This window comes from Pseudoalteromonas sp. ABE4_541, assembly GCF_056312285.1.
In genome coordinates this window covers 1-57,671 of record NZ_JBSVEM010000002.1, presented here as the reverse complement: position 1 = coordinate 57,671, position 57,671 = coordinate 1, and the positions used below count along the sequence as shown (strand labels likewise).

56 protein-coding genes and 5 tRNA genes (1 of these 61 running past the window's edge) are annotated in these 57,671 nt (G+C 43.1%); 26 read left to right on the top strand and 35 right to left on the bottom strand.

What is annotated here, in order from left to right:
• Nucleotides 1–282, top strand: the 3' end of a protein-coding gene (locus tag ACW689_RS02925) for a M17 family metallopeptidase (protein ID WP_476288403.1). Its footprint begins 1,251 nt before the window's first position; 282 of the gene's 1,533 nt are visible here — the last part of the coding sequence; the start codon falls outside the window, past its left edge; it ends in the stop codon at nucleotides 280–282.
• 62 nt (nucleotides 283–344) lie between these two features.
• Here ACW689_RS02925 and ACW689_RS02920 read toward each other — a convergent pair whose 3' ends face one another.
• Entirely contained in the window at nucleotides 345–2,030 is a 1,686-nt protein-coding gene (locus ACW689_RS02920; RefSeq protein WP_476288402.1) for a dipeptidyl-peptidase 3 family protein, read from the bottom strand.
• A 223-nt stretch (nucleotides 2,031–2,253) separates the two neighbouring features.
• On the opposite strand from ACW689_RS02920, the gene ACW689_RS02915 reads away from it, so the two are divergent.
• A complete protein-coding gene (locus ACW689_RS02915) occupies nucleotides 2,254–3,093 on the top strand; it encodes an HDOD domain-containing protein (RefSeq protein ID WP_476288401.1) in 840 nt (279 codons plus the stop codon).
• A 49-nt stretch (nucleotides 3,094–3,142) separates the two neighbouring features.
• On the opposite strand, the gene rdgC is transcribed toward ACW689_RS02915, so the two are convergent.
• Both rdgC and ACW689_RS02905 read right to left on the bottom strand, forming a co-directional pair.
• Nucleotides 3,143–4,054, bottom strand: a complete 912-nt coding sequence (gene rdgC / locus ACW689_RS02910) for a recombination-associated protein RdgC (RefSeq protein WP_476288400.1) — start codon at nucleotides 4,052–4,054, stop codon at nucleotides 3,143–3,145.
• Nucleotides 4,055–4,155: 101 nt separating this feature from the next.
• The gene (locus tag ACW689_RS02905) at nucleotides 4,156–5,916 is read right to left on the bottom strand and encodes a sensor histidine kinase (protein ID WP_476288399.1); all 1,761 of its coding nucleotides are present in this window, start codon (nucleotides 5,914–5,916) and stop codon (nucleotides 4,156–4,158) included.
• A gap of 201 nt (nucleotides 5,917–6,117) precedes the next feature.
• Here ACW689_RS02905 and ACW689_RS02900 point away from each other — a divergent pair, with 201 nt between their 5' ends.
• The 14 genes from ACW689_RS02900 to ACW689_RS02835 all read left to right on the top strand — a co-directional run bounded on the left by ACW689_RS02900 (nucleotide 6,118) and on the right by ACW689_RS02835 (nucleotide 22,072).
• Nucleotides 6,118–6,486 (top strand): response regulator, encoded by a 369-nt coding sequence (locus tag ACW689_RS02900; RefSeq protein WP_476288398.1) that lies wholly within the window; start codon nucleotides 6,118–6,120, stop codon nucleotides 6,484–6,486.
• Between the two features lie 308 nt (nucleotides 6,487–6,794).
• Nucleotides 6,795–9,212 carry a bifunctional aspartate kinase/homoserine dehydrogenase I gene (gene thrA, locus ACW689_RS02895; RefSeq protein WP_476288397.1) on the top strand — a complete coding sequence of 806 codons (2,418 nt, stop codon included), beginning with the start codon at nucleotides 6,795–6,797 and terminating at the stop codon, nucleotides 9,210–9,212.
• 11 nt (nucleotides 9,213–9,223) lie between these two features.
• On the top strand, nucleotides 9,224–10,162 hold the full coding sequence (gene thrB, locus ACW689_RS02890; protein ID WP_476288396.1) for a homoserine kinase: 939 nt from the start codon (nucleotides 9,224–9,226) through the stop codon (nucleotides 10,160–10,162).
• Nucleotides 10,163–10,167: 5 nt separating this feature from the next.
• Entirely contained in the window at nucleotides 10,168–11,451 is a 1,284-nt protein-coding gene (gene thrC / locus ACW689_RS02885; RefSeq protein WP_476288395.1) for a threonine synthase, read from the top strand.
• A gap of 242 nt (nucleotides 11,452–11,693) precedes the next feature.
• Nucleotides 11,694–12,950: a serine hydroxymethyltransferase gene (gene glyA / locus ACW689_RS02880; protein WP_476288394.1), complete on the top strand. Its 1,257-nt coding sequence runs from the start codon at nucleotides 11,694–11,696 to the stop codon at nucleotides 12,948–12,950.
• Between the two features lie 85 nt (nucleotides 12,951–13,035).
• Nucleotides 13,036–13,485, top strand: a complete 450-nt coding sequence (gene nrdR, locus ACW689_RS02875; RefSeq protein WP_476288393.1) for a transcriptional regulator NrdR — start codon at nucleotides 13,036–13,038, stop codon at nucleotides 13,483–13,485.
• 2 nt (nucleotides 13,486–13,487) lie between these two features.
• A complete protein-coding gene (gene ribD, locus ACW689_RS02870; protein ID WP_476288392.1) occupies nucleotides 13,488–14,597 on the top strand; it encodes a bifunctional diaminohydroxyphosphoribosylaminopyrimidine deaminase/5-amino-6-(5-phosphoribosylamino)uracil reductase RibD in 1,110 nt (369 codons plus the stop codon).
• Between the two features lie 8 nt (nucleotides 14,598–14,605).
• Nucleotides 14,606–15,262 carry a riboflavin synthase gene (locus ACW689_RS02865; RefSeq protein ID WP_476288391.1) on the top strand — a complete coding sequence of 219 codons (657 nt, stop codon included), beginning with the start codon at nucleotides 14,606–14,608 and terminating at the stop codon, nucleotides 15,260–15,262.
• Between the two features lie 29 nt (nucleotides 15,263–15,291).
• Nucleotides 15,292–16,407 (top strand): bifunctional 3,4-dihydroxy-2-butanone-4-phosphate synthase/GTP cyclohydrolase II, encoded by a 1,116-nt coding sequence (ribBA, locus tag ACW689_RS02860; RefSeq protein ID WP_476288390.1) that lies wholly within the window; start codon nucleotides 15,292–15,294, stop codon nucleotides 16,405–16,407.
• Between the two features lie 146 nt (nucleotides 16,408–16,553).
• On the top strand, nucleotides 16,554–17,018 hold the full coding sequence (gene ribH, locus ACW689_RS02855; RefSeq protein WP_476288389.1) for a 6,7-dimethyl-8-ribityllumazine synthase: 465 nt from the start codon (nucleotides 16,554–16,556) through the stop codon (nucleotides 17,016–17,018).
• An 11-nt stretch (nucleotides 17,019–17,029) separates the two neighbouring features.
• Entirely contained in the window at nucleotides 17,030–17,440 is a 411-nt protein-coding gene (nusB, locus tag ACW689_RS02850) for a transcription antitermination factor NusB (RefSeq protein ID WP_476288388.1), read from the top strand.
• Nucleotides 17,441–17,483: 43 nt separating this feature from the next.
• Nucleotides 17,484–18,446, top strand: a complete 963-nt coding sequence (gene thiL, locus ACW689_RS02845; RefSeq protein ID WP_476288387.1) for a thiamine-phosphate kinase — start codon at nucleotides 17,484–17,486, stop codon at nucleotides 18,444–18,446.
• 8 nt (nucleotides 18,447–18,454) lie between these two features.
• Entirely contained in the window at nucleotides 18,455–18,940 is a 486-nt protein-coding gene (locus ACW689_RS02840; RefSeq protein ID WP_476288386.1) for a phosphatidylglycerophosphatase A family protein, read from the top strand.
• Nucleotides 18,941–18,973: 33 nt separating this feature from the next.
• Nucleotides 18,974–22,072 carry a diguanylate cyclase domain-containing protein gene (locus ACW689_RS02835; RefSeq protein ID WP_476288599.1) on the top strand — a complete coding sequence of 1,033 codons (3,099 nt, stop codon included), beginning with the start codon at nucleotides 18,974–18,976 and terminating at the stop codon, nucleotides 22,070–22,072.
• Here the strand turns inward: ACW689_RS02835 and ACW689_RS02830 are convergent.
• The 4 genes from ACW689_RS02830 to ACW689_RS02815 all read right to left on the bottom strand — a co-directional run bounded on the left by ACW689_RS02830 (nucleotide 22,069) and on the right by ACW689_RS02815 (nucleotide 25,517).
• Entirely contained in the window at nucleotides 22,069–22,368 is a 300-nt protein-coding gene (locus ACW689_RS02830) for an Mpo1-like protein (RefSeq protein WP_476288385.1), read from the bottom strand. The two genes, ACW689_RS02835 and ACW689_RS02830, sit on opposite strands and share 4 nt — an antisense overlap.
• 35 nt (nucleotides 22,369–22,403) lie before the next feature.
• Nucleotides 22,404–24,263, bottom strand: coding sequence for a 1-deoxy-D-xylulose-5-phosphate synthase (gene dxs, locus ACW689_RS02825; RefSeq protein ID WP_476288384.1), 1,860 nt, complete (start codon nucleotides 24,261–24,263; stop codon nucleotides 22,404–22,406).
• Between the two features lie 120 nt (nucleotides 24,264–24,383).
• Entirely contained in the window at nucleotides 24,384–25,271 is an 888-nt protein-coding gene (gene ispA, locus ACW689_RS02820) for a (2E,6E)-farnesyl diphosphate synthase (RefSeq protein WP_476288383.1), read from the bottom strand.
• Between the two features lie 3 nt (nucleotides 25,272–25,274).
• The gene (locus ACW689_RS02815; RefSeq protein WP_476288382.1) at nucleotides 25,275–25,517 is read right to left on the bottom strand and encodes an exodeoxyribonuclease VII small subunit; all 243 of its coding nucleotides are present in this window, start codon (nucleotides 25,515–25,517) and stop codon (nucleotides 25,275–25,277) included.
• 327 nt (nucleotides 25,518–25,844) lie between these two features.
• Here ACW689_RS02815 and pomA point away from each other — a divergent pair, with 327 nt between their 5' ends.
• Together pomA and ACW689_RS02805 are read left to right on the top strand one after the other, a co-directional pair.
• Nucleotides 25,845–26,612, top strand: a complete 768-nt coding sequence (gene pomA / locus ACW689_RS02810) for a flagellar motor protein PomA (RefSeq protein ID WP_476288381.1) — start codon at nucleotides 25,845–25,847, stop codon at nucleotides 26,610–26,612.
• Nucleotides 26,613–26,617: 5 nt separating this feature from the next.
• Nucleotides 26,618–27,553 (top strand): flagellar motor protein MotB, encoded by a 936-nt coding sequence (locus ACW689_RS02805; RefSeq protein ID WP_476288380.1) that lies wholly within the window; start codon nucleotides 26,618–26,620, stop codon nucleotides 27,551–27,553.
• Between the two features lie 45 nt (nucleotides 27,554–27,598).
• Here the strand turns inward: ACW689_RS02805 and ACW689_RS02800 are convergent, their stop codons facing one another.
• From ACW689_RS02800 to leuS, 14 genes are all read right to left on the bottom strand, one after another.
• The gene (locus tag ACW689_RS02800) at nucleotides 27,599–28,807 is read right to left on the bottom strand and encodes an aromatic amino acid transport family protein (protein WP_476288379.1); all 1,209 of its coding nucleotides are present in this window, start codon (nucleotides 28,805–28,807) and stop codon (nucleotides 27,599–27,601) included.
• Nucleotides 28,808–29,169: 362 nt separating this feature from the next.
• A complete protein-coding gene (gene lipA, locus ACW689_RS02795) occupies nucleotides 29,170–30,135 on the bottom strand; it encodes a lipoyl synthase (protein ID WP_476288377.1) in 966 nt (321 codons plus the stop codon).
• On the bottom strand, nucleotides 30,132–30,785 hold the full coding sequence (gene lipB / locus ACW689_RS02790) for a lipoyl(octanoyl) transferase LipB (RefSeq protein WP_476288375.1): 654 nt from the start codon (nucleotides 30,783–30,785) through the stop codon (nucleotides 30,132–30,134). Before lipB ends, lipA begins: the two co-directional genes overlap by 4 nt.
• 16 nt (nucleotides 30,786–30,801) lie before the next feature.
• On the bottom strand, nucleotides 30,802–31,080 hold the full coding sequence (gene ybeD, locus ACW689_RS02785; RefSeq protein ID WP_476288373.1) for a DUF493 family protein YbeD: 279 nt from the start codon (nucleotides 31,078–31,080) through the stop codon (nucleotides 30,802–30,804).
• A gap of 151 nt (nucleotides 31,081–31,231) precedes the next feature.
• Nucleotides 31,232–32,395, bottom strand: coding sequence for a serine hydrolase (locus ACW689_RS02780; protein WP_476288371.1), 1,164 nt, complete (start codon nucleotides 32,393–32,395; stop codon nucleotides 31,232–31,234).
• A 45-nt stretch (nucleotides 32,396–32,440) separates the two neighbouring features.
• Entirely contained in the window at nucleotides 32,441–33,208 is a 768-nt protein-coding gene (locus ACW689_RS02775) for a septal ring lytic transglycosylase RlpA family protein (protein ID WP_476288369.1), read from the bottom strand.
• Nucleotides 33,208–34,314 (bottom strand): rod shape-determining protein RodA, encoded by a 1,107-nt coding sequence (gene rodA, locus ACW689_RS02770; protein ID WP_476288367.1) that lies wholly within the window; start codon nucleotides 34,312–34,314, stop codon nucleotides 33,208–33,210. Before rodA ends, ACW689_RS02775 begins: the two co-directional genes overlap by 1 nt.
• Nucleotides 34,311–36,179, bottom strand: a complete 1,869-nt coding sequence (mrdA, locus tag ACW689_RS02765) for a penicillin-binding protein 2 (RefSeq protein ID WP_476288365.1) — start codon at nucleotides 36,177–36,179, stop codon at nucleotides 34,311–34,313. Before mrdA ends, rodA begins: the two co-directional genes overlap by 4 nt.
• 10 nt (nucleotides 36,180–36,189) lie before the next feature.
• The gene (gene rlmH, locus ACW689_RS02760; protein ID WP_476288363.1) at nucleotides 36,190–36,660 is read right to left on the bottom strand and encodes a 23S rRNA (pseudouridine(1915)-N(3))-methyltransferase RlmH; all 471 of its coding nucleotides are present in this window, start codon (nucleotides 36,658–36,660) and stop codon (nucleotides 36,190–36,192) included.
• 3 nt (nucleotides 36,661–36,663) lie between these two features.
• A complete protein-coding gene (rsfS, locus tag ACW689_RS02755) occupies nucleotides 36,664–36,981 on the bottom strand; it encodes a ribosome silencing factor (RefSeq protein WP_476288361.1) in 318 nt (105 codons plus the stop codon).
• Nucleotides 36,982–37,036: 55 nt separating this feature from the next.
• Complete coding sequence (gene nadD, locus ACW689_RS02750) at nucleotides 37,037–37,666, bottom strand: nicotinate-nucleotide adenylyltransferase (protein WP_476288359.1); 630 nt, start codon at nucleotides 37,664–37,666, stop codon at nucleotides 37,037–37,039.
• Between the two features lie 3 nt (nucleotides 37,667–37,669).
• The gene (gene holA, locus ACW689_RS02745) at nucleotides 37,670–38,710 is read right to left on the bottom strand and encodes a DNA polymerase III subunit delta (protein ID WP_476288357.1); all 1,041 of its coding nucleotides are present in this window, start codon (nucleotides 38,708–38,710) and stop codon (nucleotides 37,670–37,672) included.
• Nucleotides 38,710–39,207, bottom strand: a complete 498-nt coding sequence (locus tag ACW689_RS02740) for an LPS-assembly lipoprotein LptE (protein ID WP_476288355.1) — start codon at nucleotides 39,205–39,207, stop codon at nucleotides 38,710–38,712. The genes holA and ACW689_RS02740 overlap by 1 nt, the downstream gene beginning before the upstream one ends.
• A 1-nt stretch (nucleotide 39,208) precedes the next feature.
• A complete protein-coding gene (gene leuS, locus ACW689_RS02735; RefSeq protein WP_476288353.1) occupies nucleotides 39,209–41,797 on the bottom strand; it encodes a leucine--tRNA ligase in 2,589 nt (862 codons plus the stop codon).
• Nucleotides 41,798–41,971: 174 nt separating this feature from the next.
• Here leuS and ACW689_RS02730 point away from each other — a divergent pair, with 174 nt between their 5' ends.
• Genes ACW689_RS02730 through ACW689_RS02720 form a run of 3 tightly spaced genes read left to right on the top strand, consistent with a single transcriptional unit; the run spans nucleotide 41,972 to nucleotide 45,381 of the window.
• The gene (locus ACW689_RS02730; RefSeq protein ID WP_476288351.1) at nucleotides 41,972–42,430 is read left to right on the top strand and encodes a zinc ribbon-containing protein; all 459 of its coding nucleotides are present in this window, start codon (nucleotides 41,972–41,974) and stop codon (nucleotides 42,428–42,430) included.
• A 45-nt stretch (nucleotides 42,431–42,475) separates the two neighbouring features.
• The gene (locus tag ACW689_RS02725) at nucleotides 42,476–44,899 is read left to right on the top strand and encodes a Lon protease family protein (RefSeq protein WP_476288349.1); all 2,424 of its coding nucleotides are present in this window, start codon (nucleotides 42,476–42,478) and stop codon (nucleotides 44,897–44,899) included.
• The gene (locus tag ACW689_RS02720; RefSeq protein WP_476288347.1) at nucleotides 44,899–45,381 is read left to right on the top strand and encodes an FKBP-type peptidyl-prolyl cis-trans isomerase; all 483 of its coding nucleotides are present in this window, start codon (nucleotides 44,899–44,901) and stop codon (nucleotides 45,379–45,381) included. Before ACW689_RS02725 ends, ACW689_RS02720 begins: the two co-directional genes overlap by 1 nt.
• A 51-nt stretch (nucleotides 45,382–45,432) precedes the next feature.
• Here ACW689_RS02720 and ACW689_RS02715 read toward each other — a convergent pair whose 3' ends face one another.
• Nucleotides 45,433–45,609, bottom strand: a complete 177-nt coding sequence (locus ACW689_RS02715; RefSeq protein ID WP_476288345.1) for a hypothetical protein — start codon at nucleotides 45,607–45,609, stop codon at nucleotides 45,433–45,435.
• 654 nt (nucleotides 45,610–46,263) lie between these two features.
• On the opposite strand from ACW689_RS02715, the gene ACW689_RS02710 reads away from it, so the two are divergent.
• Nucleotides 46,264–46,800: a hypothetical protein gene (locus tag ACW689_RS02710; RefSeq protein WP_476288343.1), complete on the top strand. Its 537-nt coding sequence runs from the start codon at nucleotides 46,264–46,266 to the stop codon at nucleotides 46,798–46,800.
• 54 nt (nucleotides 46,801–46,854) lie between these two features.
• Nucleotides 46,855–47,601, top strand: a complete 747-nt coding sequence (locus ACW689_RS02705; RefSeq protein ID WP_476288341.1) for an SDR family oxidoreductase — start codon at nucleotides 46,855–46,857, stop codon at nucleotides 47,599–47,601.
• An 11-nt stretch (nucleotides 47,602–47,612) separates the two neighbouring features.
• On the opposite strand, the gene ACW689_RS02700 is transcribed toward ACW689_RS02705, so the two are convergent.
• Nucleotides 47,613–47,879, bottom strand: coding sequence for a hypothetical protein (locus ACW689_RS02700; RefSeq protein ID WP_476288339.1), 267 nt, complete (start codon nucleotides 47,877–47,879; stop codon nucleotides 47,613–47,615).
• Nucleotides 47,880–48,252: 373 nt separating this feature from the next.
• Between ACW689_RS02700 and ACW689_RS02695 the strand changes: the two genes are divergently transcribed.
• Nucleotides 48,253–48,606 carry a hypothetical protein gene (locus ACW689_RS02695; RefSeq protein ID WP_476288337.1) on the top strand — a complete coding sequence of 118 codons (354 nt, stop codon included), beginning with the start codon at nucleotides 48,253–48,255 and terminating at the stop codon, nucleotides 48,604–48,606.
• Between the two features lie 9 nt (nucleotides 48,607–48,615).
• Entirely contained in the window at nucleotides 48,616–48,897 is a 282-nt protein-coding gene (locus ACW689_RS02690; RefSeq protein ID WP_476288335.1) for a helix-turn-helix transcriptional regulator, read from the top strand.
• Nucleotides 48,898–48,908: 11 nt separating this feature from the next.
• Here the strand turns inward: ACW689_RS02690 and ACW689_RS02685 are convergent, their stop codons facing one another.
• The 7 genes from ACW689_RS02685 to miaB all read right to left on the bottom strand — a co-directional run bounded on the left by ACW689_RS02685 (nucleotide 48,909) and on the right by miaB (nucleotide 55,449).
• Nucleotides 48,909–49,436: a GNAT family N-acetyltransferase gene (locus ACW689_RS02685; protein WP_476288333.1), complete on the bottom strand. Its 528-nt coding sequence runs from the start codon at nucleotides 49,434–49,436 to the stop codon at nucleotides 48,909–48,911.
• A complete protein-coding gene (locus tag ACW689_RS02680; protein ID WP_476288331.1) occupies nucleotides 49,433–49,678 on the bottom strand; it encodes a helix-turn-helix domain-containing protein in 246 nt (81 codons plus the stop codon). The genes ACW689_RS02685 and ACW689_RS02680 overlap by 4 nt, the downstream gene beginning before the upstream one ends.
• 288 nt (nucleotides 49,679–49,966) lie before the next feature.
• Nucleotides 49,967–51,544, bottom strand: a complete 1,578-nt coding sequence (gene lnt, locus ACW689_RS02675) for an apolipoprotein N-acyltransferase (protein WP_476288329.1) — start codon at nucleotides 51,542–51,544, stop codon at nucleotides 49,967–49,969.
• Nucleotides 51,522–52,400 carry a CNNM family magnesium/cobalt transport protein CorC gene (gene corC / locus ACW689_RS02670; protein WP_476288327.1) on the bottom strand — a complete coding sequence of 293 codons (879 nt, stop codon included), beginning with the start codon at nucleotides 52,398–52,400 and terminating at the stop codon, nucleotides 51,522–51,524. The genes lnt and corC overlap by 23 nt, the downstream gene beginning before the upstream one ends.
• 58 nt (nucleotides 52,401–52,458) lie before the next feature.
• Nucleotides 52,459–52,917 (bottom strand): rRNA maturation RNase YbeY, encoded by a 459-nt coding sequence (gene ybeY / locus ACW689_RS02665; protein WP_476288325.1) that lies wholly within the window; start codon nucleotides 52,915–52,917, stop codon nucleotides 52,459–52,461.
• Entirely contained in the window at nucleotides 52,917–53,963 is a 1,047-nt protein-coding gene (locus tag ACW689_RS02660; RefSeq protein WP_476288323.1) for a PhoH family protein, read from the bottom strand. Before ACW689_RS02660 ends, ybeY begins: the two co-directional genes overlap by 1 nt.
• 52 nt (nucleotides 53,964–54,015) lie before the next feature.
• A complete protein-coding gene (gene miaB, locus ACW689_RS02655; protein ID WP_476288321.1) occupies nucleotides 54,016–55,449 on the bottom strand; it encodes a tRNA (N6-isopentenyl adenosine(37)-C2)-methylthiotransferase MiaB in 1,434 nt (477 codons plus the stop codon).
• Between the two features lie 208 nt (nucleotides 55,450–55,657).
• Here miaB and ACW689_RS02650 point away from each other — a divergent pair, with 208 nt between their 5' ends.
• Nucleotides 55,658–56,848 carry an FAD-dependent oxidoreductase gene (locus ACW689_RS02650; RefSeq protein WP_476288598.1) on the top strand — a complete coding sequence of 397 codons (1,191 nt, stop codon included), beginning with the start codon at nucleotides 55,658–55,660 and terminating at the stop codon, nucleotides 56,846–56,848.
• A gap of 128 nt (nucleotides 56,849–56,976) precedes the next feature.
• Here ACW689_RS02650 and ACW689_RS02645 read toward each other — a convergent pair.
• From ACW689_RS02645 to ACW689_RS02625, 5 genes are all read right to left on the bottom strand, one after another.
• Nucleotides 56,977–57,061, bottom strand: a tRNA-Leu gene (locus tag ACW689_RS02645).
• A gap of 81 nt (nucleotides 57,062–57,142) precedes the next feature.
• Nucleotides 57,143–57,217, bottom strand: a tRNA-Gln gene (locus ACW689_RS02640).
• A gap of 41 nt (nucleotides 57,218–57,258) precedes the next feature.
• Nucleotides 57,259–57,343, bottom strand: a tRNA-Leu gene (locus ACW689_RS02635).
• A 131-nt stretch (nucleotides 57,344–57,474) separates the two neighbouring features.
• Nucleotides 57,475–57,549, bottom strand: a tRNA-Gln gene (locus ACW689_RS02630).
• A gap of 34 nt (nucleotides 57,550–57,583) precedes the next feature.
• Nucleotides 57,584–57,668, bottom strand: a tRNA-Leu gene (locus ACW689_RS02625).
• Nucleotides 57,669–57,671 lie beyond the last annotated feature (3 nt).

The following is a 57,671-nucleotide window of genomic DNA, read 5'->3' as shown; positions in this document are numbered from 1 at the left end:
AGCCGTCGCGAAGATTATGACTTTGTGAAGCCTCGCACTTTAGCGGATGATGTTTTATCAAGCAACAATGCACCGTCAGCAGTAACTGCACGCGGTCATCAATTCCCAATGGCCTTTTTAGCTATTGTGGGTGGTTTGGATAAGCACGGATGTGACTCACAGTTACCTATTCCGTATGTACATATGGATATTGCCGGTAGTGGGGTAGAAGGTGGAGATTGGCAGCACGGTAAGCCAACAGCAGCAACGGTGAGCAGTTTGTTTGCACGTTACTGCTTGTAATGAAACCACAAAAAAGGGCACTGAATGTGCCCTTTTTTAATATGTAATAACTGTGCTCAGAGCTATAGTCCTAACACTTCTTTACCTTGCTTGAAAGTAACATCCACAGGAATGTTTGCTTGCGCCAGCTTTTCTAAATCAGCTTTTAGCTCAGCTTTGATGTCACCATGAGTTGCAACTAGTTGGTCGACTTTTTGATAGTCGCCGTCACCTTGCAAAGTTAGGATCAGATTCGAAAGGCTCTTCATCGCAACCGCCATTTTGTCCATGTTCACCTTGTATAGGCCTTGCTCATCTTTAGAAAATGCACCTTGTTCTTTGAAGAAGTTAAAACGGATCATGTTCGCTTTACCGTGCGCACTAGACGCACCAAAACGAACCGAACGGAAAATACCAGCCATGAAAGTGACGTAGTAGTCTTCAATGGTACCTTCTGTGATTTCACCTTTGTTTAGTAGTTGTTCAACCATGTACAGACCTAAGATATCAGCTTTGCCTTCTTCAATCGCACTCGCGTGCTCTTGTAGTGATTGGCGAACAGTACCTTTACCTGTGATGGTGTTTTTTATACCTAAACCGTGTGCCACTTCGTGGAACATGGTATTAGCAAAGAACGCATCGAAAGTGATGTGCTTACGTTGTTCTGGGACAATAAGCTGGTCAGCAATGGGTAACAAGATTTTATCAAATTTTGCGCGCATTGCATTTTTAAGTTGTAAGCGACGCGTGCCTTTTTCAAGCTGAACTTGCTCGTCATTTGGTAGGTTGATGGCAATGGTTTTACTGCCGGCATTTGAGTGACCAGCATAGTAAATCACGTCGTAGGCATTAAGGTCTGCATCTGAACCAGGGACTTCTTGCTTATACTTGTCATCAACAGGTAAACCAGTTTGTAGCTCAGGTAAGAAAGCTGCGAACTTAGCTAAGCGCTCACTCCATGCTAAGTCTTTTACTAGTACATACGATTCAAAACTTGCGCGATAGCCAAACAATTGATCTTCGTACGTTTCAATAGGTCCTATCACCACATCGATTGGATTATTTTTCATATCCATCCAAGCGAAATCGGAAGTTTGGTAGCTATTGTTGACTAAAGCATCAGCACGCAGAGTTAGGTAATTTGCGAATTCTTTGTCTGCCGCCAAAGCACTGGCTTCGCGTAACAGTTTTGCAGCGGCATTGAGTTCATCGCTGTAAATCGTTGAATAAGGGATACTGTACAATTTACCTTGTTCATCACGTTTGATGATTGAATACAGGCCTTGTTTATCCTTCACATCAGCGTTATTTAGCTCTTCTTTGGTTACGTCATGCGGGTAAAATTCAGCCCCTAATGCTTTTTCTTCAAAGCTGGTTAAAAATACCTTATCGCCGTCAAGTCTATCCCAAGGGCCATAGTTAATATCTGCATAGGTGCGTACTTTTTCATTTGAGATACGGCTTAGGAACGTGCCTTTGTCCATGCCAAAGCTTTGCTTCCAAAACAGATCATCCATAATTTTAGAGGCATCAATTAACTTACCGATCATTTTTTTCTGATTGTCAGATAAATGTGAAAGGTCAGTTTTTAAAGTTACCTCTGTGTAGATATCTAGACGAGATTGTGGGGTATTAGTCAGGGTGTAATTAGTCGTTTGTTCTTGTTGTTTTGTTGCTTTAGTCGCAGTGTTGTTAGCTGGGTCTGAACAGGCGCTCAGCGCCATAGTGCCAGCAACCATGAATGCAAGGCTGATCTTTGAAAGTTTCATGCTGCTCTCTTTTTTGTTATTGGAGTGAATACAGAGTGCTTACTTTACCTTATTCGAAAGAAATATTCTGCAAAGTAGAGAGGCAATTTTTTTAAAACCAAATAACTAACACCTAGTAGCAATATTTTTGACCCATTTTCTTAACTTTATCGAGATGTTAGACAATACTAAAGGCATATAACAAAAACGATTTTATGCTTCCTAACTAGTTTGGAAAGAGTCTATGTCAACAGAGAATGCCTTACTTACAATTCTTATTGATAGAATCAATAATGATACTTTGGTTCTACCTACATTACCTGATGTTGCGGTAAGAGTTCGTCAGGCTGCGGATGACCCTGACGTCAACTTGATGCAAATGGCTGACGTTATTTCGCATGATCCTGCCTTATCAGCACGTATGATAAAAGTCGCAAACAGTGCCTTTATGGGACGCTCGGTGAAAGTGAATACGCTGAACCAAGCGGTGACTCGCATTGGTTTACGACAAATCAAAAATATTGCCACTGCAATGGCCATGGAGCAGTTATTTGTATCAAACAATAAATTGATCAAAACCTACATGGATAAGGCATGGCAAAAAACATTGAAAGTTGCTTGCCAAGCAATCACCACGATGAGCTTTTATCTGAGAGTTAATAAACACACATCATTGAATAAAGACACTATTACGCTGGCTTCGTTGGTTTTTAACATTGGCGTCTTGCCCATTTTAACTGAAGCGGAGCGTCACCCAGAAGTGTTTGCCAATCCAAGTTTTTTAGCTCATGCAATACAAAAGTTAGCGGGAAGAATTGGTGGTGCAATTATGCGAGAATGGGGCTTTACGGATGATTTTGTTGAGGTGGCTGAAAGCTGGTCCAACCCGAATTACAAACCTGAGCATGATTGCTATGTAGACTTCATACGAGTAGGAGCTATTTTAGAAGGGATACTGCAAGTTTCTGATAAAGCAGCTTCTTTACAAGTCTATGAAGAAAAAGGAATCATTCGCTCTGTAGATATGTTTACTACGGATGAGTATCAAGAAATACTCGAAGATGTGAAAACGATGTTTGCTTGATGATAGATAAGGCCAGTAACGGCAATCAATGCCGCTCTGGCCTACTTATTTATTCCATATCTGAGCTATCGCCTATGCTCTGTGTTAACTCTTCTAGCAGCTCTTTGATTTCTTCACTGACCAGTATAAAGTCGGCATCTAATTTAACTGCCATGTCTTCTTTTGGAATGTCGGCATTTTGCTCTTTCAACGCGTCGGCGTAACTGAGGCGTTTTAAAGAACCGTCATTTTGCAAAATGAACTTCACGCGCTCTCGCCAATCGAACGCAAGCTTAGTCACGCGCTTGCCATTATCTAAGTGGCTTTTGATTTCATCTGATGATAAGTCATGTTGTTTAAGTTTAACTTGTGCGCCATTATCATCTGGTTCTTGAAGCTCTGCATCATTGCCAATCGCAAACCCTTCTGGAGATTCAAACTTTGTTAACCAATCAGTTAAAAATACATCTAAGTCGTAGTTGGCAAATGCGGGCACAACAGGCAAAGTACCTAGCGACTTTCTTAGTAGCGCTAGTAACTCTTCTGCTTTGTTGAAGCTGCCACTATTGACTATCACCCAGCCATTCTCTTGATCGATAAAAGCAAATTGTAAGCTAGATTTTTTAAATGCTTGCGGTAGTAATGTGCTCAGAATGTTTTCTTTTAGCTCATCTTTTTCTTTTTTCTTTACGGGGCGATTTTCTTCACGCTCAATTAACTCAACTTTTTCAGCAACTAAGTCGTTAATGACCGCCGCTGGCAGTACTTTTTCTTCACGCTTGGCACAGACGAGAATGCTATTTTGTGAAAAGTGCGACAAGCTATTACCATGTTTGCCAAGTGCTTTGGTCCAGCCAAAGGTACTCATATCTTGGCTGCCACAAGGTCTAAATACATCTTGCTCTAACGCTTTTTCAAAGTCTTCTTGATTGTATGAAACGTCTTGCTTAAATCGATAACAGATCAGGTTACTAAACCACATATATTGAGTATCCGTGCTTAAAAATAAGAGTGCATGATAACAATAATTTTTAATGAAAGGGGAGTGCGAAGCACAAACTTTGTTTTTCGCACCGAAGTAGATTATTCAAACATACTCATTGGCGCTTGCATGTTTTTAGGAAATTGAATGTGGTAAGTCAGTCCTTTGCCTTCTTCACTGCTCACTTCTATTTCACCATTCAAGGTTTGTTTAACCAAGTTTAAAGTGATATGAGTACCAAGGCCACTGCCCCCTTGATCACGCTTTGTGGTAAAAAATGGGTCAAATAGCTTCTCTAGTTGCGCTTGACTAACACCGCGTCCGTTATCTTTATAAATTATTTTTACGTCATTGTGATCATCGGTAATTTGAATATCGATTTCACCTTTATCTATGCCGTCAAAACCGTGTATTAGTGAGTTCATGATGAGATTGGTAAATATCTGACTAATGGCCCCCGCAGGCAAATTTAAGATTAGATCATCAGGGCACTCTATATTGATACTGTGTTTAGTTTTCTTGATTTTTGGATGCAGTGAGCGGACCACCTCAGATAAGTACTCTTTGAAGTTTATTTTTCTTACCGCTTCACTTGCTTGGTCTACGGCAATTTGTTTGAAGCTGGCAACAAGCTCTGATGCACGATCAAGGTTGGTGGTTAACAAACTGGTACTTTGCTTGGCTTCATTGATAAATTCTTCCAACGCTTTAGGAGACAACGTTTTGTTTTGGTAGGCCTCTTCTAACTTATTTAGTCGCTCTTGTAAGAAAGAAGTTGCGGTTACGCCAATCCCAACGGGTGTGTTAATGTCATGGGTAATACCTGCAACAAGGCCACCTAATGCGGCCATTTTCTCAGAACCTACTAGACGCTCTTGCGCCATATTGAGCTCGTCTACATAGCGCTCTAGCTCTTTTTGTTTTGTAAGCAGTTCTTGTTCAGTCTGACTGCGTAAATCAACCTCTTCGGTTAATACAAGCTTTTGCTTTTCAAGCTCATATTTTTGCTGCTGTAAGTCCATCATCGCTTGGCTTAAGTTGGAAGTCTTACGCGCTACTTCTTGTTCTAATTGCAAGTTATGCCGGTCTAGTTTTTCGTTACTTATCAATAACTCTTTTTGAGTTTGATCGAGTTGTTTTCGATATTCAGACACTTTATCGATGAGTTTATTAAACGCCTCTTCCATGACTTTTAACTCATTGCGTTCAGTGGTCCCTATGTCAATCTTTCTACCATCAATGTCATCTAATTCTATATCCTCAATCTGATCGGTTAAATCTGTTAAAGGCTCCGTGAGCAACCGACGAAACGCAATTAAAAACAGAATGATCAAAAATGTGGTTTTGATCATCGCATTTCCAATCAAGAAGTAAATGGAGATCATGATACGACTAAATACCACTTCCCGTGACGAGAACAAGGTAACATCACCAACTTGGGTAGCGCGCCCAGAAAATTCGAATATCAGAGGGAATGTGTAGCCAAATAAACCTGATGGCGTATCTTCGATAATGGCTTCTTCTTGCACTAATTGTTGGCTGTAGAGCTCGTGAATATCCAATGAGCGGCCAAGTTGGGAGATGATCTCTCCACTATCATCGCGCACAATAATCCCTTCAATCATGGGAATGGCTAACAGTCCTTCAGCAGTTGTAACGGTTTGCTTGGTGTTTAGCTCCCAAATTGCACGTGTAAGACTGCGGCTAAACGTTTTTTGCAGCATGGTAAGTTCGTTGCGAATGTAGTCTTTGGTGTTGACGTATTCTGCAATGACCTGTCCACAGGTGACGACAAACGTGAGTAGGAAGTAAACCGATAGCACATTCGTGAGTAGCTTTTTTGATAGGCTTTTTTGCAGCATGAATGAACCTTGGCTCCACAAGTTTAAGTTTTTGTAGTATGGCTATTGATAAACTTAGCTAATAAAGGTTTAAAAATAAATAAATATTTGCCTTTTTAGCGATAAATGCTGTATTGATGTAAATGTTTCTTATTGTGATTACTGATGCAAACGAGTTGTGTTATAAATGATGTGTTTTGCAAATAATAGATATAAAAAATAATGGCTTATTCAATTTTAGTTTGTGATGACTCCGTTGTTGCTCGCAAACAAGTGATACGTAGCCTCACAAGCTCGCTAGACGTAAATATAGTGCAGGCCAGTAACGGACTTGAGGCGTTGGAAATTCTGCGTAATCAGTCTATTGATTTACTGTGCCTCGACTTGACTATGCCTGAAATGGATGGAGTGGGGGTGCTTCAAAGTATAAAAGCCGACCCGCGTATCGAGACCTTCGTTGTGGTTATTTCCGCAGACATTCAACCCGCTATGAAGCTAAGGGTGAAGCAACTCGGTGCAATCACGTTTTTTGAAAAGCCAGTGCAAGCTGAGTTGTTGATCAAGCTATTACATCAATATGGGATCCGTTAAGCACTTCATTTACACCTAAATAACCTTTTAGCCCGTAAAAATTGAAAATGCTCGCTTTGTTGCATAATTATTTTATTGGGAAATAGTTAACTTGATATTTTTGCATATTACATGCTTGCTTTTGTTGTTGACAGGGTGCCTGTTTTTGGGGCAAGCTAAATAACATGAAAACAAATTTTAACACTACGACCATTATTACAACCACCATCCAATCTGGATAGTGGCATAGGTCGGTGCGTAATAGGAAAGGCCTGTGTTCACTACGAACACAGGCCTTTTTTCGTTTTAGGAATGAGGAAAAATTAATCATGCGTGTTATGAAGTTTGGTGGTTCGTCATTGGCGGATTTTGAATGCCTTAAACAAGTACAAAATTTAATTTTAAATCAAGCGGGTCAAGAAGCTTTGATTGTGTTGTCGGCGCCCGGGGGCATGACGGATCAACTTGTTGAACTTGCTAATTTTGCTGAGCAAGGTCAGACCTTTGAAGAGCAATGGAAAGCCCTTGAAAAGCGAGCACTAAGTTTGCGAGAGCAAGTGGAAGATTTGTACGGTCATGTGGAAAACTGGCCAGCTTTAACCGAGTTAAAAGACAAACTGACAGGTGTTCAGTTGTTAAAGAATTGCCCTGACTCAGTGCGTGCGTATGTGATCAGTTTTGGTGAACGAGTAAGTGTCGCCTTAATGCAAACTATGCTTGGCTCTTCTCAAGCAAGCTATCTAGAGGCCACGGAGTGTGTGGTGAGCCATGGCGGTTATTTGGATGCCGAAGTTGACTTGCAACTGAGTCAACCCAAATTTGCCGCAGCAATGAACGCGAAGCCAAACAAGTATTACATTATGCCGGGTTTTACTGCGAGTAATACGCGTGGTGAATTAACAACTTTGGGACGGAATGGTTCTGATTACTCAGCGGCTGTTGCGGCTGCTTGTTTGAGGGCTGAAGTATGTCAGATTTGGACTGATGTGGATGGTGTGTACAATGCTGACCCTCGTTTTATCAAAAAGGCAAGCAAGGTGGATTGGCTTTCTTACAAAGAAGCCATGGAACTTTCCTATTTTGGTGCGAAAGTATTACACCCTAAGACTATCCTACCGTGTGCTAAGTTCTCGGTGCCTTGCGAAATTAAGAATACCCATAATCCAGACGTTGCTGGTTCTGTGATCAGCAATGAGCGTCGTGGTGACGAAGCGGTTAAGGCGCTATCTAGTTTAGAAGATCTTGCGATGCTGACAGTATCCGGCCCTGGTATGAAGGGGAAAGTCGGCATGGCTGCCCGCGTATTCAGTGCGCTGGCAAACGATAATGTGTCGATTGTATTGATCACACAGTCTTCATGCGAATTTAGTATCAGTTTCTGCGTACATGAGGTTGATTTAGAGCTTGCGCTTAATGCACTTGAGCAGGCTTTTGAACTTGAAGCGCAGGCGGGGCTAATTGAACCTGTACAAGTGCAAAGAGAGCTAGCTATCGTCACACTCGTGGGCGACAACATGAAAGCACATAAAGGGTTGGCTGCTAAGTTCTTTGCATCACTGGCACAAGCGCAAGTGAATATTGTCGCGATTGCGCAAGATTCAACAGAAAGTGCTATTTCGGCTGTTGTTGATGGTGCTTTGTGTAATGATGCAGTCAAAGTGTGCCATGAGAACTTTTTCACGCATATTCCATCTATCGACGTGTTCTTGTTAGGTTGCGGTCTTGTTGGTCAGGAATTGATCAAACAATTAGAAAAGCAACAGGCATGGTTAGAAGCGCGTAACATAAAACTAAATTTATATGGTGTTGCTAATTCGAGAAAGCTTTATCTTAATGATGAAGGCGTACCATTTGATACATGGCAGTCAGAGCTAGAAGCGCAGCAGGAAGGTTTTTCTCTGGCGCGTGTAGAATTATTCGTCAAAGCTAACCACCTGATAAATCCAGTCTTGGTTGATTGCTCATCTTCACAAAACTTGGCAGATCAGTACTGTGATTTCCTCAATGCGGGTTTCCATGTTGTTGCTGCGAATAAGAAAGCCAATACGGGAAGCTATGAGTACTATCAAGCGCTGATGAATGCAGCACAAAACAAGCAGCGCAAATTTTTGTATGAAACAAACGTTGGCGCGGGTTTACCCGTGTTAGATAACTTGCAGCTACTATTTGGTGCAGGTGATGAACTATTATCTTTCAACGGTATCCTTTCTGGTTCATTGTCATACATGTTTGGTGCATTGCAAGATGGCCTAACTTTGTCACAAGCGACTGAAAAAGCCAAAAGCAATGGTTTTACCGAGCCTGATCCAAGGGATGACCTATCGGGCACGGATGTGGCGAGAAAGCTGTTGATCATCGCTCGCGAGTCAGGTTTACAGCTTGAACTCAGTGATATTGAAGTTGAAGCCGTCGTGCCAGAAGAGTTTGCAAGGGATAGCTCGGTTGACGAGTTTATGGCACGCCTACCAGAGCTTGATGCTGCTTTTGCCGATAAAGTACAAAGTGCGGCAAATGAAGGCAAGGTGCTTCGCTATGTGGGTAGCATTGATAACGGTCATTGCCGTGTAGGTATCGAAGCGGTGGATAAAGCGCATGCGCTTTATGATATCCGTGATGGTGAAAATGCCTTGGCTATTTTAAGTCAGTACTATCAACCTCGCCCATTTGTTATTCGTGGTTATGGTGCGGGTGCTGAAGTCACATCTGCGGGTGTATTTGCAGACATTCTTAAAACATTATCCCGCTAGGAGTTGTATCGATGATCACTGTTTACGCACCTGCATCGGTCGGAAATTTTTGTGTTGGCTTTGATTCTTTGGGGGCGGCGCTAGCACCCATTGATGGCACATTGCTCGGTGATGTGGTGCACATTGAAGCTGCACAGCAAGATGCATTTAAGTGTGTTGGCCCATATGCAGATAAGTTGCCGGGAGATGCGAAAGACAATTTGGCATTTCAATGTTTAGAGCACTTTAAAGAACATATTGCACCTAATATGCCTGCGGCTCTATTAACTTTAGAAAAACGTTTACCGATTGGCTCTGGACTAGGCTCAAGCGCTTGCTCTGTGGTGGCAGCATTTGTGGCACTAGATAAATATGCACAAACGAATTTATCACAAGCAGCCATGATTGAATTGATGGCTGATTTTGAAGGCAAGGTGAGTGGGGCGCGCCACTACGATAACATCACACCTTGTTACTTGGGTGGGCTGCAATTAACGGCTGACTTAGTGCCGAATAAGGCGCTTAAGCTACCGGTTAATGAAGATTGGTATTATGTGGCGGCTTACCCTGGGTTTGCATTGAATACGGCCAAAGCAAGAGGCGTGTTACCCGCACAACTTGCGACACATGAAGCGGTGCTTTTTGCTCAGCGCCTGACAAGCTTTTGTATGTTACAGCAAAGTGGGCGTTTTGATGAAGCGCTGTTGTTAATGCAAGATGATATTGCTGAGCCGCATCGCCAATCTTTAATTACGGGGTTTAGCGATGCCAAAGCAGCCTTACCAAAAATTGGCGCTGAGCTTGTCAGTATCTCTGGCGCAGGTCCAACTTTATTTACTATTTGTAAAACGCTAGAAAGTGCTCAGCAATGTCAGCAATGGCTTGAGCAAAACTACATTAATGAACTTGGCTTTAGCCACATCTGTAAACTCGATAATTTAGGCACGCGTGCCATTCCTCAAGGAGCTTAATAACAATGCAATTGGTTAACTTAAAAGATGAATCTCAAAAAGTATCGTTTACAGAAGCGGTGAAAACAGGCCTAGGTCGTAATCAAGGCGTATTTTTTCCAACAGATTTAACAACCATGAGTAATGTTGATGCTTTATTGGACATGCCCTTTGTAGAACGTAGTACACAAATATTGTCTCACTTAATTGGTGATGAGTTACCTGCAGATACGCTAGCGTCTATGGTCGAGCGTGCGTTTAACTTTCCAGTGAAATTAGCTCAAGTGGATGAAAATAACTATTGCTTAGAGTTATTTCATGGTCCAACGCTTGCGTTTAAAGACTTTGGTGGTCGCTTCATGGCTGAGTGCATCGGCCTTTTCAATCAAGGTGAGCGCGTTACAATTTTAACGGCGACGAGTGGTGACACTGGGGCAGCCGTCGCTCATGCCTTTTACAAAAAACCAAACGTTGATGTGGTGATCCTCTATCCTGAGGGCAAAATTTCGCTAGCGCAGCAAAAACTGTTTACTACTTTAGGTGAGAATATTCATTGTTATGCAGTGGAAGGGAGCTTTGATGACTGCCAAGCGTTAGTGAAGCAAGCTTTTTTAGATGATGAAGTAAAACAAAAACTAGGTTTAAACTCGGCCAATTCCATTAACATTAGCCGTTTATTAGCTCAAGTATGCTATTACTTTGAAGCCCTTGCACAATTACCAGAAGAGAAAAGAGCGGATGTACATGTGTCTGTACCAAGTGGTAATTTTGGTAATGTATGTGCGGCCATGATTGCCTCCGTTATAGGCTTACCCGTGGAGAAGCTGTCTGCGACGACCAATCAGAATGATACGGTACCGCGTTATATAGAATCAGGACAGTGGGCACCGAATGCAACAATTGAATCATTATCCAATGCAATGGATGTGAGTAAACCTAATAATTGGCCTCGTGTGCAATCTATGTTGGATAGCAATAAATTCGATAAACATGATTTTTATTCAAGTTCAGTATCTGAGCAACGAACGCAAGAAGTCATGCGTGAAGTGGCTGCAAAAGGTTATATTGCCGAACCTCATACGGCAATTGCTTATGAGGGACTTACAGAAGATAAGCAAACACAAAGTACTGGGATTTTCCTTGCGACGGCTCATCCAGCAAAATTCAAAGAGTCTGTGGAGCAAGTGCTTGGACAGAAAATTGAGATGCCTCAAGTATTGCAAGATGCATTAGACAAAGAATGCTTGGCGCAACCGATGACTGCTGATTATGACAAATTGAAAGCCGCAATATTTGCTAAATTACTTTAATTTAGTTGCTTTAAGTGGCAGTCTCCTGACTGCCATCTATATTACTCACATTTAAATAGTTAATTTATCTCTTTAAAACTCATAAATATTTCAAATGTTAATGATAAAAAAATATCATTATTTTAATACTGTGAAATAATTTCAATCCCTGTTTAAATATGCTCATACCAATAGCATAGGCATTGCGCGCTTTTGAGCGTACAATACGGCTTTTATTATCTTACGTGCACCTAGGAGACCCCATGTTAGAACGTAACATGAATATTTCAGATTTTGATCCTGAATTGGCAAAAGCAATTGCGCTTGAAACACAGCGTCAGGAAGAACACATTGAGCTGATTGCTTCTGAAAACTACTGTAGCCCACGCGTATTAGAGGCTCAGGGTTCTCAGCTTACAAACAAGTATGCAGAAGGTTATCCTGGCAAGCGCTATTATGGCGGTTGTGAGCACGTAGATGTGGTTGAGCAACTTGCTATTGACCGTGCTAATGAGTTGTTTGGTTCTAACTATGCAAACGTGCAGCCGCATGCGGGTTCTCAAGCAAACGCGGCGGTATTCCAAGCGCTATTACAGCCTCATGATACTGTTCTGGGTATGAGCCTAGCACATGGTGGTCACCTCACGCATGGTTCTCACGTTAACTTCTCAGGTAAAACGTATAATGCAGTGCAGTATGGTTTGAATGAAGAAACTGGCGAAATTGACTACGCCCAAGTTGAAGCACTTGCACTTGAGCACAAGCCAAAAATGATCATCGGTGGCTTCTCAGCATACTCAGGTATTGTTGATTGGGCCAAGTTTAGAGAAATCGCGGACAAAGTTGGTGCATATTTACTGGTAGATATGGCGCACGTTGCAGGCCTTGTTGCCGCTGGTGTATACCCAAGCCCGGTTCCACATGCGCACGTTGTTACAACTACAACACATAAAACACTTGCGGGTCCTCGTGGTGGTTTGATTATTTCAGCTTGTAATGATGAAGACATCTATAAAAAGCTAAACAGCGCTGTATTCCCTGGTGGTCAGGGTGGTCCTCTTTGTCACGTTATCGCTGCTAAAGCGGTTGCGTTTAAAGAAGCGTTACAGCCTGAATTTAAAACTTACCAGCAGCAAGTTGTTAAGAATGCACAAGCAATGGTAGAAGTATTGCAAGAACGTGGTTACAAAGTCGTTTCTGGTAAAACGGACAACCATTTATTCTTGCTTGACCTAATTGATAAAGACATCACAGGTAAAGCGGCTGATGCTGCATTGGGTAATGCTTACATCACAGTAAACAAAAATTCAGTACCAAATGACCCTCGTTCACCGTTTGTGACATCAGGTTTACGCATTGGTTCTCCAGCGATTACGCGCCGTGGCTTTAAAGAAGCGGAATCTAAAGAGTTGGCAGGTTGGATCTGTGATGTTCTAGACAATATCGAAGATGAGTCTGTGCAGGCTCAAGTAAGAGAAAAAGTGAAAGCTATCTGCGCTAAATTGCCAGTTTACGCATAATTTCACTCACAAAAACGCCATTTTTTGTTATGATTAAGGCCGCTTTTATAGCGGCCTTTTTGTATGATTTCTAAAGTGAACCAATATGCACTGTCCTTTTTGTACCGCAAAAGATACTAAAGTAATCGATTCTCGTTTAGTGAGCTCTGGCCATCAAGTTCGTCGCCGCAGAGAATGCATCGAATGCCATGAGCGATTTACCACATTTGAAAGTGCGGAGTTGGTCATGCCACGAGTGATCAAGCAAGATGGTTCTCGTGAGCCATACAATGAGGATAAACTGATCAATGGCTTAGCACGCGCTTTAGAGAAGCGCCCTGTGAGTACAGAACAAATCGATGAAGTGATCCACGAAATTGAATCAAAAATCCGCGCGACAGGTGAGCGAGAAGTATCAAGTCACTTAATTGGTGAATGCATCATGGATGCCCTGAAAAGATTAGATAAAGTAGCTTATGTACGCTTTGCTTCTGTTTATCGTTCATTTGAGGACATACGGGAGTTTGGAGAAGAAATCGCAAGGCTGGGTGATTAATCATGTTCAGTGAGCAAGATCAAAAGTATATGGCATTGGCAATAGAATTGGCGAGAAAGGGCCGATTCACAACGACGCCAAACCCGAATGTGGGTTGTGTTATTGTTAAAGATGGCAATATTGTTGGTCAAGGGTTTCACCAACGAGCTGGTGAAGGGCATGCGGAAGTGCATGCACTCAATGCGGCAGGGGAAAAAGCACAAGGCGCAATCGCTTATGTAACATTAGAGCCTTGCAGCCATTACGGACGCACACCTCCTTGCGCGGAAGGTTTGATTAAGGCTAGTGTAAAACGTGTTGTCGCTGCTATGGTAGACCCTAATCCACAAGTGGCTGGAAAAGGCCTTGCGATGTTACAAGCCGCTGGGATTGAAACCGCGCATGGGTGTCTTGAAGAAGATGCAAGAGCACTCAATAAAGGTTTTTTAAAACGTATGGAGCAGGGGCTCCCGTATGTAACTTGCAAATTGGCCGCGAGCTTAGACGGAAAAACGGCGTTAAAAAATGGCGTAAGTAAATGGATCACAGGACCCGATGCACGTAAAGATGTACAGCGCTTTCGAGCTTTAAGTTGTGCGATTCTAACGGGGGCAGATACCGTGCTTATGGATGATGCCAGGTTAAACGTGCGTGAAGGTGAGTGTGATATAACGTTACCCAACGGCATGTCTTTAAGGCAACCTTTGCGTGTAATTATTGACTCTCAAAATCGTTTAACGCCAGATCTTGCTTTATTTCAACAGCCATCTCCAATATTAATTTTTCGCACTCGTCTTGATAATAAGCAACAATGGCCTCATTTCGTTGAGCAAGTATTGATAGAGTCTGAACAAAACAAAGTCTCATGTCAGGCTGCACTTGTTGAATTAGCTAAGCGCGGCGTCAACCATGTGTGGTTAGAGTCGGGGGCGACACTTGCGGGTGTTTTTGCAAAACAGTCACTAATTGATGAATATGTACTTTATCTCGCACCAAAGATAATTGGCTCGACTGGACGAAGTTTATTCAATTTACCCGAACTGACAGCAATGGAAGACGTTAGCCAACTTGAATTTGTCAATGTAGAGAACGTAGGCGACGATATTCGTATTATCGCTAAACCAAGTAAATAAGAGGCGATATGTTTACAGGAATCATTGAAGCGACCGGTACGCTGAGCGAGTTGAAAGCCGCGAAAGGCGATTTAGTAGTGAGAGTGAGTAGCTCAACGCTTGATATGAATGATGTGAAACTGGGTGACAGTATTGCCACCAATGGTGTGTGTTTAACCGTTGTTGAAAAGTTCAGTGATGGTTTTAGCGCTGACTTATCCAACGAGACCATTAAGTTGACTCAATTTGCTCACTATAAACAAGGGCAGAAAGTCAATTTAGAAAAGGCACTACAACCAATTTCTCGTTTGGGTGGCCACTTGGTATCGGGCCATGTGGATGGAATTGCCACCGTTGTAGCGATTGAGCCAAATGCACGCGCAACCGAGTATTGGCTGCAAGCACCAGTAGAATTAATGAAATACATTCCATACAAAGGTTCAGTTGCCATTGATGGTATCAGCCTGACCGTAAACGAAGTAAAAGCCGACCAGTTTAAGTTAACAATCGTGCCCCATACTGCACAAGAAACGACGATTGCCGATTTTAAAGTGGGCAGTAAAGTGAATTTAGAAGTCGATCAAATTGCCCGTTATTTGGAGCGGCTTGTTCAAGGTGCACAACCCAGTGCTAATGAATCTACTCTCACAGCCAGTTTGTTAGCCAAAGCGGGCTTTATAAAATAACCCCAGAACCTTAATTTAGTAGGTAAATTATGAATTTAAACAGCGCACAAGAAATCATTGATGACATTAAAGCCGGTAAAATGGTTATCCTAATGGATGATGAAGACCGTGAAAATGAAGGTGATTTAATCATTGCTGCTGAGCATATCTCGGCTGATGCCATCAACTTTATGGCGACTTATGGCCGAGGTTTGATTTGTTTAACAATGACACAAGAGCGTTGTCAGCAGTTAGATTTGCCCTTAATGGTGCGTAACAACGGCGCACAGTTTTCTACGAACTTTACCATGTCAATTGAAGCCGCTAAAGGGGTGACAACTGGGATTTCAGCGGCAGATAGAGCTCGCACTGTGCAAGCCGCTGTCGCAAAAGGGGCTGTACCGAGTGATATTGTGCAGCCAGGTCATATTTTTCCCATTATGGCGCAACCGGGTGGTGTATTAACACGTGCAGGTCACACGGAAGCTGGCTGTGATTTAGCCCGCTTAGCTGGGTTAGAGCCCGCTTCGGTGATCGTGGAGATTTTAAACCCAGATGGCACGATGGCGCGTCGCCCGCAACTGGAAGTATTTGCCAAAGAGCACGACATTAAAATTGGCACAATTGCAGATTTAATCGAATATCGCAACTTGAATGAAACAACTATTGAAAAAGTAGCCAAATGTAAGTTGCCCACCGAGTTTGGTGAGTTTGACCTGGTGACCTACAAAGACACCATTGATAATCAATTGCACTATGTCTTACTAAAAGGTGAAGTTAAACCGGGTGATACCACTTTAGTGCGCGTTCACTTACAAAGTACCTTTAACGATATTTTATTATCGGATCGCGGTGCGGATAGAAGTTGGAGTTTGCATGGCGCAATGGAATACATTAGCGAACACAATGGTGTGCTAGTGGTGCTAGGTAAACAAGAGCAAAGTAGCGAAATAGAGGCCATGGTTAAAGCATTTGCTGCCCAAGATGAAGGCGAGCAAGTGAGTGTACGTAAGTTTCAAGGGACATCTCGCACTGTAGGTGTGGGTTCACAAATCTTGGCTGATTTAGGTATCCAGAAAATGCGTTTAATGAGTATGCCGAAGAAATACCATGCGCTTTCTGGCTTCCATTTAGAAGTGGTCGATTACATTGAGCCACCACGCTAAACATTTTAACGGGCCGATAATTGGCCCGTTTTAAGTTGTTTGGGGATACTCAAAACTGTGCTATTATGCGCTCCAATTTGGCAATCGCAGGACCGATATTTCGGTACATGCTTCAGCATTGGTATTTACAAGATTAGGATCATCTAATGAACATTATTGAAGGTAACAAGTTTGCACCGGGCAAAAAATTTGCCATCGTTATTTCTCGTTTCAACGATTTTATCGGTAGTTCACTTTTAGAAGGTGCAGTAGACGAGTTAAAGCGTACGGGCGGTGTTAAAGATGAGGACATCACTGTGGTTTATGTACCTGGTGCTGTTGAGTTACCTTTAGCTGCAAAACGCATTGCAATGAAAAAAGAGTTTGACGCTATCATTGCTCTGGGTGTGATCATCCGTGGTGGTACACCACATTTTGATCTAGTTGCAAATGAGTCAAACAAAGGCTTAGCAAGCGTTTCATTAGATTATGATATCCCAGTCGCATTTGGCGTACTGACCACTGAAAGCATTGAGCAAGCCATCGAACGTGCGGGCACCAAAATGGGTAACAAGGGCGGTGAAGCAGCTCTTGGTGCATTAGAAATGGTGAACGTACTAGAGCAAATTTAAGAGGATCCTCTGTGAAACCAGCAGCAAGACGTAAAGCACGTGTATTGGCTTTACAAGCCGTATATTCGTGGCAGTTAAGTGGCAACCCGATTGCAGATATCGAGCAACAAATGTTGATCGAAAATGATGTATCAAAGGTAGACGTTGAGTACTTTAAAGACTTGGCGCGCGGCGTTGCCGTAAACCAAAAGCAATTAGACGAAATTGTGAAGCCACATTTATCTCGTCCATTTGACGATTTAGATGAAGTTGAACGTGCGGTATTAAGAGTCAGTGCTTATGAACTTAAGTTCAGAGAAGACGTACCTTATAAAGTTGCGATCAACGAAGGCATTGAGCTGGCAAAAATGTTCGGTGCTGAAGATAGCCATAAGTTTGTAAACGGCGTATTAGATAAAGCTGTCAAAGACATTCGCAAGTAAGGCTAATAACTTGGAGAGCCGGCATTGGCCGGCTTTTTTGTGTATGAAGGAATTTGAACTTATCAATCGCTATTTTACTGGACGTGGTATTTCGCGTCGTGATGTAGCGCTTGGCATCGGGGATGATTGTGCTATTGTCAACGTCCCTGAAAACTGTCAATTAGCTGTAACAACAGACACCCTTGTTGAAGGGGTACATTTTTTTTCAGATATTCCCCCAAGAGCACTAGGCCATCGTATTTTAGCTGTAAATTTAAGTGATTTGTCGGCAATGGGGGCTGAACCGGCTTGGGTTTCAGTTGGTCTGACTTTACCTAAAATAAACCCTGAGTGGCTTGAAGAGTTCACTGAGGGAATGCATGAAATTGCTGAATACTACAATGTGCAGATTATTGGTGGTGACACGACACAAGGTCCATTAACCATTACAGTGTGCGCAAAAGGTATTATACCTACTGGTAAAGCACTGACGCGTTCAGGTGCAAAGAATGGTGATTGGATCTATGTAACGGGCCCTTTAGGTGATTCAGGTTTAGCGATTGAAGCTAGAAAGCAGAGCTGGTTAATTGCGCCAGAGCACCTAAAAAGCGCGAATGAGCGGTTTCATTTCCCATCGCCGCGTGTTGCGGCTGGGCAAGTTTTAAGGGGCTTGGCGACGGCAGCGATTGATATTTCAGATGGGTTGATTGCAGATCTATCTCACATATTATCGCAATCATCGGTTGGTGCGGTAGTGCATGTTGATAAGGTACCAACTTCAGACGCGCTCAATAGCTTGGCAGACGAAGAGCTTCGTTTAAAGCTCGCACTTGCTTATGGCGATGATTATGAGCTGCTGTACACCGTTTCTGATGATAATAAAAACCTTTTAGAGAATAAATTACGTCAATACGGCGTTGAACCAGTTTGCGTTGGACAAATTGTAAATAATGATGGCTCATTAGAGTTACTCAATGACAATAAACCATGGCCAATTCCAGAAACTGGCTTTGAACATTTTAGCTAGGAGTCAATTTGGCTAAACAGTATAAGTTTGATATTAGACGCCCACATCAGTTCTTTGGGTTAGGGTTTGGTTTAGGTTTATCACCAGTAGCGCCAGGTACATTTGGTACCTTAGGCGCACTTCCGCTGATCTTTATAACTTACAATTACCCCTTGTGGTTACAAGTGGTGTTTGCAATCGTGATCAGCATTTTTGGCATATGGGTATGCGGACAGACGGCAAAAGATGTGCAAGTGCATGATCATCCCGCGATAGTATGGGATGAGGTGGCTGGTTTCTATATCACTATGCTTGGCGCAACAATTAGTTGGAAATCTCTGATTGTAGGTTTCTTATTGTTTCGTTTTTTTGATATTGTAAAGCCTGGTCCGATAAAAATGCTTGATAAACGACTTCATGGCGGCTTCGGAATTATGGCCGACGATATTCTTGCTGGTATTTTCTCATTGATTTGTATTCAAGCTTTGTTTAAAACTGGGTTTTTAACCGTTTGATGTTAGGCAAAAATAGTGTCAACTATGGATAGAGTGATAGCTTTCATATTTCTTGTTTTAGCTGCTTTGACTGTGCAACCAGCGCAGGCATCTATTAATGACTACGTCGTTAAACAGTGGAACTTACAAAACGGGTTACCTTCACAATCTATCAAAAGTATTGCACAAGACCATCATGGATACATTTGGCTGGCAACTCAGTATGGCCTGAGCCGCTTTGATGGTACGAAGTTTACGAATTTTACAACTCAAAATACGCACTTTTTACGTTCAAACGCGATCCATAAAATTTTAGTCGGTCGCGATGGTAAACTATGGGTCGGAACGCGTCGTGGCTTACACAGATTGGACACTCAAACACTAGATGTTGAGTCGTTGGATATTGCAGGACCTGTTCGCGATATTTTGGAAGATGGACATGGCAGTATTTGGGTTGCAGCCAATGGTTTGCATTACGTATCGCACACAAACCTTAACCTATCGAGTACACCTGAAGCCGCTCAACCTCGAAAGTTAACAGCCGTCAAAGTAAACCAAATTGTGGGCGCTGTAAGTAAGATGGCGCTCGCCGCTGATGGCATCTGGCTAGTTAATGAGCGACATCTACTGAAAATCAAGCAAGCCAGCTCGTCTACTGCACATTCATTTCGTTTAGAGTTGTCGAGTCGACTTTCATTGCCGCAACAGCTCGCGCAAACCATTTTACATGATCTTGCATGGATAGATGGACGTTTGTTCTTGGCGACCGAGTTAGGCGCTTACTTTTTAGATATTGATGAGGTATTACGTCGCTATAACGATATCGGCAATGCTGCGGTCTACAAGTTCTTAAGTGACGGTGAGGGCGGGATTTGGGTCTCGACCTCAAACAGCTTGATGTATAAAGAAGTTGGTAATTCGTGGCAATCGGTGCGCCCTGTGCAGTCAGAGCAAGGTGTGTGGTTCTCTGACATCTTTAAAGACAGAGAGAATAATATTTGGTTAGCCAGTCTTAATGAAGGACTTTGGTTTGCGCATGCAGGAAAAGTTGAACGTTTTTCGGTAGGGCGTGATGCGAATCAAGGAATAACAGCGTTGGCTAAATCTCCTAGCGGACAAATTTGGGTTGCGAATCGATATGGGTTAGGAACGCTGGATTCGACGAATCAATATCATTCCGTAATTGATATGAAAACGTTGCAGCGCTCGGCGATAAACGATCTTGAATTTCAAGATGACGCATTGCTTATGGGCACCGACAGAGGGGTTTTAGTCTACAAAGATGGCACTCTACAAACTTTGCCGCATAGAGAGTTGCGTCAAAACCCTGTCTTTTCGATTAGTCCATCCAACAAAGGTGGCTTGTGGTTTGGCACTGGGCGCGGGTTATATCGTTTAGAGTATTCAGAGCTTACCCCGTTTAATTACAATGCATTTCTTGGCAGCCAGTTTGTTACATTTGTTGTTGATTTTCCTGAGTTTGGTTTTATTGGCACGAATAAAGGCGCCTATCGTTACAATAATCGTGGGATTGAAAAGTTAGGCGGACGCACGTCATTGGAAACCGCCTATATAACAAGTATTCTCCATGTTCAAGATGTTGCGACACTGGTTGGCTCTTGGAGTGATGGACTGTTCTACAGAACACCGGATGGCAATTGGTATCAACTAGATGCATCAAATGGTGTGCCTTATGGATCAATTGCTTCATTGCATTTTGATAAGCTGCTCAAACAAGTTTGGGTCAGTACCAAGAAAGGTGTTTATCGTATGCCTGTGCAGCAATTCTCAGGGCCTATTAACAACTTAAAAGTTGATCAGGTGATCAGTCAATTTGATAGGCAACTGGATGGCAAAGCAAGTCGTTGTTGCTCGGGTTTTGGGCATGATGCGGTGATGGAAACCGAGCAAGCTATTTGGTATCCGAGTTCGCAAGGGGTGGTAAAGATCCCTAAAGATATGCAGCTATTTGGCAGCGAAGAATTGGCGCTTAAAATCGAAGCAATGTTTACGCCTAACCGTCGCATTGCAGTAGAGAAAATAGGCAGTAATATTCGCCTTGAAACATCGGAAAGAGATTTGACAGTACAGTTTACTGTGATTGACTTCTATGCGCCTCAGAGTGTCGAGTTTAGGTACCGCTTATTGACTAATCGCAAGGATGAAAGTGTTGATTGGCGTGAAACTCAACACCGTCAAGATGCAATTTATACCAATTTAAGCCCTGGGGAATATATGTTCGAGCTTCAAGCCAAAAGGCGAGGGGAAGATTGGACGGATGCAACACAAAAGAATGTGACGGTGTTTATTCCACGGCGTTTTGACGAAACTATGTACTTCAGGTTGTTGATCACCTGTGGCTTTGTATTTTTGTTTTATCTTATTTTTTGGGTTATTCGTGCGCAGGAGCGACGTAAACAGCAAGCACTTGAAGATCTCGTTGCAGAACGTACCACAGAGCTTAGAAAAGCCAATGACAAGTTAAATCAGGTGAATACTCAACTTAAGCTAGTTAGTCATACTGATGAGTTGACTGGGCTGCGCAGCCGGCGCTTCTTATTTGATCAATTGCCCAAAGACGTTGAGCATTACCAGCGTAATGCGCAATCGTTGCAGCAGCAAAATAAGAGTTTGGTATTAATTATTCTGAACATCGATAAATTCAGCAAAATTAACGATGCATATGGCCCGATCGGTGGTGATAGTTGCTTGCAACAAATGGCTGCCTTACTCAACGCGCGCACTCAAGGTTCTGACTACGTTGCTAGATGGAGCGGCGATGAATTTTTATTATTACTTCGTGACTTTAAGCGAGACGAAGTTGAGCAGTATGTGAGTGAGCTATGTAAAGCGGTCGCTAATTTTGACTTTAAGCTGCCCAATGGAAAGCCGACGACAATGACAGTATCAATGGGGTGGTCGTTTTATCCTTTACCATTACTTGGTGGTCAGGTCATCGGTTGGGAAGCATCAGTCAATTTAGCTGATATTGCATTGCACCAGGTAAAGCAACGAGGTGGAGACGGCGCTGCGACGATTACTTTTGATGAGCAATTAGACGCCTTCGAGTTTGAACAAAGCAGCAATGTTGACGCACAAATTGGAATGTTACAAAGCAATGGCCTTGCTGAATTCAAAGTTTGGATGCGTTAACGGCGTTTACTTAGCCAACTAAAGTACATTACCCAATCTGCCAGAAAGGAATAATAAGGGTGTGAAAATGTAGCTGGGTGGTTGCGTTCGAAAAGGAAATGTCCAAGCCAAGCAAAGCCATAGCCGAAAATGGGTAGCATGAGCAGCATCTCGGCAGATTTAAAATACAAACCAAGAAATAAGTTAACTAAGACGCATGAATTACCAAGGTAGTGACATGCTCGGCAGAGTGGGTGCTGGTGCTGTTGCAGATAGTAAGGATAAAACTGCGCAAACGAAGTAAATTTCTTAGCCATTTTATTGCACAAAAAAAAGGAGCGTATGCTCCTTTTTATAGTAACTTTTTCAATGAATGCAAAATACCTTGCTCATCCAGTGCCATTTCTTGATGCATTTCTTGCTGGGTACCATGCTTTATAAACTCATCAGGTAAGCCTAAGTGTAAAACAGGCTTGGTTACACCAATGCTGCTAAAGAACTCACTGACCGCGCTACCAGCTCCACCTGCAATTGCGTTGTCTTCAATGGTAACGAACTGCTTATGCGTATTCGCTAACTCTTGTAGCAAAGCGGTATCAAGTGGCTTTACAAAACGCATGTCGATAAGTGTTGCATCACACTGCTCAGCGGCAAGCTTTGCATTATGTAACAGCGTGCCAAAGTTCAAGATCGCGATGTTTTTACCTTCACGAATAACTTGGGCTTTGCCGATTGGCAAGGCTTGCATGTTTTGCTCTATTTTTGCGTCGCCAGCACTTCCACGGGGATAGCGTACAGCGGCCGGTCCATTGTGCAGGTAGCCCGTATGAAGCATTTGGCGGCATTCATTGGTGTCGCTTGGCGCCATAATGACCATGTTTGGAATACAGCGCATAAAGCTCAAATCATAAGCGCCTTGGTGAGTTTCACCATCAGCACCGACTACGCCAGCGCGGTCAATTGCAAATAACACGGGAAGATTTTGTAACGCCACATCGTGTATTAGCTGATCGTAAGCACGCTGTAAAAAGCTAGAATAAATAGCAACGACTGGTTTTAGGCCCTCACAGGCAAAACCTGCTCCGAGCGTAACAGCGTGTTGTTCAGCAATGGCAACATCAAAGTATTGCTCAGGGTATTCTTTTGAAAACCTAACCATACCAGAGCCTTCACGCATCGCAGGTGTAATCGCCATTAAGCGCTTATCTTGCTGGGCTTGATCACATAGCCAATCACCAAACACTTTAGAAAAGGTGTCAGCACTGGGCTTTGATTTAGGCAAGCTATGCACACTTGGATCAAATTTTGGCACTGCGTGATAACCGATAGGATCTGCTTCTGCGGGTTTATAGCCCTTGCCTTTTTGCGTTTTTATATGCAGTAACTGAGGGCCTTTTAAATTGCGCATATTACGTAATGTATCGACCAACATGTTGACATCATGGCCATCAATTGGGCCAATGTAATTGAGTCCAAGTTCCTCGAAGAAGGTGCCAGGGATCACCATGCCTTTTAGGTGCTCTTCCATGCGGCTTGCCAATTCTTTAACTGGAGGTACACCGGACAGAAGTTTCTTACTTCCTTCACGGATATTGGTATAGAAGCTACCCGAAAGAATACGTGCAAAATGGTTGTTCAATGCGCCAACATTCTCTGAAATCGACATTTCATTGTCGTTAAGAATGATGAGCATGTCGGATTTTACGTCACCCGCGTGGTTCATCGCTTCAAACGCCATGCCTGCTGTGATCGCGCCATCGCCAATAACTGCGACAGTTTTACGACCTTTCCCCTCTTTTTGCGCGGCGATAGACATACCTAAGGCTGCTGAGATAGACGTGCTTGAGTGACCAACACTGAACGTATCATAGTCACTTTCTTCCCGGTATGGAAAAGGGTGCAAACCATCTTTTTGACGTATGGTATGAATTTGATCTCGACGACCTGTGAGTATTTTATGTGGATAGGCTTGATGGCCCACGTCCCAAAGTAGTCTGTCCTCAGGTGTGTTATACACATAATGTAATGCAACCGTCAGCTCAACGGTACCTAAACCTGATGCAAAATGGCCACTACTTTGTGACACTGAATTTAATAAGTAATCTCGTAGTTCATCACTGAATGCTGTTAGTTTATGCTGCGGTAACTGTCGCAGCTGCTGTGGTTCATCTGCCAAAGCTAATAAAGGGTATTTGCTACTATCCAATTTCATGGTTTCGATTATGTGTCCTACGCAAACTTCGCACAATTATATACAAAGGATACGGTTAATTTTATTTATTTATACAAATTAGCCATTAATTTGTCATGAACAGCGGTTATTTGAGCTATTTTAATGCTTTCGCTCAATGATGTAGTGCGCCAAGTTTGCTAATACATCTGTGTTTTCTTCAATATCGTCCAATGCGTCAATTGCATTTTTAATTAATGCCGCAGCTTTACTTTTCGCCCCAGTTAGTCCCAATAAGGCGGGATAAGTTGATTTGTTGTTTTCAACATCTGAACCTTGAGGTTTACCTAAGGCTTGGGTATCCCCTTCAATATCTAAAATATCATCTTGTACTTGAAATGCTAGGCCAATGTTGCTCGCGTAAAGCTGTAATGCCGAATGAGTTTTATCGCAAATATTTGTCGCACATAAAGCGCCCAGTTCGATAGCTGCGCTTAGTAATGCGCCAGTTTTCATTCGATGAATGCGTTCCAACTCAGGTATTGAAATTACCTTATCGGTTCCTGCTAAATCGAGCGCTTGACCTCCAACCATGCCCTGCAAACCCGATGCTCGGGCAAGTACATTTATCATTTTTAGCTGTTGCTGGGCAGGTACACTAAAGTTGTGTCCACTTAATAGTTCAAACGCGAGTGTTTGCAGCGCATCTCCCGCTAAGATTGCTTGCGCTTCGTCGAAGGCAATATGGCACGTGGGTTTGCCTCGGCGTAAGTCGTCATCATCCATTGCGGGCAAATCATCATGCACCAGCGAGTAGCTGTGTATACACTCAATCGCGGCGGCGGCTACGTCGAGATCGGCTTGAGCTGCCCCAAGTATTTCTCCAGTTGCATAAACTAGAAAGGGTCTAAGGCGCTTACCGCCGTTGCTGATACTGTAGTAAGTCGCTTGTTTTATGGTCTGCTCGGTATCAATGGGAGCGTCGAAGTAATTGGTTATAAAACCTTCAACACGTTCTTGTGCGCGCTTTAATTGAGTTTTTAAATCCACGATCTATTCCGAATCACCTTGAAAGGGCACTGCTGCACTGTGAGCGTCATTTGCCATGAGGATGGACACTTTTTGTTCGGCTTGTTGCAATTTTTTATTCGACGCATTTGCTAATGCGATACCGCGCTCAAACTGTTTCAAAGATTGATCTAAGCTAAGTGAACCTTGCTCCATAGAGTGAACGATTTCTTCGAGTTCACCCATCGCTTCTTCAAAGCTTAGATTATCTGGTTTTTTTGCCGCCATGATGATGTCTCGTTACCTGATAAACTAGTCATTAAGTAAAATTTAGAGGGCAATTTTAGGGGGATTGCAGCGCTAGGTCAAAGTTTGTGAGTGTATTTTACGGTATGTTTGCTATCAAGAGAGCTCAAATGCACATGATTGAAGCTCGCATTTTCGACGCTTTTTAATATAATTGACTTAAGATATTCAGTAGCTTGCCGATAATGAAATGTCCTATGAAGGCATTGTATTCTGTTTAATGAAGAGTGGCATGTATCTTGATTGAATAATGAACGATGAACACCTAGGCAATAAATAGAACGATAGATAGAACTCTCTGGAGGGTATGTGGATTTAGCAACCGTTATTGGGATCCTGGGCGCGATTGGCCTGATTGTGATGTCCATGTTCATGAGTAGTGACGGTGAAATCGTCATGTTCGCGGACGCGGCGTCAGGTGTTATCGTGTTTGGTGGTTCGTTGTTTATAGTGTTGGCTAACTTTTCCATGCCGAAGTTTTTTGCAATTGGCAAAGTGGTAGGCAAGGCGTTTATGTTTAAAATTGAAACGCCCGAAGAGTTAATTGAAAAAGCAGTTGAGCTAGCTGATTCTGCTAGAAAGGGCGGTTTTTTGGCGTTGGAAGAAGCTGAAATACCCAATAGTTTTATGCGTAAGGGCGTGGATATGCTGGTCGATGGTCATGATGCAGATGTGGTCCGAGCAACCTTGCAAAAAGACATTTCTTTGACTACCAATCGACATGAAATGGGTTCATCCCTATTTAAGACTTTAGGCGATATTGCTCCTGCGATGGGGATGATTGGTACATTAATTGGTTTGGTTGCCATGCTATCAAACATGGATGACCCAAAAGCAATCGGTCCTGCAATGGCTGTCGCCCTCTTAACTACATTATATGGCGCTTTCTTAGCCAATGTGGTGGCAATTCCAATCCAAGCAAAGCTAGAGCTGAGAAAAGATGAAGAAGAACTTAATCAGCGCCTTATCCTTGATGCTATTTTGGGGATTCAGGATGGTCAGAACCCAAAAGTAATCGAAGGTATTCTTAAAAATTATCTGCCTGAATCTAAACGTGCGCACGAAAAAGAGGAATAGGCAGTATGTCAGATGAACAAGAATGCAAATGTCCACCTCCAGGGTTACCTGCTTGGATGGGGACGTTTGCTGATCTCATGTCGCTGCTTATGTGCTTTTTTGTACTGTTGTTGGCTTTCTCAGAGATGGATGTACTGAAGTTTAAGCAAATTGCGGGCTCGATGAAGTTTGCGTTTGGTGTGCAAAATAAAATTGAAGTTAAAGATATCCCCAAAGGTACTAGTGTAATTGCAATGGAGTTTACTCCGGGTAAACCTGAACCGACTCCAATTGAGACAATTCAACAACAAACGGTGGAAATGACCCAGCAAATGTTGGAATTTCAGGCCGGTGAAGAAAGCTCGGCGGGTGGTCGTCAAGAGCAACGTGGTAATAAGCGTGGTGGTGAGTCACAAAGTACCTCACAAGATCAGGCGATGACACAAGCTATTTCCGCCGCTGAGCAAGAGCAAGTGAATGAGCTGGTTAAAAAGATAGCCCAGCAATTAGAAAAGCAGATCATGGATGGTGCCATTGAACTTGAGTCATTAGGGCAGCAGATCATTATTCGCATCCAAGAAAATGGTGCTTTTCCTTCTGGTAGTGCATTTTTACAACCGAAATTTCAGCCCATTATTTTGGAAATAGCTGATTTGCTTAAGGATGTCCCAGGGGAAATTACGGTTTCTGGTCATACCGACGATTACCAAGTGAGTAATGAGCTATATAGTAACAACTGGGATTTGTCTGCGACGCGCGCTGTTGCCGTGGCCAGTGAGATGGTTAAAGCGCCAGGTTTTGATAAAAACCGATTAGTGGTCGTAGGTCATGCTGATACTCGACCTTTAGTGCCGAATGAAACGAATGCAGATAGAAGACGTAACCGTCGGGTAGAAATTTCTATCTTACAGGGCAAGCCACAAGAGTCGGACCCCATTGAAGTAGGCACCAATCAAGAATAAAAAATCGGCCGATAGTGGCCGATTTTTCGCGGTAGAAGGTGAGCATTAACCCAATGAAGGAATTAAACCTGCCATTTGTAGCGTTTGTGCTGCAATGATCAATACACCACACAATGCAGCGATGATAAGACCCATGTCACCACCTTTTACTTGGTAGCCTTTGGCCAGCGCACCTTCTTGACGCCTTTGCTTCCAAACCATTGCGACAGGTAGGAATACAGCAAGTACTACAAGTGCGATTGCTGCATAACCTAATGCCATAATAAAACCTTGCGGATAGAAAAGCGCAAAGCCCAGAGGTGGCATAAATGTGATCGCGGCTGTCTTGGTTCGATCTAGGCGGCCGTTACCTTTTTTAAAGGCATCTGCAAAGAAATCAAATAAGCCAAGACTAACGCCTAAAAAAGATGTGGCCAGTGCTAAATCGGCAAATACGGTAACAAAAGTGCTCACGCTTGGATTATTTGCAATATTTGAAATACTACTAACAAACCCTGGTAGGCCACCACTTTGCATGAGACTCTGTTGGCTCATAATACCTTGGCTGAGAAGCTGCCAGAATACATAAATGACCAGAGGGAGTGATGCGCCGAACATCATAACGCGTCGCAGCGATTTTATATCCAAGCCGACATACTTTACGATAGATGGGATCGAACCGTGAAAACCAAATGAGGTAAATATAACTGGAATAGCGGAAAGCACTAAACCTTGTTCTATTGGCATATCTAGTAAGTGCTGGCCGTGGACGTAGGGGCTTAGCGCAAAGAATAAACTGCCCAGTACAACTACCTTAACGGTAAAAAGGACTTTATTAAGTTTGTCTACTGTACTGGTGCCTGCAGTGACGATGGCTGCGACAATCAAAGCCAAAAGAATAGACCCCACCTGTGGCGCCACGCTCATGCCGACTAAATTGTTGAGCTTTTCTTGTAGTTGTGCTCCTCCTCCGGCTATGTAGGCCGCACAAAGGGCATAGAATAAAAACACCATGGCAAAGTTCGCAATGACCTGTCCACGTTTACCAAGAATGGATTTGGCGAGTGTATTAAGTGTTGCTTCGGCACTGGCATATTGATGAAGTTCTAGCATCAATAGTGCGGTATAGGTCATGAGTAGCCAAGAAAGAACGATTAGTATTAATGCCGTCGTGAAACCGAGCCCAGCCGATGCAATCGGTAAGGCCAGCATGCCTGCACCTATAGTGGTACCTGCGACGATCAGCATACTCCCCAGTGTTTTATTTTTAAGCACAAATTGCCCCTTGTGTGTGAGAGAGTTTTGCAAGATATACTGGCAACTAAAAAAATGAAATAGTTTTGCCACAAATCAATGTTAACGATTGTAATTTATGTTTTACGAAGTCGTAATTGTAGACAACAATGTATCAAATTCAGGTAAATGGAATGGTCTTACCAGGGGGCATTGATTTTTGTGTATTAAAAAAGCGCCAATGGCGCTTTTTTAATGTAAAAGATGTTATACCAATCCGCAATAACAGTTAATCATTTTGGGGGATTAAACTCATTTAGAACAACTAAATAACGAAATTTTTGTCTTGCGATCGACCTGATTTTCTTGCCCCAAAATAGACCACTTAGTTAAGCTGACTCGTATTATTTTACCTCTTTGCCAGCAGCTTGCTGATCAGCGTGGTAACTTGAGCGGACAAAAGGCCCACAAGCTGCATGAGTAAAGCCTATCTCATCGGCATACTCTTTTAATGCATCGAATTCAGCGGGTGGCACATAGCGTTTTACTGGTAGATGGTGCTTAGAAGGTTGTAAGTACTGGCCAACAGTCAGCATATCGACATTGTGCTCACGCAAATCTCGCAACACTTCTTCGATTTCAGACATCTCTTCGCCTAAACCTACCATCAAGCCTGATTTGGTTTTGACATTTGGATGGGCTTCTTTAAAACGGCGTAAAAGTTCTAACGACCACTTGTAGTCAGCACCTGGGCGCGCTAGCTTGTATAAGCGCGGCGCAGTTTCTAAGTTGTGGTTAAACACATCAGGTGGTGTTTGCGTTAATATCTCAAGCGCTTTGTCCATACGGCCACGAAAATCAGGCACAAGTATTTCAATGGTGATGTCAGGGTTATGCTTACGAATTGCGCTAATACAATCCGCAAAGTGTTGTGCACCACCGTCTCTTAAGTCATCTCGGTCAACGGAGGTGATCACCACATAACTTAACTTCATATCTTTAATAGTAAGTGCCAGTTTCTCTGGCTCTTCGGCATCAGGTTTTAATGGACGGCCATGTGCAACATCACAAAACGGGCAGCGGCGGGTACAGATCGCACCTAAAATCATAAACGTTGCTGTACCATGATTGAAACACTCAGATAGATTTGGACATGAGGCTTCTTCACATACCGAGTGCAAACCATGTTTACGCATCGCTTGTTTTATACCGTCGATACGTTCACTTGATTTTGGTAGACGTATCTTCAGCCATTCAGGCTTACGCAGCATTTCTTGGCGTTCAGTTGGCAGTACTTTTACTGGGATCAATGCCATTTTTTCGGCATCACGAAGCTTTACCCCTGGCTCCATTTTCACTGGTTTACTCATTCGTTCTCAAACCCTTCAATTTGCTCAACATGTTCAGCATTGAGTCGCTTCAACATGTGTTTTACCAGTCCATTTCCAACATCTTTCATGTTGTCAGGACCATTTAATTCGCTTGTTTGAACCATATCCATACCGGCATAGCCACATGGGTTTATGCGCAAAAAAGGCGACATATCCATGTTTACGTTTAGTGCTAGGCCATGAAATGAGCAGCCACGACGAACACGTAAACCTAATGACGCAATTTTACTGTCATTAACATACACACCGGGTGCGCCGGCTTTGGCGTAAGCTTTAATATCGTGTTCAGCAAGGAAATCGATGATGCACTCTTCTAACCAAGTGACTAACTCACGTACACCAATTTTAAGACGACGTAAATTAAACAGTACGTACATCATTTGTTGCCCTGGGCCATGGTAAGTGACCTGACCACCACGGTCGACTTTGATGACAGGAATATCACCTGGAGCCAAAAGGTGCTCATCTTTACCTGCCTGACCTTGCGTAAAGACAGGCTGATGTTCCACCAACCAAATTTCATCGGGACTTGTTTCATCACGCTGGTCGGTATACTGCTGCATTTCGTGCCAGATAGGTTCGTAACTGCGGCGTCCTAATTGGCGAACAATGACTGTATGCTGGCTCATGTCGATACCTTGTTAGTTACAGAACGTAACGTACATCTTCTAGTGAGCCAATTTCAGTGTAGATCTGCTCGATATGTTCTTTCGATGTTACAGTCGCCACGACCGTGATTGATTCGTAGGTGCCTTTGCTGCTTGGCTTCACCTTAGGGGCATAATCGCCTGGCGCAATGCTTTGTAGTTTAGCCAACACCTGATCGGTTAGGTTTGCATTCGCAACCCCCATGATCTTAAAGGTGAACGGACATGGAAACTCTAAGTATTCGTCAAACTTAGTATCTTTTACTGGCTTTACCACGACGGTATCCTCACTTCTATACTGACTTGCATATTAAGCAAGTGCTGATCATTAGGTTAGAGTGACTAACCCAGAATTATTGCGGCATTCTATCATTTTTATTGCAAAAAAAAACGCCTCACTTGGAGGCGTTAATTTATAGCTACATTGTTTACTGCATCACTTGTAGACGTAAATAGTCATATATCTTGCTAAAGAAACCACCTTCAGCGACTTCTTCTAAGGTAACAAGTGGATATTGAGCAATTTCTTCACCTTCAATCTGTAAGAATAGCGTGCCCACTTTAGAGCCTTTTGCAAGTGGTGCTTCGAGTGTTTTATCTAGCTCAAAAGTTGCTTTTAAGTTCTTGCGTTGACCGCGAGGAATGGTAATGGGCGTATCTTGTAAAATACCCAAAGAAACTGTTTCTTGATCACCCATCCAGATGCGTTGTTCAGCAAAGCTATCACCTGCTTTATATGGCGTAATTGTTTCATAAAATCTAAAGCCATAGTTAAGTAACTTTTTGCTCTCGACTTTACGAGCACGCTCACTCGTAGTACCCATGACTACCGCGATAAGTCTCATATCGTCTTTGGTTGCCGATGTCACTAAGCTGTAGCCAGCCTCCGATGTATGGCCTGTTTTGATACCATCTACATCGAGGCTTGCATCCCATAACAAGGTGTTACGGTTATACTGTTTAATACCGTTATAAGTAAACGACTTTTCTTTGTATAGCGCATATTCTTCAGGCACATCTCTGATAAGTGCAGCCCCTAGGGTCGCCATATCACGAGGGGTGGTGTAGTGCTCATCCGTATCAAGGCCGTGGCTGTTGATGAAATGAGAATTGGTCATGCCTAACTTTTGTGCGTGCGCATTCATTAAGTCGGCAAAAGCGCCTTCACTGCCAGCAATATGCTCGGCCATGGCAACACATGCATCGTTACCTGATTGAATAATGATGCCACGGTTTAAATCTTCTACGCTTACTTGCTTGCCAACTTCGATGAACATTTTAGAAGATTCAGGGAAGTTTTTAGCCCATGCTTTTTCACTAATTGTGACCATATCACTACTAGAGATGTTGCCCGCTTTGATCTCGGTACCAATCACATAACTGGTCATCATTTTGGTCAAGCTTGCAGGCGCTAGCTTAGTGTCCGCTTCACCTTCGGCAATGACTTTGCCAGTGGTGAAGTCAACTAAGAAATAACCTTTCGCGTTTACTTGAGGGGGAGCGGGTAAGATCTGCGCATTGGCTGCAAAAATTGTCGCAGAGCATACCAATCCACAAAGTTGAGTAATAAATTTCGATTTTAATAAAGTCATTATGCTCGCAATTTTAATTTAGTTAGTCAGCGTCACCGCAATATTCTAAAGTTGTTGTTCACTATAAAGCAAGAAGGCTTGGGTAAATTCACCTTTTCGCAAACGATTCAGCATGGTCTGGGCATGATAATCATTTTGCATTGGCCCCAGACGCAGCTTGTATAACCCATTTTCATGACTGATAACATGCTCAATTGCTAGTTGCTCTTTGAGAGTACTTGCCATTAATTTGATTTTGTCTAATTGGCTACCAGCCGCAACCTGAATATAAGTTAGCCTAGGCGCTTGCCTATCTATTGTAATGGCTTCAACCTTAACTTTGGCTGTACCGTTTAGGTGGTAGCCTAATTTGTAAGCTGCCGCGTAAGAGAGATCAATTAGCCTATCTTCATGAAAGGGACCACGGTCATTCACTCTCACTATCGCGCTTTTACCATTATCAAGATTGGTAACACGTACAAAGCTGGGCAAAGGCAAAGTCTTATGGGCTGCGGTCATATCAAACATATTAAATACTTCGCCATTCGAAGTATGGTAACCATGAAACTTTCGACCATACCAAGAAGCGGTACCTTGCGCTTGATAACCATGCTCATCAGACATTGGCGTATAGTGCTTGCCCAGAACCGTATAGGGGCGGCTAGCACTGGCACTTTTTGGCTCATCCGTAATGACAGCGTCTTGCATTTCAAGCTCTGTAGGAGCACGCAGAGGTGCTTTGTCATGCTTAATGTGGTAACGACTGCTACAGCCGCTCATTAAAGCAAAGAGCAAAATACATAATAAGTAGATGGGTTGTTTTACATACACCATTACTTTAATAACATCCTCTTATCTGTTGCAATAGACATAATAATACCAAATCCAGCCATCAGTGTGACCATTGAGGTGCCGCCATAGCTGATCAGTGGTAAAGGTACGCCAACAACGGGTAATAAACCTGATACCATACCAATATTAACAAACACATAGACAAAGAATGTGAGTGTCAATGCGCCTGCCAATAGTTTACTAAATGCTTCTTGTGCTTTAACGGCAATATATAAGCCTCGACCAATAATAAATAAATACACGCATAGCAGTAAAACAACACCAAAGAGGCCAAACTCCTCACTCAATACAGAGAAAATGAAGTCGGTGTGACGCTCAGGTAAAAACTCCAGCTGCGATTGTGTACCGTGCAACCAGCCTTTACCTTCCACACCACCTGAGCCGATGGCTATTTTAGATTGAATAATATGATAACCAGAGCCGAGAGGATCGCTCTGTGGGTTTAAAAATGTAAGCACACGTTGCTTTTGATACGCATGCATACCGTAATGCCAAAATGCGAACCCAGCGGGTCCAGCTAACAAAGCAAGCATGGTGATGAGTTTCCAACTTAGGCCCGATAAAAACAGCACGAAAATACCAGAGCTGGCAATCAAAATCGCGGTGCCTAAGTCTGGTTGCTCTTTAATTAAAATAGTGGGGACCATGACGATGGCAAAGCCTAAAAGCAAGTTCCATATTGATGGGGGAAGCCGATTTTGACCAATATACCAAGCAACCATCATGGGGACAGCTATTTTCATCACTTCGGAGGGTTGAAATCGCGTAATGCCTAAATCTAGCCAACGTTGTGCGCCTTTACTGCTGACCCCAACAAGTAGCACTGCCACGAGCATACTTAAGCCAACAAGGTACATGGGGATCACAATGCGCTTTAGGGTGTTAGGTGATAATTGGGCCATGACCAGCATCGCTATAATGGCACCAGCCATACGCGTACCATGGCGGATCATCATATTGATATCTTGACCACTGGCACTGTAAACAACAGTGAGGCTACCAATCATCATCAACATTAACGCAGCCAATAAAGGCAAGTCTAAATGTACTTTTTGCCATATTGTTCTTTTTTGATGTAGCGGCGTCATGGTGTGTTTGACTCCAGTGGATAGGCTGAAAAGTAATAGTCCATCATCTGTCTGGCGATAGGTGCTGCAATGGCACCGCCGCCTGCTTTTTGGTTTTCAACAACAATAGCTAATACAATCTTTGGATCATTGAATGGCGCAAAGCCAGTATAAACAGCATTATCCCTATGACGTTCTTTTAGCTTTTTGGCATCGTATTTTTCTCCCTGAGCAATACTCACCACTTGCGCCGTCCCCGTTTTACCCGCCGGGTCATAGGTTGCACCAATAAAGGCTTTTTGTGCCGTTCCCCTTAATACCGTGTTATGCATCGCATCCAATGCAATTTGCCAGTGCTTTGGGTTATTGAGTTGTATAGGGGGCTTTTCTTCGGTAAAAAGCTGGGTCACGGTTTGTTCTTGTCTGGCAACCTGTACTAAATGTGGCTGTCGATAAATGCCACGATTGACCAAAATTGCCAATGAATTGGCGATTTGTATGGGGGTTGCGGTCCAGTAACCTTGTCCGATGCCAACAGAGATGGTGTCACCGGGCCACCAGTTTTCTTTAAAACGCGCCCGTTTCCAATCTACGGTTGGTAAAATGGCAGTGGTCTCCTCATGAATATCGATACCTGACAAATCGCCAAAACCAAATTGATCCATAAAGTCACTGATTTTACTGATACCGAGCTTGTAGGCGATATTGTAGAAATAGGTATCGCATGATTCTTCAATCGCTTGATATACATCAACATGGCCATGCCCCCATGGGCGCCAGTCTCGCCACTTGTGATCAACATTGGGAATTTGGAAAAAGCCTGGGTCCCAGATTGTTGACTCCTCCGTAACGAGTTCTTCCTCTAGGCCCAAAATCGCCATCAGCGGTTTAATCGTAGATGCAGGAGGGTAGCGACCTTGTGTCACTCGGTTTATTAATGGGCGATCTTGATTAAGTAATTTTTTGTACTCGCCAGAACTTATGCCGTGCACAAACATATTAGGGTCATAGCTTGGGTTTGAATAGAGTGCGAGTATGCCCCCATCTTGGGGATCGATGGCGATAACGGCACCACGCGTATCTTTTAATGCATGCTGTGCGATTTGCTGTAAACCGATATCGAGCGTTAACACTAGATCTTGGCCTGGTTCCGGTTGTTCAACGCTGAGGGTTCTAAGTATTCTGCCACGGTTATTAATTTCTACGCGCTGTGAACCCACTTTACCGTGCAGTTGTTGTTCGTAATATTTTTCAATTCCCAGTTTGCCGATGTCGTGAGTCGCGCGGTAATTGGTCGCTAACTCTGCGGCTTCCAACTCAGCCAGTTCTTTTTTATTCAGTTTAGCCACATAACCGAGTGCGTGGGTTAGCGTATCACCATAAGGGTAGTAGCGAGATAAACGTGCCTCAACACTGAAACCTGGAAATTTATGCTGGTTAACAGAGAAAACAGCGACTTCGGTTTCGTTTAAACCCGCTTTGAGCACCTGACTTTTAAAACGCCGGTTATTGCGAATATCCTCTAAAAACTCTGTTTTTTCCTGTTCGGAGATATCTATCAGTTTGCTGAGCTTCTGCAGATCTTCCTCTAGGTTTTTTACCTCTTCTGGCACAACTTCAAGGTTATAAACCGGTCGGTTTTCGGCAAGTAAAACGCCATTTCTATCATAAATAAGTCCCCGGTTAGGTGCGATAGGGATCACTTTGATGCGGTTGTCATTTGAGCGAGTTTTATAAGCGTCGTAATCGACTATTTGCAGGTTATAAATATTGAAAAGCAATACACCAATCAGTGAGACCACAAAAATAAAGCCAACAAAGGCACGACGTGCAAAGAGGTTTGCTTCTGCAGAGTGGTCCCGGATCGTTGGCCTTTTTTTTATCATTGTTAACTAATCATTCTCGGTGATAAGGGTGATTATTATTCAAACTCCATCCACGATAGAGGCTTTCTGCAACAATGATGCGCACTAATGGGTGAGGTAAAGTCAAATTAGACAACGACCACTTCTGCTCAGATGCCGCAATACACTCGGGCGCTAACCCTTCTGGGCCACCTATCAGTAGGCTCACATCACGTCCATCGAGTTGCCATTTTTGCATATTGTTCGCAAGCTCGTGCGTATCCCATGCTTTACCCGTTACTTCTAATGTAACAATGCGATTGCCTTTGGGTATCGCAGCGAGGGTCTTTTCGCCCTCAACTTGTAAAATACGTTTTATGTCAGCGTTTTTTCCCCGCTTGCCAGCAGGGATCTCAACTAATTCCAACGCCATATCTTTTGGAAAGCGGCGTTGGTATTCTTTGAAACCAGTTTCAACCCAAGCGGGCATTTTCGTTCCGACAGCAACAAGTTGGATCTTCAAGGGTTAACCCCAAAGCTTTTCTAGGTCATATAGACTACGTGTTTGATCTTGCATTACATGTACAACCACATCACCTAAGTCTACTAATACCCATTCACCCACATCTTGTCCTTCTTGGCCTAGTGGCTCTTCGCCTGCGTGTCGAGCTTCCTTTGCAACATGATCTGCAATAGACTGAACATGACGTTTTGAGTTACCAGAACAAATAACTAAGTAGTCAGTGACAGAAGATAAGTCTCTAACATCCAGCTTTACTACATCGCGGGCTTTCATATCGTCAACTTTGTCCAGTGCAAAGTCTAAAAGTTGTTCAGAATTCAAATTTGTTTCTCTTCACTAAATAAAATAATCGGCGATTCTAACACAGTGGATTGGCTTATTCAGCATACAAGCGATGTTCATTAATGTAGTTTAGGACCTTGTTATCGAGTAAATGTTCCGTATTTTCTCTATTTTTTAATTGTTTACGAATATCACTGGATGCGGCATTGAACAGAGTACCGTTTAGAAAATAACATAAACCAGCTGACTGTTGATGCAGTGCCAATTTATCGTGAGTGAGTGATGTTGCTAGGTATGCTTGAAGCTTTGGACAATGCGCCTGTTGCTCTCCTGGTCTTTGGTAGACCACAATATGGCAAAGTTGTGTAATTTTTTGCCACTCAAACCAACTGGGTAAACTATTAAAAGAGTCCATACCCATTAAAAATAATATCGCAGTATCAGGATTGGCTGCTCGGCATTCTTGCAAACTGAGTAACGAGTAGGACGGTCCGGTCCGCACTAACTCACGGTGGTCAATTTGAAATTTATGATTTGCTTCAATTGCCAGTGAAAGCATCGCAAGTCTGTGCTCGTCGGTGACACCAGGTTGTGCTTTGTGGACAGGTATTGCGCAAGGAAGAAAATACAAGTTGTCTAATTGGAGTTCTTCAATGCATTGATTTGCCATATTAATATGGCCAAGATGAACAGGATCAAATGTGCCACCAAATAGGGTGATCATAATTTAATGACTCGAGTGTTGATACGGTAAATCGAAAGGCACATGCTGGCAAAAGGCCAATGCAATATGCGCCAACGCTTGATAGGGCGCAACCATCGTTGCTTTTTTGTATGCACTGTCAAACTCAGCCAATAAGCCAATAATGTGTTCAATATGTTTGATTGTGAGCCTGTCCAACGCCTGTGTTGTGGCACCTTGCTGATTTTTCCAAACACCATGTTGTTTGAACAGTTGTGACAAGGTATTACCTTGTTGCATACCTTGTTTCAGCGCAAGTAGTGTTTGTGCTTCTTTGCTTAGTGTCCATACGATACTGGTGGATTCCACATTGTCATCCGCTAATTTAAGCATCACCTTGATGATTTTTTTCGCGTTACCCATGAGTAATGCGTCGTTTAAATCAAAAATGTCAAACTTAGACTGATTTAGTAAACCGCTAAGCACTTTGCTTTGATCAATTGCTTCAAACTTATAAAGTAGTGATAGCTTTTCAAGCTCTTGATGCGTAGCAAGCAGATTGCCTTCTGTCGCAGCTAACAGGCTACGCTTGGCATCTTGGTCGATATTCAGCTTCAGTGCAGCACATTGTTCATCAAACCAGCGTTGCAAGTGGTTGCCTGTAAGCGGGTAGCAAGGAATAAAAACGCCTTGTGCGTCGAGCGCTTTAAACCAAGCTGCGCGCTGAATATCTTGTCCTGCTTTTTGCCCTTTTATGATGAGTACTACATCGGGGTTGGTTTGCTCAGTCAGCGACTTTAGGACTTGGCTACCTTGTGTGCCCGGTTTTTGTTGATTGAGATCGAGTTCAATCAGCGTTCGTGCACTGAATAACGACATGCTGTTGTACTGTGCCACCAGTTCTTGCCAGTCAAACCCCGGTAGCAAGGTGAACTTAATAATTTCATCAAAGCCTTGGCGCTTTGCAGTGGATTTGATATCTACCACACAGTTAGCTTCTTGATATGGCTCTTCACCGAACACCAAATAAAAAGGTGCAAGTGACTGCTTTAGATGGGCTTTGAGTTGATTAGCGTAGCAGCGCATTACAGTTGCGATAGCTCTCGAATGATACGTTTACTGGCTAATTGGCGTAATTCACCGAGCAGCATTTCAAGTTCTTTGCTTTTCGCAAGCGCGTTATCAGGGTCATCTTGATAGTTGCGATACAACTCAAAGCTTTGTTCCACTGGCTCTTGACCTTGTTTTGTGACCCGGTATGACACGCTGTAAGTCAGCTGATATTGTGCGACTTGGCCATTTCTAAATAAACTGAGCGTTTGTCTTTCGAGTGAATCTCGATACAAGTGTAATTGCACGACCTTGCTTGATGTCTTCGGCTCTACCAAAGTGACCTTAGCGTTTTTAAGGTCGTTTTCTAACAACTCATACAGTGCAGCTCGGTCATCATCGGCACTGAGCACTAGGGTGCGTAAATCTTCAGATAAGTAAGAGGCTTTCTTGAGATGAAAGCCACAGCTCGATAACAAAACACAGACTAGCGCAAGCGCTAATCCGTGTTTGATAAAAGCAGTCAAGCGCATCTTAGTTTGCTACCACGTTAAGTAGCTTGCCAGGCACGTAGATCACTTTACGAATGGTTTTATCGTCAGTGAACTTTGTGACATTCTCATCAGCAAACGCCAATGCTTCAACTTGCTCTTGGCTTGCATCTGCAGCAACGGTTAGCTTAGCACGAAGCTTACCGTTAACTTGCACAATGATGAGCTTTTCGTCTTCAACTAACGCAGCCTCATCAACGACAGGCCATGCAGCATCAAGAATATCACTCTCGTTGCCTAACTGAGCCCATAATTCATGGCACATATGCGGCGTGATTGGCGCGAGCATAATAACGATTGCGTTAAGTGCTTCATTGGCTAGGGCAATATCTTGCTCATCGTTCATTGGCGCTTTGGCTAATTTGTTTGATAGCTCCATGATTGCTGCGATTGCGGTATTGAACGTTTGACGGCGAGATAAATCGTCCGTTACTTTCGCAATTGTTTTGTGAATTTCACGGCGCAGTGCTTTTTGGTTGCTATTAAGCGCAGACACATTTAGTTCTGCTTTGCCAGCAGCGTTCACATCTACTGCATATTTCCAAACACGTTTTAGGAAGCGGTGCGCGCCCTCTACGCCTGAGTCTGACCACTCAAGTGTTTGCTCAGGTGGAGCAGTGAACATCATGAATAAACGAACTGTATCGGCACCGTACTGCTTGATTACTGTTTGTGGATCGATACCGTTGTTCTTAGACTTAGACATTTTACTCATGCCCGAAGAGAACACAGGTTGCCCGTCTTCTTTGTGCCACGCTTTAGTAACACGGCCTTTGTCATCCGTTTCAGTTTGGACGTCTGTTGGAGCGATCCAGATATCGCCGCCTTTTTCGTCTTTACGATAGAAAGTATCGGCTAACACCATGCCTTGACAGAGTAGGCGCTCAAATGGTTCATCCGAGTTTACTAAGCCAAAATCACGCAGTAATTTATGGAAGAAACGTGAGTACAACAAGTGTAGGATTGCGTGCTCGATACCACCAATATATTGGTTTACAGGTAGCCAGTAGTTTGCAGCGCCCGGCTCTAACATGCCTTCATCGTAGCGTGGGCTACAATAGCGAGCATAATACCAAGACGATTCCATAAAGGTATCAAAGGTATCTGTTTCGTGGAAAGCAGGCTGGCCATTCACGGTGGTTTTTGCCCACTCAGGGTCAGCTTTGATTGGTGAAGTAACACCGTTCATTACCACGTCTTCAGGAAGACGTACTGGCAACATCTCTTCAGTCGCGGCAAGCTCTTGGCCGTTTTCATCGCTCAACATTGGGATTGGAGAGCCCCAGTAGCGTTGACGGCTAACACCCCAGTCACGCAAACGGAAGTTGACTTTACGCTTACCTGCATTTTGCGCTTCTAGTTTGTCAGCAATGGCGTTAAATGCACCTTCAAAATCAAGACCGTCGAACTCACCTGAGTTAATTAACACGCCTTTTTCTGTGAATGCTTCTTTGCTTAGATCGGCAACGAGATCAGAGCCCGCTTCTGGAGCAATCACTTGCTTGATTTCAAGGCCGTAAGTTGTTGCAAATTCAAAGTCACGTTGGTCATGACCCGGTACTGCCATAACTGCACCTGAGCCGTAATCCATTAATACAAAGTTCGCCACCCAGATTGGTACTTCTTTACCTGTTAACGGATGAATGGCAGTTAAGCCCGTTGCAATGCCTTTTTTCTCCATGGTTGCCATGTCAGCTTCCGCAACCTTAGTGTTTTTGCATTCTTCAACAAACTTAGCGATGGCGTCACTTTTCTTGGCTGCTTCTTGCGCAATAGGGTGACCTGCTGCGATACCGACATAAGTCACACCCATGAAAGTATCTGGGCGAGTGGTGTAAACCGTGAAGGTTTCACCGTTGTCAGCGCGTTTAAAGTCAATTTCTAAACCTTCAGAGCGGCCAATCCAGTTGCGTTGCATGGTTTTAACTTGCTCTGGCCAGTCGTCTAACTTGTCTAAGTCATCAAGTAGCTCTTGTGCGTAGTCAGTAATTTTAATAAACCACTGTGGAATTTCTTTTTGCTCAACGATAGCACCAGAACGCCAACCACGGCCGTCAATAACTTGCTCGTTAGCCAATACGGTTTGGTCAACTGGATCCCAGTTTACAGTAGACATTTTTTTGTAGACTAAGCCTTTTTCGTAAAGCTTAGTGAAGAACCACTGTTCCCACTTGTAGTACTCAGGGTGACATGTCGCAATTTCGCGGTCCCAGTCATAACCAAAGCCTAACTGCTTTAATTGGTTACGCATGTAGTCGATGTTTTCATAGGTCCATTTTGCCGGTGCGGTATTGTTCTTAATCGCCGCATTTTCTGCTGGTAGACCAAACGCATCCCAACCCATAGGTTGCATGACGTTTTTACCTTGTAAGCGTTGGAAGCGTGATACTACATCACCAATGGTGTAGTTACGAACGTGACCCATGTGCAGACGACCGCTTGGATATGGAAACATGGAGAGACAGTAGTACTTCTCTTTGCTCTCGTCTTCGACGACTTTAAATGTCTTGTTCTGTTCCCAATATTGTTGGACTTTTGACTCAATGTCTTGCGGGTTATATTGCTCTTGCATCTACGTTTCCAGACTTCTTGCAAATTGATAGAAAATTGCCCGATAGCATACCCGAAAAAAGCACTGATTCACAGTAGCCACAGCGCATTTTTAAACGCATATGAAAGCACCGAGCCGACGCATGCAAAGTCATAAGCTATAGTTAAGTTATTGCTCAAATAAATGGAGTGCCATATGTCTAGTTACAAAACTTGGCTTGGTCAATTTGTTGATTGGCTTAAAGATGTCAAAGAACATGAAGTGGATGATTTAGTTGAAAAGTTTATAGAGAGTCAACAAGTGCTAAAAAGCTTATCTCAGGAAAAATTGGCGACATATAAACGTTATCTTAGTCGTGATTTGGCGCACTTAAAGGAAAATTATCAGCACTATGATGATCTTGCATGGCAAGAGTTAAAAGCCAGTATGTGGTATGAACTAGCACAGCTAGAAGACAGAACTCAGCTTGAATGGCGTGCTTTATTACAAGATTTTGAACACCTTGGGACATACAAGCAGGGAGAATGGATAGCCATGGGGCAATTAGTATGTAAAAATTGTGGCAATAAAACAGATGTATTTTACGCCAGTGAGATTATACCCTGCTCAGAGTGTGGTCACGGTGAATTTGTGCGTAAGGCATTATCTCCATAAAACCTAACCGATAATGCGTTAGTGTTTAGAAATAAGAAGTTAGGAATGACCAAAAAAACATCGCCATTACCTACCGAGGCGCTTGCTCCTTCGGTTTCCATCACTCATGTTCAATCTTGCATGCACAACCCTTATCCTGAAGCGCTGCCATTTATTGGCCAACAACGGGCGCAAAGCGCGCTAGATTTTGCACTGGGGATGGAACTACCGGGTTATAACGTATTTGTTATGGGTGAAGCGGCACTTGGCCGATTTACCATGGTGAAGGACAAGCTAGAAGCACACAGTAAAACACGTCCCACGCCGAAAGAGTGGCTGTATGTTAATAACTATGACGATCACCGTGAGCCCATCGCTATGTTTATGCAAGCTGGGCAAAGTAAAGAACTGGCTGATGATATTGATGAATTTTTAGATGAAGTGGCTGACACCTTTCCGGCTGCATTTGATAACCCCGGTTACCAGCGCAAGAAAAAGTCCATTGATCGTGACTTTGACAACAAGTACAACGCCGCGTTAACTGCGGTAGAGCAATTAGCAGCGGAAAAGAGCGTGGCATTGCTTGAAGAAAATAACCTTGTTGGCTTTGCACCAGTTGTAAACGGCAAACAGTTAGATGATAACGAGTTTGCAGCATTAGATGAACATTTACAGGCGCATTTTATTAATGCCATTGAGCAACTGGAAGATGCCTTAATTGAAGCGCTTTTAGAGCTACCACGTTGGAAGCGTGAATCTTCAGAAAAGCTACGTAACCTGAAAAAGTCAACGGTGGAAATGGCCACTAAGCCATTACTCAAAACCTTAGAACATAAATATGCCAGCCATATTGGCGTTGTGCGTTATTTAAAAGATTTGCGTACTGAAATTGTCGACGCCGTACTTGAGTGGCTTGATGACGATGTGAACAGCGAAGACAGCAAAGATGATTTTGATGCAAAAGGCATGTTGAGTGACTTTTTTGCGCCTAATATTTTGGTGGAATATAAAGATGACGACCCTGCGCCAGTGGTGTATGAGCCAAATCCAACCTTTGGCAATATTTTTGGTAAGGTCGAATATGCTACATCGCAAGGTACGCTGATCACCAGTTATCGCTCAATCCAAGCGGGTGCTTTACACCGTGCAAATGGCGGTTACTTGATTATGGATGCGGAAAAAGTATTGGCGAACTCACAGGTGTGGGATGGCCTCAAGCTGTCACTTAAAACGCATCAAATTAAAAATGACTTACCATATCAAGATAACTCAGTTGGTAGCAGCTTTACGCTTAAACCTCAGCTTATCCCACTGGATGTCAAAATCATTTTATTAGGTTCGCGTGATTTGTATTACACCATTGGTGAATACGATGAGGAATTTGGTGAACTATTTAGAGTATTGGCTGATTTTGATTATTACTTACCAAGTTCAGACAAAATGCAGTACCAGTTTGTCACCAAGGTGCAAGAGTACGCGCAGCAAACGCTTAATTGTACGCTCAGTGCGGAAGCTTTCGCACGCTTACTTAAATTTAGTTATCGTCAAGCGGAGCATCACACCAAACTCTCTGCGCGATTTGCCGATGTTTTGGAGCTCGTGGCAGAAGCGAGCTTTTACGCCAAACAAGACGATGTCAGTCAAATCGAAGCGGATCATATCGACGAGGCGATTGCAGGCAAACAATACCGCACAGGGCAACTGAGCGAAAATATGCTCAGCGATATTCAAGAAGGCCATACCTTGATAGCGACCGAAGGTAAAGCAGTGGGCAAAGTAAATGGACTGACAGTATTACACATTGGTGATACGGCATTTGGTACGCCAGCGCGCATTACTGCAACGGTGTATGCCGGTGCTGATGGTGTGATTGATGTAGAGCGTGAAGCTGAGCTGGGTAAGTCCATTCACTCAAAAGGGGTGATGCTACTAACAGGTTACTTAGGTAATAAATACGCTCAGAACTTTGCACTGACTTTGAGTGCCAATATTGCTATTGAGCAAAGTTATGGTTATATCGATGGCGATAGTGCCTCCTTGGCTGAACTGTGTGGTCTCATATCCGCAATTACACAATTACCGATTAATCAGTCATTGGCGTTAACGGGGTCAATCAATCAGCATGGTGAAGTGCAAGCCATTGGTGGTGTGAATGAAAAAATCGAAGGTTTCTTTAAACTGTGCAAAATGCGTGGCTTAACAGGTGGGCAAGGGGTGATCATCCCTAACTCTAACCGTGTAAACCTAGTATTGGATGATGAAATTGTCGCTGCTGTGACTAATGGTAAATTCAATATTTACGCGGTGGAAAGTGTTGATGAAGCACTCACATTGCTTATGGATAAGCCGGCAGGAAAGCTAAAAGATGGCGAATACCCTGAAAGCAGTATCAATGCGCTTGCTTTGGAACGTTTGGCCCATATTGCTAATGTGGTTAATGGCGAAGATAAAGAAGACGAGAAAGACAACGAAAAGCAAAAAGGTGAATAATGTCGACCACAAATATCATTTTATTGGTTGTGATTTTGGTGCTAGCAGGGCTAGTTTACAAACAATCTAAATCACAAAAGCAATCCGCGCAGTTTAATCGCAAAATGGCGCAGGAATTTTTAGCACAAAACGTCACAAAAGAGGGGATCCAAACTACGGAGTCGGGTTTACAGTATGAAGTTTTGCAAAGCGGCAGTGGAGAGACACACCCAACTGCAACCAGTAAAGTCAAAGTGCATTATCATGGCACTTTAATTGATGGCAGTGTATTTGATAGTTCAGTGTTGCGTGATAGCCCAATTAGTTTTGGTTTGAATCAGGTGATCCCGGGTTGGACCGAAGGGGTACAGCTAATGAAAGAAGGGGATAAGTTTCGTTTTTTTATTAGTCCAGATTTAGGTTATGGCGATAGAGCCGCAGGTAAAATCGAACCTGGATCATTACTTATTTTTGAGGTTGAGCTTCTGGGGATAGAAATATAAAGAAGCTAACTTTCTAAGAAATATGGCCAGTGCGATTGCACTGGCTTTTTTTTAAAATGTGACAGGCACTCCATCTCTGCCGCCATCTGGCTGATCATCATGTTGGCATCGTGCACTACCAAAACATGCGCCATTGCCGCCGCCAATCAGCGGTGTTGCACCTTGGTCTAGTTTTTTATCATTGTTCACAAGACGCTTTAGCATTTTCTTTTTTAATTGTACTTTCATTATAAGTTTCCTTTTTGTAATAAATCCGTCATTAGAGTTACATTATTTGGGTGCTTATGTAAAGTGGGTGTGTAAAAATTCAACCTTAGGGGCTGTTGTGTAATTGATTTGCACGGGAGTGTGTTGATGATAAGGGTAACATATATGTTCTGCATACTGCCTGAAGCATCTAGCCTAGCTTTTGCACAATGAGAGACGTCATTCAATACTATAGTTTGTATCGTGAAAACTTAAAGTCAGTCGCTGTGGCGTTTGTATATGCGAAAATCAAGGCGCCATTAGTAAATTTCGCTAAGGTGAATTTGCTCAATACTAAGAGTTAAAGCTGAGAAAGCAGAAATACCCAACGCCGAGTTAGCCACAAGGAAGTACCAGAAAGAGAAACGAACTTTCTAAATTTTGTACAAATGAGTTGAAAAGTTGAACGTCAATAGTCAGGTAAATAAGCAGTTAAAGTTACTCTTGGATAGTTGCTCAACCGCTTTGTCAAACACGTGATCTGATGTGTTTTTAAATGGTGCAAAAATCAAGATAAATTAATTTTTAGGTAAAAAATTACCTTAAATTTTAATTGATTAGGAGAGGGAATTAACTATATCATGATTGTACCTATTTTGTTTTTTTCATGTAGTTAATATTTTGACAGGGAAATTTATGAAATCACATTTTTCTTCACTGATACCTTTTGTTGGTACTGTTTTTTGTCTTCTTTCAACACAAACTGTTGCGAATGAAAACAGCGCGTTACGTTACTCGTTGGGAACTGGTCTTCCCTATTTTTTAAACCTTGAAGTGGGTAGCTACTCAGATGAAAGCGGTCTGTATTTAAATTTGGGTCAAGGCCCTGATGCTGGTTTACACCTTGGTTGGGAGCAAGTGGTAAGTGATAACAAAAAACACTCACTTGGTCTGGTATTGGGGGCTGTCGGTGTACGTCATGATGACACAAAAATAGAGTGTGATGATGAAGACAGTGGCGCTGAACAACTCGGGTGTGTTATTGGAAAAGCGTTAGCGAGCTCACTGGATTACAGTGGCGTTTACGGTTTAGGCGCTAGCTATGGTTATTCTATCTCGGGTTTGTACAATGAGCCCGGCTGGAAGGTTCGCTTTATTGCAGGTTATGGAGAGCAAAGAGAAAGTAAACGAAATGTCGGCAGTGCGTCGATTAGTTTGCGGTATCAGTTTTAATGCTAGATGTGATATACGTACGTAGTTGAATATCAACAACATCAGAGGCTTATTTTGAATAAAGTGGTATTAATCAGTGGTGCTGGCAGAGGTATTGGTGCAGCGACGGCCATTAAGTTGGCATCACAGGGCTATAAGGTTGCTATCAATTACAAGCAAAATCATCAAGCTGCTGAGGATGTATTAGTACAAATTAAACGCCATGGTGGGGAGGGGGCATTGTTTCAAGCTGATATTAGCGATGAAAACACGGTTACTTCCCTATTTGAACAAATTCTGCATACACTTGGGCCTGTGAGTCATTTGGTCAACAATGTTGGCGTACTGCAAACACAAATGCGTGTAGAACAAATGAACGCGGAGCGTATCAACAGCATTTTAATGCAAAATGTAACTCCCTACTTTATTTGTGCTCGTGAAGCCATAAAACACTTCAGGGCTTATCATGTACCTCGGCAATGTGCCATTGTAAATGTATCATCAGCGGCATCGCGTTTAGGTGGTGCGAATGAATATGTTGACTATGCCGCCTCGAAAGGGGCGATTGACTCCTTTACCATTGGCTTATCACTGGAGCTGGCCGATAGCGGAATTCGTGTTAATTGCGTTAGACCAGGTTGCATTTATACTGACATTCATACAGATGGTGGAGAACCTGAACGTGTAGATCGATTAGCCTCGCTATTACCTATGAAGCGCGGTGGAAGCAGCGAAGAAGTCGCGAATGCCATTGCATGGTTACTTAGCAATGAAGCCAGTTATGTGACGGGGAGTTTTATCGACCTTGCTGGTGGTAAGTAGTTGTAAGGCGCTTAAGTCGGTGTTGCATTAGGGCGTTTTGATAATAATGCCCTAATTGCCTGAGCAATAAAGCTCAAGTTTTTAAAGTCAAAGTTTATGTCCTGACTATTTAGCCCATCATGTAATTGTGCATATCTAAGCAGTGCTGCACTATCTTGTTGTACTGGATACTGAGCACGTACATAAATTAACACATAGCAATTTGCTGACTCGCAGTCTAAAGCCTGCATTAGACTGTGTTCTTCTGTACTTAGTGTTGGATTAAATGAATTAGTCAAATTGGGGACGTAAAGATGTTTTATGTATATGCTGTGCTGGTTCTTTGTGTATTTACAAATATCCTTGATCCCATGGCCTTGTACGGCCGAAACATGTATTTTTTCCAACCTCGGCATCTTTGACATATCCCTTGTATTAATACTCTTTCTTCGTTCATAACATTGTGTCTATAGAGCTGTGAAAAAATCTCCCCAAAATTAAAAAGGGTAGTGAAGTGATAATGGCGGACAGCGCACATCTGATTGGTTGTAGCAGCGTTGATGTCTATATAATTAAACTTAATTTTTATGTGGGGAGATTTTTCCACACAGACCCATAGACAATGTTAACTCAAGGTAATGATTTTGAGACAAAGCTATGGATGGAATAAATATGATAAATGGGCTTACGGCTTCTGTGCAGGCTGCTAGCGGGTTTAATGATATTTTGGTGTACAGAAAGGGAGAGCAAAGCGTTTACATTAAGCATGTGTTTGCCAATAAAGTTAACCAATGTTTAAAGCCTGCTATTAGTGCACGTGATATTGATTTAATACGCCAGCTTGATGGGCTTAATTTACGTTATTACGTACTTGTACATATCAAAAATGCCAACAGCAGTCAGTTTGATGTGGCGCTCTTTTTGGATGACTATGAAGCGATACAGGGCATAGCGCAAGAAGTAGCCTTACAACGTGTAATGCCTTTGCCAATGGCCTTTCATATTATTAACTCGATTCTATTGTAGGAGTCGATCATGATAAATAATACGCAACGTAGAAAGGCGCTAGTTGATAAGTTTAAATTGGAGTTACAAACAGGCATACGCGCTTTGAGAAAAGAAAGAGGCTTAACGCAAAAACAGCTTGGGTCATTATTGGGCGTCGATCAGGCCACCATCAGCAACTTTGAAAGTGGTAAAACGGTCATTAGTATCACCCAAGCTTACGAAGTCTATTTGATGTTTGGTAAGGAACTCACCTGTGTTAGTTACGAAAAAGATTCTAGGCTAGAGTATCGTGACAGTGTATCGCATTAATAGCGAATGCACTAAGTAGTAAGCTGTTTATAGTAATAGCTCGTGCTACTAAAAGCACCTTCGCAGTCGGTCACAAAATGTGGTATTTGACCTGCTTTTTGGTAGCCGAGCGCTTGGTAAAAAAATTCCGATTTATCCCCTGTTTGGGTATCTAAAAATAACAGCGACAAGCCTTGCTTCCTTGCATGCATTTCTAAGCTGTTCATTAATTTTCGCGCTAGGCCTTGTCTTTGCATTTTTGGATGCACAATCAGTTTTTCTATTTCAGCCCTATGCTGACCATTTTGCTTTTGACAAGGCACCAATTGCACAGCAGCTAGCGCATTTTGGTTGTTTAAAATAGCAAATACACGGCGCTGTTTGGCTTGTAATTGAGTTTCAACAGTGTGCCAAAAGCTTGTCATGAGCTCATATTGAGCAGGGGCATAAAATCCTACAGAGGCACCATCGTTCACGCACAGTGCGAGCAATTCGTTAAGTGATGTTTGCAGTGATGAGATGCTCTTAAGCTCAATGACTTCGAACTTGTTTGAATTCATATAGTTTGTAGCCCTTTCAATGAGTGATCAATGGCTAAAAGGTGTTGCTCCAGTACCCGTTTGCTTTGTTTCAATCGCTTGGTTTGCTGTTTAGGTTTTGCACTGGCCAAGCGAACCGCTTGATAAACACTGCGTTTAGGTAACGCGTATTGCGCTGCGGCATCTGAAATTGAAAGTTGTTCACTCAATACTTTATGTACTGCTTCTAACATGAGTGGGTGTTGTAATGATAGTGCTCTCATTGTTTCTCTCCTACGACTTTAACAGGATGCTGAAGATCATGAATTTGCCAGATACTGATATCTAAATGCCAAAGCATGTACAGAGTTTGGTAAAAATGAAACATATCGATCACCTATGTGATATTGACTTGGTGACAAGTTATTAGGAAGAAATATGCCAGAATAAGAAAGTGCTATATTTCATATGCTTATGGTTTTTTGAATTGGCTGGTGATGTCATGTTGCACCAAGAATGCGAGCAAATCGATGAAATTGCACTAAAGCAATGCACAACTTCAGATCAATGAATTAGAGCACGTTGCGTTCAATACGCTTTAGTAAACGATGTTTAAACTGAGCCAAAGAAACAAATACCAGTAATAGCGCAATTAAAGCCCACATAGGCGTTTGTCCATACCGGTTGTAAATGCTGTAACCTTGAATGAGATTAACATCGACTTTTAAAGTATCAGCAATGAATTGCGGCAATACCTGTTGCTCTTTTGAGATAGGGTCATAAACACCAGTAATACCGTTATTGGTTGCCCTGATCAAGGGGCGTTGTAGCTCCAAAGCGCGCATACGGGCAATTTGCATGTGTTGATGTGGACCATGAGAATCGCCAAACCAGGCATCATTACTCACCGTAAATAAAATATCTGAGTGGTTAGTAAAGTTATCTCGTACCAATTCACTAAATGCTATTTCGTAACAAATGGCAGGAAGGATATGTAATCCATTGGCAATCAAATTAGACTGAATGCGCTCGCCGCGTGTGAAAGATGACATGGCTAAATTAAATAAGGGGGCGAGTGGGCGTAAAATATCTTCAAAGGGTACAAACTCGCCAATAGGTAGAAGCTGGTGCTTTTGATATCGGTTGGCGTGTAAATACTGATAATGGCCTTGTGTATCCGTACGGTTCTTTTTACCGAGCACAACTAAAGTATTGAATACCGTTTTACTATGGAGCTGGTAGTCAGGGATCCCTGTGATGAGTGCCGTATTGTTAAATGCCGCGGCTTTGTCTAAGTCATTCAAAAATGGTGCGGCAAAATCCTCTATTTCGGGTATTGCAGCTTCAGGCCAAACGACAAGGTCCACATCGTGCCAAAGTGGTCGTGTCATGTCTCGGTATTTAGACATGGTTGGCCAAAAGTGCTCAGGCTCCCAGCGTAAGCTTTGTTGAATGTTACCTTGCACGAGTAATGTTGAAATGTGCTGCCCAGTTCTCTTTGGCGTTTCAATCAGCATGTTGACTGACAATAGCGCTAAGAATGAAATGGCTAAGATTAAGGTGGGCTTGGCGCTTTTCAGCTTCGCTGTATAGTACAGGGCCGCACCTATAAAGACACACAATAATGTGAGTCCTGCTTCACCAATAATTGGAGCAAAAGTATTTAGTGGGCTATCAGTGAGTGTATAGCCAAAACTGAGCCAAGGAAAGCCAGTTAATAGCTTGCCGCGTAGCCATTCAAAAATGGCAAACCCCGTCACTAGCATAGCAGTTCGCTGCCAAGCACTATGCTGAAATTTACTGGCAAGCATAAACGCAAACATTGGGTATAGTGACAGGTAGCCACACAACAGCGTCATCAATAGTAAGGAAATAGGTAAGGGTAGGCCACCGAATTGAGCAATGGAGACATGAACCCAACTTATTCCAAGCGAAAACCAACCGAACCCAAAAATAAAACCATATTTAGCGGCTTGTTTAATTGAGGGTGTATCAGTGGCATAACAGGCCAGCGTTAAGGCAATAAAAACCAGCGGCCATATGTTAAACGGTGCATAGGCGAAGGTAAGCGCAAGGCCTGACAATAAAGCCAGCCATGCGCGTTTATCTTTGCATAATAGGACGAGTTTATTCAGCTTCGTCGTCGCCATCTTCTGATTTAGGTACAGTGACTTGGAGTTGTATAATACGACGGTTATCCGAGTTTGTTACTTTAAACTGCAACGGTTCAATGTCGATGGTTTCACCACGGCTTGGCATATGACCAAACGCATGCAGAATGATACCGCCGATGGTATCGGCCTCTTGGGTATCAAAACCTGTTTTGAAAAATTCGTTGAACTCGTCTAATGGTGTCAGTGCCTGAACTGTGTAGGTATGCTTAGACAATTGACGAATATCTTGCTGATCTTCATCATCATCATGCTCGTCTTCAATTTCACCGACAATGATCTCGAGAATATCTTCAATGGTGACTAAGCCTGATACTCCGCCGTATTCATCCACAACAATTGCCATGTGATAACGCTTTTGGCGAAACTCATTGAGTAGAGTATCAACACGTTTACTTTCCGGTACCACAATCGCTGGGCGCAAATAGTCACGCAATGCGGGTAAGTTTTCGTCTTTGTTTAAGATAAGTGGCAATAAATCTTTTGCCAGTAAGATACCTTCAACATGGTCTTTGTCTTCACAGATCACAGGAAAGCGAGAGTGCGAAGACTCTACCATAGTAGGCAGTTGTTGCTCTAACGACTCATCTACATCCAGAGTTATCATTTGTGAGCGAGGTATCATGATGTCTCGTACTTTGAGTTCTGATACGCCAAGTACGCCTTCCATCATGTCTTTGGTTTCAGGATCGATTAGCGCTCTTTCTTGCGCATCGGCAATGACCTCTACCAACTCTTCTTTGTTTTGGGGTTCCCCTTGCAGCATCTGTGTGATGCGTCCCAACCAGGTTTTGCCAGAAGAACCCTGGCTACTCTGCGAGTTATCGTCGCTCATTGTCGTGTTTTACTCCGTAAATATAAAAATCTATGTGCAGAATGCGTGATATCTGTTGTTAAATGTCATCACGATAGGGGTCACTGATCCCCAGTTCTGCTAAAAACTCTTTTTCAAGACTTTCCATTTCCATGGCGTCCTGTTCATTTATATGGTCAAAGCCAAGCAAATGCAAGCAGCCATGGATCACCATATGAGCAAAATGCTCATGAAATGACTTTTCTTGCTCGATTGATTCACGCTTAACGACCTGTGGACAAATAACTAAATCACCAACCAGAGGTAAGTTAATACCCGGTGGTGCTTCAAATGGAAATGACAGCACATTAGTGGGTTTATCTTTGCCACGGTATTGATTGTTGAGCTCTTGACTCTCTTGTTCGTCTGCAATGCGGATGGTGAGCTCTGCTTCCTCTTTGTATGGCAGCAAGGCTTTTTCTGCCCATAGAGTAAATTGCTGCTCAGAGGGTAAATCATCAAAGTTACAGGCTATTTGCAGGTCTAATTCTATGCTCATTATTCTTGCTCTTTGTTTTGTTTAGCCTGCTTATATGCTTGCTCTTTGGCGGCTTTTTCTTTGCGTTCGGCTTCTTCTTTTTTCTCGTATGCTTCCACAATACGTGCCACTACAGGGTGGCGAACAACATCGTGAGACTGGAAGAAGTTAAATGAAATTTCTTCTACATCGCCCAATACTTCAATAGCATGGCGAAGCCCAGAGCGTGCACCACGTGGCAAGTCAATCTGAGTAATATCACCGGTGATCACGGCCTTTGAGTTAAAACCGATACGAGTTAAAAACATTTTCATTTGCTCTGTGGTGGTATTTTGGCTCTCATCCAAAATAATAAACGCATCGTTTAGGGTTCGGCCACGCATGTAAGCAAGAGGAGCAACCTCAATGACGTTCTTCTCAATCAAGCGCTCGACTTTTTCAAACCCCAGCATTTCGAATAATGCATCGTAAAGCGGGCGCAAATATGGGTCGATTTTTTGGGTTAAGTCACCGGGTAAGAAACCTAGCTTTTCACCCGCTTCAACGGCTGGGCGGGTTAATAAAATACGACGAATTTCTTGGCGCTCTAGCGCATCAACCGCAGCAGCGACAGCAAGATAAGTTTTACCGGTACCCGCAGGTCCTACACCAAAGCAAATATCGTGGGTTAAGATATTAGCCACATATTGGCTTTGGTTTGGGTTACGTGGTTTTACCACGCCACGGCGAGTCTTAATATAAACTTCTTGTTCCCATACGGCTGGCGCATCTTGTTCAAGCACGTTTGCTTCGGTAATGGCCAAGTGAACATGATCAGGCTCAATTTCATTAAGCTGGCCACGAATGGGCTGAGTATCAACGTATAAAGACTTTAATATGTCCATTGCAGCTTTGGCTTGTAACGGTTGACCCGTTACCTTAAACCAGTTGTCACGATGGGCGACTTCTACCCCTAAGCGGCGCTCTATTTGTTTTATGTTTTCATCAAAAGGTCCACACAATGATGAAAGACGGTTGTTGTCGGCGGGTTCTAGGTAAAATTCAAGGTTCTTTAACTGACTACTCAAAATAGCTTCCTGTAATAATTACGCCAGCATAGGCTGGCGTCATCAATCTGATTTATGGCGTAAACGTGGTAACGCCTAACTCATCAGCTTCTGGTTCTGCTGGTGCGCGGTTTAAAATATCAGCCGGCGCAACATCCTTACGCAAGTTCATTTCTGATTCTGTACGAATAAGCTCGCCACGTAAAGAGTTTGGTAAAGCTTCAGTAATACGTACATCCACAAACTGACCGATCACTGAGTGTGGACCTTCAAAGTTTACCACTCGGTTGTTTTCGGTACGGCCTCTTAATTCCATAGGGTTCTTTTTCGATGGACCTTCAACTAGGATACGCTGCTCGGTATCGAACATCTTACGGCTAATGTCTTGTGACATTTGGTTGATACGGTTTTGTAAAATGTACAAGCGCTCTTTCTTCTCTTGCTCCGATACATCGTCTGGTAGATCCGCTGCAGGTGTGCCTGGACGCGCTGAATAGATGAAGCTAAAGCTCATATCAAAACCAATATCATTGATAAGGTTCATGGTTGCTTCAAAATCCGCTGCAGTTTCACCTGGGAAACCAATGATGAAATCAGATGACATGCTTAGATTCGGGCGAATTTTACGCAGCTTACGAATAGTTGATTTGTACTCAAGTGCGGTATGGCCGCGCTTCATCAGATTCAAAACACGGTCTGAACCGCTTTGTACGGGTAAGTGTAAGTGGTCTACCAGTTCAGGCACGTCAGCGTATGCTTCAATGATGTCTGGTGTAAATTCTACCGGATGTGATGTGGTGTAACGAATACGGTCGATACCATCAATGGCTGCAACATATCGCAGTAGATCTGAGAAGTAGCAAGTTTCACCATCATGAGTTTCACCACGGTAGGCATTTACGTTTTGACCTAGCAGGTTTACTTCACGTACGCCTTGCTCTGCTAGCTGTGCAACTTCTAGTAATACATCGTCCAGTGGGCGGCTTACTTCTTCACCACGTGTGTAAGGTACTACGCAGAAAGTACAGTATTTTGAACAACCTTCCATAATCGATACGAACGCAGAAGGGCCTTCTGCTTTAGGTTCAGGAAGACGGTCGAACTTTTCAATCTCTGGGAATGAAATATCAACCACTGCGCCTTGTTTGCTTTGTACTTGCTTGATCATCTCAGGTAGACGGTGCAGTGTTTGCGGGCCAAACACGATATCTACAAAAGGCGCGCGCTGACGAATGGTGTCTCCTTCTTGCGAAGCAACACAACCACCAACACCAATCACTAAGTCTGGGTTGTCGTCTTTTAATAGCTTCCAACGACCAAGTTGGTGAAATACTTTCTCTTGTGCCTTTTCACGAATTGAACAGGTATTGAGTAAGATAACATCAGCTTGCTCGGCTTCTTCTGTTAATTGATAGCCATTGGTGGCATCTAGTAAGTCAGCCATTTTCTGAGAGTCGTACTCATTCATCTGACAACCCCAGGTTTTAATATGCAACTTTTTACTCATTGAAATATTGCCTCGTTTTCAATTCGGATCTTTATGCACAACGTCGCGCAATTCGTAGTTCGCTATGCAACTGCAAAGCTTAAAGGACGCGTATTTTATATGACCTACGGTCACTAGCCAAGTATAGTTTTTAACTTTAAAAAGGTGGATCAAAGGTAAGCGTATTGCGCAGATTACAATCGGACAAAAGTCATGAAGTTAAGATACAATAACTAGGTTCCAAATTGATAGGGCAAACAATATGAAAAACAAGGTAGTGGTTGTTGGCGGCGGCATGGTTGGTGCAGCAGCTGCGTTGAAACTTGCCAAGCTTGGCGCACAGGTTACGGTGCTTGAGAGGCAGCTCGTAGATGCTCAAGAGGTTCTGAGCAGCGAGCAGGTTGATATCCGAGTCTCGGCGATTAATCGCTTTTCAGAAAGCTTACTCGATGAACTAGGCGCGATGTCACTGCTACGCCAATGTCGTGTCGCGCCTTACCACCAACTCGAAGCATTTGAACAAGAAAATAATACATTACTGTTTGATAGATCAGAGGTCTCACAAACGCACTTAGGGCACTTGGTTGAAAACAAACTTATTCAAGCCGGCCTTTGGGCGCAGTTTGCAGAGCATGGTATTGATGTTGAACTTGTCTCTTCAGCCCCAATTGCGCTTGAGCAAAATATTGATTCCATAACTTTGCGTTATGAAGATAAAACATACCACGCAGATTTACTCATTGCTGCTGACGGTGGTCGTTCACAAGTTCGTCAGTTAGCGGGGATTGGTTTGACGGGTTGGCAATATCAGCAAGCATGCATGGGAATTTTGATTAAATTAGATGCTCCGCAGCAATACAAAACTTGGCAGCAGTTTAAGCCATCTGGCCCTATCGCATTCTTGCCTATGCAGGCACCTTATGCGAATTTGATTTGGTATCAAAATGCCGAAGATCTTGCCAAGTTTGTAAGCTTGTCAAATGAGCAATTAAAAGAGCAAATATTGACTCATTTCTTTGAGTTGCCCGGAGATTTTAGCGTAGAGCAAAAAGCGCTATTTCCTCTTGCACGGCAGCATGCTAACCAGTACAGCCAAGGGCGCTTAGTTTTGGTGGGTGATGCAGCACACACAATTAATCCATTAGCAGGGCAGGGCGTGAATCTTGGCTTTAAAGACGTTGCCGCGTTGGCTGAGAGTTTAGAAAGCGCTGACGACTTAGGCAATACAAAGGCGTTGAAGGCTTATGAGCGCAAACGCCGTGGTGATAATTTAGCCATGATGAGCATGATGGACGCATGTTACTTTGGTTTCTCTAATGAGATACAACCACTTAAGCTCATAAGAAATAGTATTTTAAAAGTGGCAAACAATGCAGGCCCAATCAAACGTAAAGTATTGGAACATGCTTTAGGTTGGTAAGGCAAAGTTGAGCGAAAATATAACGGGCTTAGGTCCGTTTTTTATGACAATAAAAATGTTGACTAATGTGTTAAAAAAATTGAAATGATTAAATATAAAGAATATTACTAGAAGGTTTTTTGAAGTGATGGTGCGGAGGGAGAGACTTGAACTCTCACACCCGAAGATACTGGAACCTAAATCCAGCGCGTCTACCAATTCCGCCACCCCCGCATCACAGGATATGCTTTTAAGCATAATGAAGTAGTTGAAAGCTACTTTGATTCGACTTTCCATTTTTATTGGTAGGGAAAATGGCTGGAGTACCAGGATTTGAACCTGGGAATGGCGGGATCAAAACCCGCTGCCTTACCGCTTGGCGATACTCCAACAGTCGATTATTCAAATCTTTATTTCTCATCTTTAAAAGATGGTGCGGAGGGAGAGACTTGAACTCTCACACCCGAAGATACTGGAACCTAAATCCAGCGCGTCTACCAATTCCGCCACCCCCGCACAGGAGGTTGTGTTTTTTAGTGGAACCTAAATCCAGCGTTTAAATCAACATCTGGCCAATTCCGCCATCCCCACACTGAGGGATTTGAAAAATCCTAATTTTAATCTTCCACTCTTATTGGTAGAAAGAGTGGCTGGAGTACCAGGATTTGAACCTGGGAATGGCGGGATCAAAACCCGCTGCCTTACCGCTTGGCGATACTCCAACGATTTAAGTATAAATTTTACATCTTTAAGAGATGGTGCGGAGGGAGAGACTTGAACTCTCACACCCGAAGATACTGGAACCTAAATCCAGCGCGTCTACCAATTCCGCCACCCCCGCACA

What these genes read in the sequence shown, in the direction of transcription:
- rodA (WP_476288367.1), bottom strand. Translation starts at nt 34,314, where the DNA reads ATGACGCCGCTACATCAAAAAAGAACAATATGGCAAAAAGTACATTTA.
- ribH (WP_476288389.1), top strand. Translation starts at nt 16,554, where the DNA reads ATGAACATTATTGAAGGTAACAAGTTTGCACCGGGCAAAAAATTTGCC.
- ACW689_RS02720 (WP_476288347.1), top strand. Translation starts at nt 44,899, where the DNA reads ATGTCGACCACAAATATCATTTTATTGGTTGTGATTTTGGTGCTAGCA.
- ACW689_RS02915 (WP_476288401.1), top strand. Translation starts at nt 2,254, where the DNA reads ATGTCAACAGAGAATGCCTTACTTACAATTCTTATTGATAGAATCAAT.
- ybeY (WP_476288325.1), bottom strand. Translation starts at nt 52,917, where the DNA reads ATGAGCATAGAATTAGACCTGCAAATAGCCTGTAACTTTGATGATTTA.
- ACW689_RS02730 (WP_476288351.1), top strand. Translation starts at nt 41,972, where the DNA reads ATGTCTAGTTACAAAACTTGGCTTGGTCAATTTGTTGATTGGCTTAAA.
- miaB (WP_476288321.1), bottom strand. Translation starts at nt 55,449, where the DNA reads ATGAGTAAAAAGTTGCATATTAAAACCTGGGGTTGTCAGATGAATGAG.
- thrC (WP_476288395.1), top strand. Translation starts at nt 10,168, where the DNA reads ATGCAATTGGTTAACTTAAAAGATGAATCTCAAAAAGTATCGTTTACA.
- ribD (WP_476288392.1), top strand. Translation starts at nt 13,488, where the DNA reads ATGTTCAGTGAGCAAGATCAAAAGTATATGGCATTGGCAATAGAATTG.
- ribBA (WP_476288390.1), top strand. Translation starts at nt 15,292, where the DNA reads ATGAATTTAAACAGCGCACAAGAAATCATTGATGACATTAAAGCCGGT.
- mrdA (WP_476288365.1), bottom strand. Translation starts at nt 36,179, where the DNA reads ATGATAAAAAAAAGGCCAACGATCCGGGACCACTCTGCAGAAGCAAAC.
- ACW689_RS02830 (WP_476288385.1), bottom strand. Translation starts at nt 22,368, where the DNA reads ATGGCTAAGAAATTTACTTCGTTTGCGCAGTTTTATCCTTACTATCTG.
- corC (WP_476288327.1), bottom strand. Translation starts at nt 52,400, where the DNA reads ATGAGCGACGATAACTCGCAGAGTAGCCAGGGTTCTTCTGGCAAAACC.
- ACW689_RS02865 (WP_476288391.1), top strand. Translation starts at nt 14,606, where the DNA reads ATGTTTACAGGAATCATTGAAGCGACCGGTACGCTGAGCGAGTTGAAA.
- ACW689_RS02900 (WP_476288398.1), top strand. Translation starts at nt 6,118, where the DNA reads ATGGCTTATTCAATTTTAGTTTGTGATGACTCCGTTGTTGCTCGCAAA.
- holA (WP_476288357.1), bottom strand. Translation starts at nt 38,710, where the DNA reads ATGCGCTGCTACGCTAATCAACTCAAAGCCCATCTAAAGCAGTCACTT.
- ACW689_RS02780 (WP_476288371.1), bottom strand. Translation starts at nt 32,395, where the DNA reads ATGACTTTATTAAAATCGAAATTTATTACTCAACTTTGTGGATTGGTA.
- ACW689_RS02775 (WP_476288369.1), bottom strand. Translation starts at nt 33,208, where the DNA reads ATGGTGTATGTAAAACAACCCATCTACTTATTATGTATTTTGCTCTTT.
- thrB (WP_476288396.1), top strand. Translation starts at nt 9,224, where the DNA reads ATGATCACTGTTTACGCACCTGCATCGGTCGGAAATTTTTGTGTTGGC.
- ACW689_RS02695 (WP_476288337.1), top strand. Translation starts at nt 48,253, where the DNA reads ATGATAAATGGGCTTACGGCTTCTGTGCAGGCTGCTAGCGGGTTTAAT.
- ACW689_RS02740 (WP_476288355.1), bottom strand. Translation starts at nt 39,207, where the DNA reads ATGCGCTTGACTGCTTTTATCAAACACGGATTAGCGCTTGCGCTAGTC.
- dxs (WP_476288384.1), bottom strand. Translation starts at nt 24,263, where the DNA reads ATGAAATTGGATAGTAGCAAATACCCTTTATTAGCTTTGGCAGATGAA.
- ACW689_RS02685 (WP_476288333.1), bottom strand. Translation starts at nt 49,436, where the DNA reads ATGAATTCAAACAAGTTCGAAGTCATTGAGCTTAAGAGCATCTCATCA.
- nrdR (WP_476288393.1), top strand. Translation starts at nt 13,036, where the DNA reads ATGCACTGTCCTTTTTGTACCGCAAAAGATACTAAAGTAATCGATTCT.
- ACW689_RS02805 (WP_476288380.1), top strand. Translation starts at nt 26,618, where the DNA reads ATGTCAGATGAACAAGAATGCAAATGTCCACCTCCAGGGTTACCTGCT.
- nadD (WP_476288359.1), bottom strand. Translation starts at nt 37,666, where the DNA reads ATGATCACCCTATTTGGTGGCACATTTGATCCTGTTCATCTTGGCCAT.
- ACW689_RS02725 (WP_476288349.1), top strand. Translation starts at nt 42,476, where the DNA reads ATGACCAAAAAAACATCGCCATTACCTACCGAGGCGCTTGCTCCTTCG.
- thrA (WP_476288397.1), top strand. Translation starts at nt 6,795, where the DNA reads ATGCGTGTTATGAAGTTTGGTGGTTCGTCATTGGCGGATTTTGAATGC.
- ACW689_RS02690 (WP_476288335.1), top strand. Translation starts at nt 48,616, where the DNA reads ATGATAAATAATACGCAACGTAGAAAGGCGCTAGTTGATAAGTTTAAA.
- ACW689_RS02715 (WP_476288345.1), bottom strand. Translation starts at nt 45,609, where the DNA reads ATGAAAGTACAATTAAAAAAGAAAATGCTAAAGCGTCTTGTGAACAAT.
- ACW689_RS02920 (WP_476288402.1), bottom strand. Translation starts at nt 2,030, where the DNA reads ATGAAACTTTCAAAGATCAGCCTTGCATTCATGGTTGCTGGCACTATG.
- ACW689_RS02680 (WP_476288331.1), bottom strand. Translation starts at nt 49,678, where the DNA reads ATGAGAGCACTATCATTACAACACCCACTCATGTTAGAAGCAGTACAT.
- ACW689_RS02905 (WP_476288399.1), bottom strand. Translation starts at nt 5,916, where the DNA reads ATGCTGCAAAAAAGCCTATCAAAAAAGCTACTCACGAATGTGCTATCG.
- leuS (WP_476288353.1), bottom strand. Translation starts at nt 41,797, where the DNA reads ATGCAAGAGCAATATAACCCGCAAGACATTGAGTCAAAAGTCCAACAA.
- lnt (WP_476288329.1), bottom strand. Translation starts at nt 51,544, where the DNA reads ATGGCGACGACGAAGCTGAATAAACTCGTCCTATTATGCAAAGATAAA.
- thiL (WP_476288387.1), top strand. Translation starts at nt 17,484, where the DNA reads ATGAAGGAATTTGAACTTATCAATCGCTATTTTACTGGACGTGGTATT.
- ACW689_RS02815 (WP_476288382.1), bottom strand. Translation starts at nt 25,517, where the DNA reads ATGGCGGCAAAAAAACCAGATAATCTAAGCTTTGAAGAAGCGATGGGT.
- rdgC (WP_476288400.1), bottom strand. Translation starts at nt 4,054, where the DNA reads ATGTGGTTTAGTAACCTGATCTGTTATCGATTTAAGCAAGACGTTTCA.
- glyA (WP_476288394.1), top strand. Translation starts at nt 11,694, where the DNA reads ATGTTAGAACGTAACATGAATATTTCAGATTTTGATCCTGAATTGGCA.
- lipB (WP_476288375.1), bottom strand. Translation starts at nt 30,785, where the DNA reads ATGAGCCAGCATACAGTCATTGTTCGCCAATTAGGACGCCGCAGTTAC.
- lipA (WP_476288377.1), bottom strand. Translation starts at nt 30,135, where the DNA reads ATGAGTAAACCAGTGAAAATGGAGCCAGGGGTAAAGCTTCGTGATGCC.
- ACW689_RS02710 (WP_476288343.1), top strand. Translation starts at nt 46,264, where the DNA reads ATGAAATCACATTTTTCTTCACTGATACCTTTTGTTGGTACTGTTTTT.